This is a genomic window from Ruegeria sp. BHSB196 (assembly GCF_059613135.1).
The window spans coordinates 1-56745 of record NZ_JBXWRY010000009.1 but is presented as its reverse complement, the minus strand read 5'-3'; the positions used below and the strand labels follow the sequence as shown (position 1 = coordinate 56745).

General features: G+C 63.6%; 54 protein-coding genes and 3 tRNA genes (1 of these 57 only partly in view). 23 read left to right on the top strand and 34 right to left on the bottom strand.

Annotated features, from left to right (window positions below; all coding sequences use genetic code 11):
- Positions 1–960 carry the 5' portion of a PA0069 family radical SAM protein gene (locus AC2FNJ_RS07300; protein ID WP_496763559.1) on the bottom strand. The gene continues 129 nt to the left of window position 1, outside the view, so the window shows 960 of its 1089 coding nt (coding positions 1–960); its start codon is at positions 958–960; its stop codon lies beyond the left edge, outside the window.
- 295 nt (positions 961–1255) lie between these two features.
- Here AC2FNJ_RS07300 and AC2FNJ_RS07295 point away from each other — a divergent pair, with 295 nt between their 5' ends.
- On the top strand, positions 1256–1954 hold the full coding sequence (locus AC2FNJ_RS07295; protein ID WP_496763558.1) for a corrinoid protein: 699 nt from the start codon (positions 1256–1258) through the stop codon (positions 1952–1954).
- Positions 1955–2225: 271 nt separating this feature from the next.
- Entirely contained in the window at positions 2226–2867 is a 642-nt protein-coding gene (locus tag AC2FNJ_RS07290; RefSeq protein ID WP_496763557.1) for a DUF1638 domain-containing protein, read from the top strand.
- Positions 2868–2906: 39 nt separating this feature from the next.
- On the opposite strand, the gene AC2FNJ_RS07285 is transcribed toward AC2FNJ_RS07290, so the two are convergent.
- Positions 2907–3329, bottom strand: coding sequence for a SufE family protein (locus tag AC2FNJ_RS07285; RefSeq protein ID WP_496763556.1), 423 nt, complete (start codon positions 3327–3329; stop codon positions 2907–2909).
- 136 nt (positions 3330–3465) lie between these two features.
- Here AC2FNJ_RS07285 and AC2FNJ_RS07280 point away from each other — a divergent pair, with 136 nt between their 5' ends.
- Positions 3466–3984: a hypothetical protein gene (locus tag AC2FNJ_RS07280; RefSeq protein WP_496763555.1), complete on the top strand. Its 519-nt coding sequence runs from the start codon at positions 3466–3468 to the stop codon at positions 3982–3984.
- Between the two features lie 10 nt (positions 3985–3994).
- Here AC2FNJ_RS07280 and rnd read toward each other — a convergent pair whose 3' ends face one another.
- The 3 genes from rnd to purM form a co-directional block, all read right to left on the bottom strand.
- Positions 3995–5152, bottom strand: a complete 1158-nt coding sequence (rnd, locus tag AC2FNJ_RS07275; protein ID WP_496763554.1) for a ribonuclease D — start codon at positions 5150–5152, stop codon at positions 3995–3997.
- Between the two features lie 121 nt (positions 5153–5273).
- Complete coding sequence (gene purN, locus AC2FNJ_RS07270; RefSeq protein WP_496763553.1) at positions 5274–5870, bottom strand: phosphoribosylglycinamide formyltransferase; 597 nt, start codon at positions 5868–5870, stop codon at positions 5274–5276.
- Positions 5867–6913, bottom strand: coding sequence for a phosphoribosylformylglycinamidine cyclo-ligase (gene purM, locus AC2FNJ_RS07265; RefSeq protein ID WP_496763552.1), 1047 nt, complete (start codon positions 6911–6913; stop codon positions 5867–5869). Before purM ends, purN begins: the two co-directional genes overlap by 4 nt.
- 106 nt (positions 6914–7019) lie before the next feature.
- Here purM and AC2FNJ_RS07260 point away from each other — a divergent pair.
- Positions 7020–7096, top strand: a tRNA-Ile gene (locus tag AC2FNJ_RS07260).
- A 110-nt stretch (positions 7097–7206) separates the two neighbouring features.
- Here the strand turns inward: AC2FNJ_RS07260 and AC2FNJ_RS07255 are convergent.
- Together AC2FNJ_RS07255 and AC2FNJ_RS07250 are read right to left on the bottom strand one after the other, a co-directional pair.
- Entirely contained in the window at positions 7207–7626 is a 420-nt protein-coding gene (locus AC2FNJ_RS07255; protein ID WP_496763551.1) for a hypothetical protein, read from the bottom strand.
- A gap of 119 nt (positions 7627–7745) precedes the next feature.
- Positions 7746–9065 (bottom strand): ATP-binding protein, encoded by a 1320-nt coding sequence (locus tag AC2FNJ_RS07250; RefSeq protein ID WP_496763550.1) that lies wholly within the window; start codon positions 9063–9065, stop codon positions 7746–7748.
- A gap of 44 nt (positions 9066–9109) precedes the next feature.
- Between AC2FNJ_RS07250 and AC2FNJ_RS07245 the strand changes: the two genes are divergently transcribed.
- The 17 genes from AC2FNJ_RS07245 (at position 9110) to AC2FNJ_RS07165 (ending at position 25655) form a co-directional block, all read left to right on the top strand.
- On the top strand, positions 9110–10024 hold the full coding sequence (locus AC2FNJ_RS07245) for an MBL fold metallo-hydrolase (RefSeq protein ID WP_496763549.1): 915 nt from the start codon (positions 9110–9112) through the stop codon (positions 10022–10024).
- 74 nt (positions 10025–10098) lie between these two features.
- Positions 10099–10173: transfer RNA gene (locus AC2FNJ_RS07240), tRNA-Asn, on the top strand.
- 187 nt (positions 10174–10360) lie between these two features.
- Entirely contained in the window at positions 10361–11101 is a 741-nt protein-coding gene (locus AC2FNJ_RS07235; RefSeq protein ID WP_496763548.1) for an outer membrane protein, read from the top strand.
- An 84-nt stretch (positions 11102–11185) separates the two neighbouring features.
- Positions 11186–11260: transfer RNA gene (locus AC2FNJ_RS07230), tRNA-Asn, on the top strand.
- Between the two features lie 207 nt (positions 11261–11467).
- Positions 11468–12022: a hypothetical protein gene (locus AC2FNJ_RS07225; RefSeq protein ID WP_496763547.1), complete on the top strand. Its 555-nt coding sequence runs from the start codon at positions 11468–11470 to the stop codon at positions 12020–12022.
- Between the two features lie 290 nt (positions 12023–12312).
- Positions 12313–13341, top strand: coding sequence for an alcohol dehydrogenase catalytic domain-containing protein (locus AC2FNJ_RS07220; RefSeq protein ID WP_496763546.1), 1029 nt, complete (start codon positions 12313–12315; stop codon positions 13339–13341).
- Between the two features lie 78 nt (positions 13342–13419).
- Complete coding sequence (locus AC2FNJ_RS07215) at positions 13420–14295, top strand: branched-chain amino acid ABC transporter permease (protein ID WP_496763545.1); 876 nt, start codon at positions 13420–13422, stop codon at positions 14293–14295.
- Positions 14296–14299: 4 nt separating this feature from the next.
- Positions 14300–15397, top strand: a complete 1098-nt coding sequence (locus AC2FNJ_RS07210; protein WP_496763544.1) for a branched-chain amino acid ABC transporter permease — start codon at positions 14300–14302, stop codon at positions 15395–15397.
- Positions 15394–16158 carry an ABC transporter ATP-binding protein gene (locus AC2FNJ_RS07205; protein WP_496763543.1) on the top strand — a complete coding sequence of 255 codons (765 nt, stop codon included), beginning with the start codon at positions 15394–15396 and terminating at the stop codon, positions 16156–16158. The genes AC2FNJ_RS07210 and AC2FNJ_RS07205 overlap by 4 nt, the downstream gene beginning before the upstream one ends.
- Positions 16155–16928, top strand: a complete 774-nt coding sequence (locus tag AC2FNJ_RS07200) for an ABC transporter ATP-binding protein (protein ID WP_496763542.1) — start codon at positions 16155–16157, stop codon at positions 16926–16928. The genes AC2FNJ_RS07205 and AC2FNJ_RS07200 overlap by 4 nt, the downstream gene beginning before the upstream one ends.
- 5 nt (positions 16929–16933) lie before the next feature.
- Complete coding sequence (locus tag AC2FNJ_RS07195) at positions 16934–18820, top strand: AMP-dependent synthetase/ligase (protein ID WP_496763602.1); 1887 nt, start codon at positions 16934–16936, stop codon at positions 18818–18820.
- 29 nt (positions 18821–18849) lie between these two features.
- Positions 18850–20010, top strand: coding sequence for an ABC transporter substrate-binding protein (locus AC2FNJ_RS07190; protein ID WP_496763541.1), 1161 nt, complete (start codon positions 18850–18852; stop codon positions 20008–20010).
- A 275-nt stretch (positions 20011–20285) separates the two neighbouring features.
- A complete protein-coding gene (gene hisD, locus AC2FNJ_RS07185; protein WP_496763540.1) occupies positions 20286–21554 on the top strand; it encodes a histidinol dehydrogenase in 1269 nt (422 codons plus the stop codon).
- A gap of 130 nt (positions 21555–21684) precedes the next feature.
- The gene (locus tag AC2FNJ_RS07180; RefSeq protein ID WP_496763539.1) at positions 21685–22809 is read left to right on the top strand and encodes an MlaE family lipid ABC transporter permease subunit; all 1125 of its coding nucleotides are present in this window, start codon (positions 21685–21687) and stop codon (positions 22807–22809) included.
- Position 22810: 1 nt separating this feature from the next.
- On the top strand, positions 22811–23626 hold the full coding sequence (locus tag AC2FNJ_RS07175) for an ABC transporter ATP-binding protein (protein WP_496763538.1): 816 nt from the start codon (positions 22811–22813) through the stop codon (positions 23624–23626).
- Positions 23627–23634: 8 nt separating this feature from the next.
- Positions 23635–24996 carry an MlaD family protein gene (locus AC2FNJ_RS07170; protein WP_496763537.1) on the top strand — a complete coding sequence of 454 codons (1362 nt, stop codon included), beginning with the start codon at positions 23635–23637 and terminating at the stop codon, positions 24994–24996.
- Entirely contained in the window at positions 24993–25655 is a 663-nt protein-coding gene (locus AC2FNJ_RS07165; RefSeq protein ID WP_496763536.1) for an ABC-type transport auxiliary lipoprotein family protein, read from the top strand. Before AC2FNJ_RS07170 ends, AC2FNJ_RS07165 begins: the two co-directional genes overlap by 4 nt.
- Before the next feature lie 22 nt (positions 25656–25677).
- Here the strand turns inward: AC2FNJ_RS07165 and AC2FNJ_RS07160 are convergent, their stop codons facing one another.
- From AC2FNJ_RS07160 to AC2FNJ_RS07045, 24 genes are all read right to left on the bottom strand, one after another.
- On the bottom strand, positions 25678–26406 hold the full coding sequence (locus AC2FNJ_RS07160) for an SDR family NAD(P)-dependent oxidoreductase (RefSeq protein WP_496763535.1): 729 nt from the start codon (positions 26404–26406) through the stop codon (positions 25678–25680).
- Between the two features lie 39 nt (positions 26407–26445).
- Positions 26446–27288 (bottom strand): fumarylacetoacetate hydrolase family protein, encoded by an 843-nt coding sequence (locus AC2FNJ_RS07155; RefSeq protein WP_496763534.1) that lies wholly within the window; start codon positions 27286–27288, stop codon positions 26446–26448.
- 12 nt (positions 27289–27300) lie between these two features.
- The gene (locus AC2FNJ_RS07150) at positions 27301–28047 is read right to left on the bottom strand and encodes an SDR family oxidoreductase (RefSeq protein WP_496763533.1); all 747 of its coding nucleotides are present in this window, start codon (positions 28045–28047) and stop codon (positions 27301–27303) included.
- Positions 28044–28547: a hypothetical protein gene (locus AC2FNJ_RS07145; protein ID WP_496763532.1), complete on the bottom strand. Its 504-nt coding sequence runs from the start codon at positions 28545–28547 to the stop codon at positions 28044–28046. Before AC2FNJ_RS07145 ends, AC2FNJ_RS07150 begins: the two co-directional genes overlap by 4 nt.
- Positions 28544–30127, bottom strand: coding sequence for an isochorismatase family protein (locus AC2FNJ_RS07140; protein ID WP_496763531.1), 1584 nt, complete (start codon positions 30125–30127; stop codon positions 28544–28546). Before AC2FNJ_RS07140 ends, AC2FNJ_RS07145 begins: the two co-directional genes overlap by 4 nt.
- 11 nt (positions 30128–30138) lie before the next feature.
- Entirely contained in the window at positions 30139–30987 is an 849-nt protein-coding gene (locus tag AC2FNJ_RS07135) for an N-acyl homoserine lactonase family protein (protein WP_496763530.1), read from the bottom strand.
- 11 nt (positions 30988–30998) lie between these two features.
- Positions 30999–31877, bottom strand: coding sequence for an amidohydrolase family protein (locus AC2FNJ_RS07130; RefSeq protein WP_496763529.1), 879 nt, complete (start codon positions 31875–31877; stop codon positions 30999–31001).
- On the bottom strand, positions 31874–32971 hold the full coding sequence (locus AC2FNJ_RS07125; RefSeq protein ID WP_496763528.1) for a vWA domain-containing protein: 1098 nt from the start codon (positions 32969–32971) through the stop codon (positions 31874–31876). The genes AC2FNJ_RS07130 and AC2FNJ_RS07125 overlap by 4 nt, the downstream gene beginning before the upstream one ends.
- Positions 32968–33849 carry an AAA family ATPase gene (locus tag AC2FNJ_RS07120; RefSeq protein ID WP_496763527.1) on the bottom strand — a complete coding sequence of 294 codons (882 nt, stop codon included), beginning with the start codon at positions 33847–33849 and terminating at the stop codon, positions 32968–32970. Before AC2FNJ_RS07120 ends, AC2FNJ_RS07125 begins: the two co-directional genes overlap by 4 nt.
- Positions 33850–34872 (bottom strand): xanthine dehydrogenase family protein molybdopterin-binding subunit, encoded by a 1023-nt coding sequence (locus AC2FNJ_RS07115; protein WP_496763526.1) that lies wholly within the window; start codon positions 34870–34872, stop codon positions 33850–33852.
- Positions 34872–36764, bottom strand: coding sequence for a xanthine dehydrogenase family protein molybdopterin-binding subunit (locus tag AC2FNJ_RS07110; protein ID WP_496763601.1), 1893 nt, complete (start codon positions 36762–36764; stop codon positions 34872–34874). Before AC2FNJ_RS07110 ends, AC2FNJ_RS07115 begins: the two co-directional genes overlap by 1 nt.
- Positions 36764–37243: a (2Fe-2S)-binding protein gene (locus AC2FNJ_RS07105; protein WP_496763525.1), complete on the bottom strand. Its 480-nt coding sequence runs from the start codon at positions 37241–37243 to the stop codon at positions 36764–36766. Before AC2FNJ_RS07105 ends, AC2FNJ_RS07110 begins: the two co-directional genes overlap by 1 nt.
- Positions 37240–38031: an FAD binding domain-containing protein gene (locus AC2FNJ_RS07100; RefSeq protein ID WP_496763524.1), complete on the bottom strand. Its 792-nt coding sequence runs from the start codon at positions 38029–38031 to the stop codon at positions 37240–37242. The genes AC2FNJ_RS07105 and AC2FNJ_RS07100 overlap by 4 nt, the downstream gene beginning before the upstream one ends.
- Entirely contained in the window at positions 38024–38470 is a 447-nt protein-coding gene (locus AC2FNJ_RS07095; RefSeq protein ID WP_496763523.1) for an SRPBCC family protein, read from the bottom strand. Before AC2FNJ_RS07095 ends, AC2FNJ_RS07100 begins: the two co-directional genes overlap by 8 nt.
- Positions 38470–38910: an SRPBCC family protein gene (locus AC2FNJ_RS07090; protein ID WP_496763522.1), complete on the bottom strand. Its 441-nt coding sequence runs from the start codon at positions 38908–38910 to the stop codon at positions 38470–38472. The genes AC2FNJ_RS07095 and AC2FNJ_RS07090 overlap by 1 nt, the downstream gene beginning before the upstream one ends.
- Positions 38911–41604 (bottom strand): flotillin family protein, encoded by a 2694-nt coding sequence (locus AC2FNJ_RS07085; protein ID WP_496763521.1) that lies wholly within the window; start codon positions 41602–41604, stop codon positions 38911–38913.
- A gap of 18 nt (positions 41605–41622) precedes the next feature.
- Complete coding sequence (locus AC2FNJ_RS07080; RefSeq protein ID WP_496763520.1) at positions 41623–42447, bottom strand: phosphoenolpyruvate hydrolase family protein; 825 nt, start codon at positions 42445–42447, stop codon at positions 41623–41625.
- Positions 42448–44604 carry an ABC transporter permease gene (locus AC2FNJ_RS07075; protein ID WP_496763519.1) on the bottom strand — a complete coding sequence of 719 codons (2157 nt, stop codon included), beginning with the start codon at positions 44602–44604 and terminating at the stop codon, positions 42448–42450. It abuts the gene before it with no gap.
- A complete protein-coding gene (locus tag AC2FNJ_RS07070) occupies positions 44597–45388 on the bottom strand; it encodes an ABC transporter ATP-binding protein (protein WP_496763518.1) in 792 nt (263 codons plus the stop codon). The genes AC2FNJ_RS07075 and AC2FNJ_RS07070 overlap by 8 nt, the downstream gene beginning before the upstream one ends.
- Positions 45385–46440: a branched-chain amino acid ABC transporter permease gene (locus tag AC2FNJ_RS07065; RefSeq protein WP_496763517.1), complete on the bottom strand. Its 1056-nt coding sequence runs from the start codon at positions 46438–46440 to the stop codon at positions 45385–45387. Before AC2FNJ_RS07065 ends, AC2FNJ_RS07070 begins: the two co-directional genes overlap by 4 nt.
- A 1-nt stretch (position 46441) precedes the next feature.
- A complete protein-coding gene (locus tag AC2FNJ_RS07060) occupies positions 46442–47503 on the bottom strand; it encodes a branched-chain amino acid ABC transporter permease (RefSeq protein WP_496763516.1) in 1062 nt (353 codons plus the stop codon).
- Positions 47504–47625: 122 nt separating this feature from the next.
- On the bottom strand, positions 47626–48453 hold the full coding sequence (locus AC2FNJ_RS07055; protein WP_496763515.1) for a helix-turn-helix domain-containing protein: 828 nt from the start codon (positions 48451–48453) through the stop codon (positions 47626–47628).
- A gap of 173 nt (positions 48454–48626) precedes the next feature.
- A complete protein-coding gene (locus tag AC2FNJ_RS07050; RefSeq protein WP_496763514.1) occupies positions 48627–49757 on the bottom strand; it encodes an iron-containing alcohol dehydrogenase in 1131 nt (376 codons plus the stop codon).
- Positions 49758–49844: 87 nt separating this feature from the next.
- Positions 49845–51101, bottom strand: coding sequence for an ABC transporter substrate-binding protein (locus AC2FNJ_RS07045; protein ID WP_496763513.1), 1257 nt, complete (start codon positions 51099–51101; stop codon positions 49845–49847).
- Positions 51102–51365: 264 nt separating this feature from the next.
- Between AC2FNJ_RS07045 and AC2FNJ_RS07040 the strand changes: the two genes are divergently transcribed.
- Together AC2FNJ_RS07040 and AC2FNJ_RS07035 are read left to right on the top strand one after the other, a co-directional pair.
- A complete protein-coding gene (locus AC2FNJ_RS07040) occupies positions 51366–53609 on the top strand; it encodes a propanediol/glycerol family dehydratase large subunit (protein WP_496763512.1) in 2244 nt (747 codons plus the stop codon).
- Positions 53606–54025 carry a diol dehydratase small subunit gene (locus AC2FNJ_RS07035; protein ID WP_496763511.1) on the top strand — a complete coding sequence of 140 codons (420 nt, stop codon included), beginning with the start codon at positions 53606–53608 and terminating at the stop codon, positions 54023–54025. The genes AC2FNJ_RS07040 and AC2FNJ_RS07035 overlap by 4 nt, the downstream gene beginning before the upstream one ends.
- Before the next feature lie 396 nt (positions 54026–54421).
- Here the strand turns inward: AC2FNJ_RS07035 and AC2FNJ_RS07030 are convergent, their stop codons facing one another.
- The 3 genes from AC2FNJ_RS07030 to AC2FNJ_RS07020 all read right to left on the bottom strand — a co-directional run.
- Complete coding sequence (locus tag AC2FNJ_RS07030) at positions 54422–54988, bottom strand: VPLPA-CTERM sorting domain-containing protein (RefSeq protein WP_496763509.1); 567 nt, start codon at positions 54986–54988, stop codon at positions 54422–54424.
- 131 nt (positions 54989–55119) lie between these two features.
- Positions 55120–55374 carry a hypothetical protein gene (locus AC2FNJ_RS07025; RefSeq protein WP_496763508.1) on the bottom strand — a complete coding sequence of 85 codons (255 nt, stop codon included), beginning with the start codon at positions 55372–55374 and terminating at the stop codon, positions 55120–55122.
- Positions 55375–55444: 70 nt separating this feature from the next.
- The coding region (locus AC2FNJ_RS07020; RefSeq protein ID WP_496763506.1) for a DUF4114 domain-containing protein at positions 55445–56745 on the bottom strand (1301 nt) is incomplete at its 5' end.

The following is a 56745-nucleotide window of genomic DNA, read 5'->3' as shown; positions in this document are numbered from 1 at the left end:
ATATTGTCCCTCGCCGCGCATCCGGTGCCCCCACCGCGGATCATAGTCCCGGCCTCCGTGCATCTCGCGCAGCCGCGCCATGATCCGTGCGGACCGCCCCGGCTCGTGACGAGCAAGCCACTCCTGCCAGAGCGCCGAAACCTCGCGCGGCAGGCGCAGCATGATCCAGCTGGCAGATTCTGCCCCGGCCTCCCTGCCCGCCCGCAGCAGGTCTTCCAGTTCGTGATCGGTCAGGCCGGGGATCACCGGGGAGGTCATGACCCGAACCGGAACGCCCGCCCGGGTCAGGCGCTGGATCATCTGCAGCCGCCGCGCCGGCGCGGGTGCGCGCGGTTCCATCCGGCGCGACAGGCCGGCGTCCAGCGTGGTCAGCGACACGCCGACCCGCGCCAACCCCTGCGCCGCCATTTCGGCCAGAATATCCAGATCGCGTTCGATCAGGGCGCCCTTGGTCACAATGGCCACCGGGTGCCGGAATTCCCGCAGGACTTCAAGGCAGGTGCGGGTGATCTTTCTTGCCTTTTCAATCGGTTGATAGGGGTCGGTGTTGGTGCCGATGGCAATCGGCGCCACCTTGTAGGACCGCGCCGACAGCTCGTGCCGCAGGACCAGAGCCGCGTTGGGGCGCGCCACGAGCTGCGTTTCGAAATCCAGGCCCGGCGACAGGCCGAGATAGGCATGGCTCGGGCGCGCGAAACAATAGCTGCATCCGTGCTCACATCCCCGATACGGGTTGATGGAACGGTCGAAGGGCAGATCGGGCGACTTGTTGTAGGTGATCAGGCTGCGCGCGATCTCGTCCCGCACCTGTGTGCGAACCGCCGGTTCGTCCGAATCCTTGGCCCAGCCGTCATCGAACGGTTCGCTGGCATGACGCTCATACCGTCCTGCCGCGTTGGACAGAGCCCCGCGGCCGGGCGCGCGCCGGTCCTGACCGCCCGTGTTCATGGGATGTTCCATGCACGCTTGATAGAACAAAAAGGGAACTTCCACAAGTGGAAAGACGGGGCCGCCGGAGCCCTTCCCGGCGCTCCGGTCCCTGCCAAACCCTTGACGGAAAATCGGAGAACTTGAGCGAGGCTCAGCTTCTTCCTGAAGAATATTCCGTCGCGATCAGCCAAAAACTCGCCTATAGGTCGGTAGCGAAACCGCCAATGTCGCAATCAACGCAGTCCCGTTGCGACAAAATGGCAAAAACGGACCAAATTGCCACGCGGGGCGCGTGACTGCCCCATTCAGCTCAGGGAAACGGCTCATGTCGGATGAAGAAGACATCGTCCTGTCGGAACTGAACGACGACGAACTCGTCGAGCAGATGTTCGACGACCTTTATGACGGCCTCAAGGAAGAGATCGAAGAAGGTGTCAACATCCTGCTGGAACGGGGTTGGGCACCGTATGACATTCTGACCAAGGCGCTGGTCGGTGGCATGACCATCGTGGGCCATGACTTCCGCGACGGAATCCTGTTCGTTCCCGAAGTGCTGCTGGCCGCCAACGCGATGAAGGGCGGGATGGCGATCCTCAAGCCCCTGCTGGCCGAAACCGGTGCACCGCGGGTCGGCAAGATGGTGATCGGCACCGTCAAGGGCGACATTCACGACATCGGCAAGAACCTCGTGTCGATGATGATGGAAGGCGCCGGGTTCGAAGTGGTCGATCTGGGCATCAACAACCCGGTCGAAAACTACATGGAAGCGCTGGAGAACGAAAAGCCCGACATCCTGGGCATGTCCGCGCTGCTGACCACGACCATGCCCTACATGAAGGTGGTGATCGACTCGCTGGTCGAACAGGGTGTCCGCGACGACTATATCGTTCTGGTGGGCGGCGCGCCGCTGAACGAGGAATTCGGCAAGGCGATCGGCGCGGATGCCTATTGCCGCGACGCCGCCGTGGCCGTGGAAACCGCCAAGGAACTCGTGTCGCGCAAACACAACCAGTTGGCCAGCTGACTCTGGCGAAATGCCTCGTTGAATCGGACCGCTCCGTTCCGGGGCGGCCCATTCCACGGCGCGCACTTCTTGTCGGATCTTCCAGTGCACACGGTACCATGGGTACTATGAACCGCGGTTGAAGCACGCCAGGGCAAGGCTGGCACTATGCCCGAATTGACGCTCCGGCCGCGTTCGAGTGCTCGAATGTCGCCCAACCTCTCGCAACCGGGGCGCAAGGTGCATATTCTTGGGCAGAAACCAATGTCCGGAGCCGAAAACAGTGACGCACATGCCGGTCCCCTCGGATGACAAACTGACCGAAGCCGGCTTTGCCGAACCCGGCAAGGGCCGCATCCTGTTGATTGCCTGCGGCGCGCTGGCCCACGAAATCCTTGCATTGAAGCGCGCGAATGGCTGGAACCACATGGTGCTGCAATGCCTTCCGGCCAAGTACCACCTCTATCCGGACAAGATCGTGGAGGCGGTTGAGGAGACCGTTGACGAGCATCGGGACGCCTATGAGACCATCTTCGTCGTCTATGCCGATTGCGGCACCGGCGGGCAGTTGCAGGCGAAATGCGCCGAGCTCGGGGTCGAGATGGTGGAAGGCCCCCACTGCTACTCGTTCTTCGAGGGCAACGATGCTTTCGCGGCCCGCGACGAGATCACCGCATTCTACCTCACCGATTTCCTGGTCAAGCAGTTCGATGCCTTCGTCTGGAAGCCCATGGGGTTGGACAAGCACCCTGAATTGCGCGACATGCTGTTCGGCAATTACACCAAGCTGGTCTATCAGGCCCAGACCGAAGATCCCCGGCTGCTGGAGAAGGCGCAGGACTGCGCCCGACGGTTGGGGCTCGACTTCGAATACCGGTTTACCGGCTACGGCGATCTGACCACCGCGCTTGCCCGGATCAGCGGCAAGACCTGAAGCGTCATAACATCAACTGAGCCGATTACAGGCTTGATATTACTTGGCTATTTGAACGTGATCGGAGGCGATTTCGCGGATGCGCTCGATCATCGCCCGCAACCCGTTGGACCGCTGCGCCGACAGGTGTTCGTTCAGGCCCAGGCGTTCCAGTTCTGACCGCGCATCCACCTTGGGCACTTCGGCGACCGGCAGCCCGTTGTAGAGCGCGCGCAGAACCGCGATCAGACCGCGCACGATCAGCGCGTCGCTGTCGCCGTCAAAGCGGAACACCCCGTTTTCGATGACCGGGTGCAGCCAGACCTGACTGGCGCAGCCCTTGACCTTGGTCGCCGGCACCTTGAGGGCGTCGTCCAGCGGTTCCATCGCCTTGCCCTGGTCGATGACATGGCGATACCGGTCTTCCCAATCTTCCAGGAACTCGAAATCCTCGACGATGTCCTCAAAGGCGGGGCTGGCCATCCGGCGATCCTCTTGCATCTGGTTATGCCAGTGACCTAAGGCGGGCCTCGCGCCATGTCCAGACCCGGACCGTCTTTTCAACCGCCGACAGATAGGCTAACCCGGTTCGGGAAAACCAACCCGCGTGTCGATCGTCATGAAAACCAGTTTGCCCGTTCTCATCGTTGCCGTTCTTGCCTTGTCCGCCTGCGGTGGCTGGCGCGACTCCCGGGTCAACCCGACGAACTGGTTCGGCAGCAGCGAGCCCGTCGCGGCGCCTTCGCCGGATGATGCGACGGCCCTGGTTCCGCAACGCGGCGGCAGGGGCCTGTTCGACCGGCCGGAAGCCGTCGATCTGAGCGTTCCGATCATGGCCGTCACCGAGCTGCGCATCGACCCGACCAATACCGGCGCGATCGTGGTCGCCACCGGCGTGGCCGCGCGCCAGGGCGCGTTCAACGCGCAGCTGCGCCGCGACACGTCCGAGGAAAACGCCAAGAACGGCGTGCTAGCCTTTACCTTTCGCGTCGTCTATCCCGAAGGGCCGACACCGCAAGGGCCGGAACGGTCCCGCACCGTCACCGAAGCCGTCAATCTGAGCAAGCAGGACTTGGAGGGAATCCGCCTGATCCGGGTCTCGGGCGCGCAGAACGCGCGGGAAAGCCGCCGGCGCTAGGGCTGGTGGCTCAGAGATTGACGACCTGGACCTGCTGACCGCGGGCGGCCAACCCGATCTTGCCCTCGCACAGCCGCAGGGCGTCCTCGCCAAAGACTTCGAAACGCCATCCGGACAGGGCGGGAACATCCCGCTCACCCGCCGCGATCAGATCCAGATCGGCGCTGCTGGCGATCAGCTTGGCCGCTACCCCGGCGCTTTCGGTCTTGGACTTGAGCAGCACCCGCAAAAGATCGGCCAGGGCCGGGTTGACCTGAAGCTTGTCCCGGCTCTTGTCGAGCTTGGGCAGGTCGTCGTTCGGGCATTCCAGTCCGCGCTTGATCGATTCCAGAATGCCATCGGCGATCGGACCCTTGCGCGCTTCGCGCAGCAACAGGCGCGCCCCGCCCAGATCCGCGGCGGTGCGCGGTTTGATCGAGGCCATCTCGATCAGCGCGTCGTCCTTGAACACCCGGCTGCGCGGCACGTTGTTGTCCTGCGCATAGGATTCCCGAAACGCCGCAAGTTCCCGGACTATGGCCAGAAACCTGGGTGAATTGGTGCGGGTCTTGACGCGGCGCCACGCCTCTTCCGGGCGTATGTCATAGGTGGCCGGATCGGTGAGCGTCTGCAACTCTTCGGCCACCCAATGATCGCGTTTGGACTTTTTCAGTTCCGCCGCAAGAAATTCATAGATCCGGCGAAGATGCGTCACGTCGGCCAGCGCATAGGTTTTCTGGGCCTCGGTCAGCGGACGGCGGGACCAGTCCGTGAATCGCGAAGTCTTGTCGAGCCCCTGCCGGCAGATCTTGCGTACCAACGTTTCGTAACCCACCTGATCGCCAAATCCGCAGACCATCGCCGCCACCTGCGTGTCGAACAGCGGCGTCGGGAAGACACCGGATTCGACCCAAAAGATCTCCAGATCCTGCCTTGCGGCGTGAAATACCTTGACGACGTTGGTGTTGCGGAACAGGTCCAGCAGCGGCTCCAGGGACATCCCGTCCGCCAGCGGATCGACCAGAACGGCGCTGTCTTCGCCCTCGTCCGGGACGGCCAGCTGGATGAGGCAGAGTTTCGAGAAATAGGTTCGTTCCCGCAGGAATTCGGTGTCAACGGTCACATAAGGGTAGTCGGCCGCCAGCTTGCAGAAATCCGCAAGGCCCTGCGTGGTTGTCAGAGTCTTCATACGTGATTTGGTTTCTTGCACTTTTTCTTCTTTGTTCTGCGTTCCGTGCCCCAGACGGTTTCCGAGCCATCTTCGAAATCATAGGCCGAAGCCGCGCCCCGTGTAAATCGGCGTCAAGCTTTCAGGGCAAGAAGACCGGCGCAGTGTTGCCGGAAGAAAACCGACGCAAAACAGCCGGGTAGAGCCTGTGTTCCCATACCAGCACGCGAGCCGCAAGCGTGTCCGGCGTGTCGCCGGGTTCGATCGGCACCCTTGCCTGTCCCAGGATCGGGCCGTCGTCCAGGGCCGCCGTCACCTGATGCACGGTACAGCCGTGTTCGGTGTCACCGGCGGCAAGGGCGCGGGCATGGGTGTGCAGCCCCTTGTATTTCGGCAGGAGCGACGGGTGAATGTTCAGCATCCGGCCCTGGAACCGCGACACGAAACCGGCGGTCAGCACCCGCATGAAACCGGCCAGGCAGACGATGTCGGGCGCGGCCTTTTCGAGCGGCTTCAGCAGTTCCGCCTCGAAAGCCGTCCGGTCGCCGGCAAAGGGCCGGTGATCGACGACCGCCGTCGGAACGCCGCGGTCAGCGGCCTTCTTCAAGCCCCCCGCCGCGGCGTCGTTGGCCAGAACGAGACACGGCCGCGCGGGATGATCGCCGGTCATGCTTTCGACCAGCGAAACCATGTTCGACCCGTCGCCCGAGATCAGAATGGCGACCCGCTTGTGACTCACGACAGCTGGCCTGCGTAGCTGACGCCGGGCGTACCGGTCACGGAGCCGATGCGCAGCACGGTTTCGCCCTGCCCCGTCAGAAGTTCGCCCAAGGCGTCGGCCCGGTCGGCCGCGCAGACCACGACCATGCCGATGCCGCAGTTGAAGGTCTTGAGCATCTCGGAGTCCGCAATGTTGCCGCTGCGCGCCATCCAGTCGAACACCGGCGGCAGCGACCAGCTGTTCAGATCGATTCTGGCGCCGGTGCCTTCCGGCAGAACGCGCGGCAGGTTCTCGGTGAGACCGCCGCCGGTGATATGGGCCAGCGCGCGCACGCCGCCCGCGCGAACGGCGGCCAGCGCCGGTTTGACATAGAGCCGCGTCGGAGTCAGCAGCGCCTCGCCCAACGCACCCTCGCCAAAGGGACTGGCCGACTCCCAGCCCAGACCGGAGTGTTCGACCAGGCGGCGCACCAGCGAATAGCCGTTGGAATGCACCCCGTCCGAGGCCAGCCCCAGCAGCACGTCGCCCTCCTGCACGGCTGCGGGCAGAGCCGTGCCCCGCTCCAACGCGCCGACGGCAAAGCCCGCCAGATCGAAATCGCCCGGCGGATACATGCCGGGCATCTCGGCCGTTTCACCGCCGATCAGTGCGCAGCCCGAACGCGCGCAGCCTTCGGCGATGCCTTCGATGATCCTGGCCGCCGTCTCGGTGTCGAGCTTTCCGGTCGCGAAGTAGTCGAGAAAAAACAGCGGCTCGGCCCCCTGGCAAATCAGGTCGTTGACGCACATCGCCACAAGGTCGATCCCGACGCCGTCCACAACGCCGGTATCGATGGCGATCCGCAACTTGGTGCCCACGCCGTCGGTGGCGCCGACCAGGATCGGGTCGCGATAGCCTGCGGCCTTGAGGTCGAACAGCGCGCCGAACCCGCCCAGCCCGCTCATCACGCCGGGCCGGTCGGTCCGCCTGGCCGCGGGTTTGATCCGGTCGACCAGAGCGTTGCCCGCATCGATATCCACACCCGCCTCGGCATAGGTCATGCCGTTCTTGCCCGCTGTCATGGTTCATCCCTCATGAGTGCCTTGAGCGCGGGTTATTCGATTGCGCCTCCGCTTGCAACGGTCAGGCTTGACGCGGGCGATACGCGTGATACGCAAGGCCACAGGCGGGCCTGTAGCTCAATTGGTTAGAGCAGAGCGCTCATAACGCTTTGGTTGGGGGTTCGAGTCCCTCCGGGCCTACCATCTTCTCGAGCATAATTTGCCTTTTCCGCGGCGTGCGTCTGGGTTTGGGCGGCCCGGCTCCTGCGATTGCGTGCCCGGCCTTGAGCGGACGAAATTGGGTGCGCCCCACCTCAATCAGGCAGAAGATGGCAGGTTAGGTAACAAAGCAACTGAAAGCCGCCCTGGACCATGTGGTTCTGTTCGAGGCTAAAATTCATGATCACCTGATCGGCCAGAAAGAAGGTGAGCCAAAGCCCTAAGGACGCGATGAACGCGAGGTCTACGCGGCGCAGCCAGTGTTGGCGGCGCGACGGGCGCGTCAGAAACGCCAGAAAAAACAGCATCGAGGATAGCAAAGCCCAGACGATGATGCCGATGAAGAGGATCACCGTCACCGCATCGGGCGCGTTGAAGGGTTCAAGCGATTTGCGCAGGAAGGGGAAGTTGTGACCGGCAAACCAGGGGGTCGTGGTGAACCCGAGAGATTCCAGCCCGCCGACAAAGTCCGTGAGGAACGCGAACAGCCACCACAGCGCCCAGAACAGAAGCAAACCCTACTTGAATTGAAGTCCGGTCGGCATCGCCTGCCTCCGGGCCGTGGACTTGGTCATCCATTTGGAGTCTGGCGGCAAGAGGGTGGTCCGCAAAAGCCTGCCGCGGTGGCACCGGGCTAGCGTCCGATCACGATATCTGCGCACAGCCCGCCGAGCTTCTTGCTCTTGTCCAGCCGCAGCGTGCCGCCGTGGGCGCGGGCCACATCCGCGACGATGGCCAGACCCAGACCCACGCCGGTGCCGCGGTTCTGGTTGCGGGCGGGGTCCAGACGGGCGAAGGGCTTGACCGCCTCGCCACGCTGGTCGGGCGGGATTCCCGGCCCGTCATCCTCGACCCGGATACGCAGGGATTTCGAGGTGATCGCGCAGCTGACCTCGGCCCGCGTGCCATAGCGCACGGCATTGCCGATCAGGTTCTCGACCGCCCGGCGGATCGCGGTCGGGCGCAGCATCACCTCGCCCTCGCCGGTACAGTCGCCCATCTCGACCTGCCGGCCGGCGCGACGCGCGTCCTCGACGATCTGGCGCAGCAGGGATACCGGATCGACCGGTTCGGCCTTGCCGTCCGAGGCGCCGCGCGAGAAGTCCAGAAACGTGTCCAGAAGGTTCTGCATCTCGTTTACGTCCTGCAGAAGCGGTGCGGCCTCGTCCTCGGGCATCATCGCCAGCCCCAGTTTGAGCCGGGTGAGCGGCGTGCGCAGATCATGGCTGACGCCGGACAGCATCAGGGTGCGCTGTTCGATCTGCCGCTCGATTCGCGCCCGCATGTCGAGAAAGGCATTTCCCGCGGCACGCACTTCGACGGCCCCGCGTGGCGCGTAGGGAACCACCCTGCCCCGTCCGAACGCCTGCGCCGCGTCCGCCAATCGGGTGATCGGCTTGAGCTGATTGCGCATGTACAGGAAAGAGATCGAGGTCATCACCACCGCAAAGAACACCATGGTGACGATGAGCTGATGCGGCGCCGCCGGCGACAGGCGGCGGCGGTCGAAGGACAGTTCGAGCGGACCGAGGGGGGTTTCGAGATAGACGACGGTCAGGCGGCTGCTGGGCAGCAGCACCGACAGCGTTTGCGGAAGCAGCTTGTGCAAGTTCTCGCGCACGATGTTGCCGGTCAGATCGTACCAGCGCAACTGATCGGCGGGCGGCACCTCGGCCCTGTCCACGAAACGCGCCTGCATTTCCAGTGCCGCAAGTGTCCGTTCGGCGCGCGTCGCGGCCTGCAGCCGGGTCTGCGCCCCCTCCATCTCCATGAGCACCAGACCGATCTCGCGCGAGACGGTCAGCGTCATCTGCTTGGTGACATCTTCGAGGTGGCGCTGAAGAAAGGCCACGGCAACGACCAGCATGACCACCACCATGGGCAGCGCAAGGATCAGGGCCGCGCGTCCGTACAGGCTGCGCGGCATATAGGGTTTGAGCAGGCCGAAGGACATGCGTTAAGCGTAACGGGCGACCCGACCGAGCAAAAGAGGCCATGATGCAACCGCCTGACGATTTCGATCCACCCGCCGGAGTGCCGGTCGAACTGGAACCGGGCCTGCGGCGGATTCTGGCACCGAACCCGTCGCCCATGACCTATCGCGGCACCAACACCTATCTGCTGGGCGACCGCGATGTTGCCGTGATCGACCCGGGTCCGCTCGACACGGCGCATATGGAGGCGATTCTGCGCGCGCTGTCGCCGGGCCAGCGCATCAGCCACATCATCGTCACCCATACGCATGTGGATCATTCCCCCCTTGCCGCGCCGCTGGCCGCGCGAACCGGCGCGCCCGTCCTGGCCTTTGGCGGCCCCGAAGCCGGGCGGAGCGCCGTCATGACCCACCTGGCCGCGGGCGGGCTGGCGGGCGGCGGCGAGGGCATCGACACCGCCTTTCAGCCGGATCGGGAGGTGGCCGATGGCGACGTCGTTGCCGGCGACGGATGGTCGCTGGAAGTGATCCACACGCCCGGGCATCTGGGCAACCACATCGCCCTGGCCTGGGGCGATCTGTGCTTTACCGCCGATCACGTGATGGGTTGGGCAAGTTCGCTGGTCTCGCCGCCCGATGGCGACCTGACCGATTTCATGGCAGCGTGCCGCCGACTTCGTGCGCGCGAATGGCGGCGGTTTCATCCCGGTCACGGCGCGCCGATCGACGATCCCGCAGGTCGGCTGGACTGGCTGATCGGGCACCGCCTGGGCCGCGAAAGGGCGATTCTCGAGGCGTTGGATACAGGACCGGCGACGGCCGGTGAACTCGCGGCCCGGATCTATACCGACACACCCCCGGCCCTGCTGCCCGCCGCAGAACGCAACGTCTTTGCCCATCTCGTCGATCTGTCCGGCAGAACTCGCGTCGCGCCGATGGGCGCGCTGTCCTCGGGTGCACGCTTTCGCCGGCTGTCGTGATGGTCAAAAAATCTTGGCTATACCTGTTTTCCCCTCTGGACGCCCAAAAACCGGATTGTTATACGGCGCGCAGTTCCGGCGTAGCTCAGCGGTAGAGCAGTTGACTGTTAATCAATTGGTCGTAGGTTCGATCCCTACCGCCGGAGCCAATTCACCATCTTGACCGCGGAAACTGGCAGCTCAATTGCAGTCTATTGCCGTGGAACAAAAAAACCTCGCGGTTTGAGCGGCAGACGCTAATATTCCCAAAGGCGAAAATGATACCCGTGGTGGCTGGTGCCCGCCACGATACATCGTTTGGCATTTCAAGTGATTGTTTCACTCCGGGAGGTTTTCATGAAGGTACTGTTGAAGTCCGCTTTGGGACTGATGGCCACGCTGGTTCCGGTGCAGGCCCATGCGCAGGACGGTTCGTGGCAGTATGAGGCGTCGATCTATCTGTTCATGCCCGAGACCAACACGTCCTTCGACACGGCTGCCGGACCGGTTGATGCAACCCTGTCTTTCAGCGATGCGCTCGACAATCTTGACGTGGCCTTCATGGGGGCGTTCACCGCGACCAACGGTTTGTGGAGTTTCACCGCCGACTACATGCTGACCGACATCTCCTTTGGGAATTCCACGCCAGGACCAGCATTCGGCGGGCTCAACACCGCGGTCAAGACGCAGTTCTTCAGCGGCTACGCGACCTATCGCGTCTATCAGGATCCCAGCGTCTTCGTCGATGCCGGGGCCGGGTTTCGCTGGTACAGCACCCGTACCGATTTCACCCTGCTTCCGGGCGCGCTGCCGGGCAGAACGACGCGCGTGGATGATGACTGGGTCGATCCGCTGATCGCCCTGCGTGCCCGGTTTCGCATGTCGGACCGGTGGACGGCGACAACGTTTCTGGACTATGGCGGATTCAGCAGTGACAGCGAGACCTGGCAGGTTCTGCTGACGGTCGATTACGCGCTCAACGACCGCTGGCTGTTGCGGGGCGGCTATCGTCATATCGACGTGGATCACGAAATCAACGGTTCGGACTACACCTTTGATCAATCCGGACCGATATTCGGCGCCACCTACCGTTTCTAGCCAGCCGGCCGACAGGACCGCGCGGCAAATCGCAACGAACCCTCTGGACGAAGAAATCCCGGATTGCTATATCGCCCGAACCGTTCCGGCGTAGCTCAGCGGTAGAGCAGTTGACTGTTAATCAATTGGTCGTAGGTTCGATCCCTACCGCCGGAGCCAAAAGATAGCGAAAGGGGTTCGTCCGTTCCTGGGCGAACCCCTTTTTCTGTTTTGTTTCGGCACATGGCGTAATACCGCGCACCGCTTGGTGGCTGACCGGCGGGTATTGGCTCAACCCACCGTAACAAATGCGCTTTTTATAATTTCGCTGTTCCGAATGGCAGAATGGAGACCATATCTGGGGCGTCATTTTCAAAGGAGATCAGAATGTCCCGCATCATCCTTATTGCAGTTATCGTCGCGGCGGTGGGCGCCGGCGCGTACTACCTCCTCAACCGACCCGAGCCGACAACCGGCGAACGTCTGGAAGGCGCGGTTCAGGACGCGGGCGACGCGGTCGGCGAAGCCGCGCAGGCCGTCACCGAGGCGGCGCAGGAAACTGCGGATTCCGCGACGCAACAAGTCTCGGAAGCCGCGTCGTCGGTATCCGAACAAGCCTCGGAAGCCGCCGAACAGGCCGGCGCTGCCGTCGAGTCGGCCACGCAGCAGGCCGCAGAAACGGCGCAAACCGCCACCGAACAGGCGAATGAGCAGATCGCCGCGTTGGGAAATCAGGGTGAGGCCCTGATTCAAACCTGGGAAGACAGCGGTATCCTGACCGAGGCCGGCTTCGACTATGACAAGATGGTCACGGCGGTTCAGGCCAGCCCCTTGACCGAAGACATCAAGGCACAGGCGGTCAAGATTCTCGACGACATCAAGGCCGCGCCCGAGACGGTCTCGGCCAAGATCGAAGAACTGCGCAAGCTGTTGACCCAATGAACAGCACCGGGCCGGCGCCCGCGCGGCGCCGGCCGACTTCTGGGCTGTGCCGCCACGTCAACGGACAGCCGAATTGACGCGCGCCGGGACCGCGTGGTTGGGTAAGGCAAACCAACCAGGAAACCGGGCTTACCTGTGAACGATCCTCGGGCCGCCACCGGCGGCCGTTCAGGCAACAATCGGCACCTCGCCAGACACGAACGCCCGATGCCTTCGGCGATGTCGGGCGCGAACCCGGCTGCCGTCGCCGAGTGTAGATCCGTATCGCCCGATGGTGAAAGGACTGATGAATGACGACGATTCCCGAAACGATGTTCGCCGTGATCCAGACCCATGAAGGGTTTTCCGGACAGGCGACCGGGCCCGCGATCTCGAATGCGGCCGACTGGGTGGCCGAAGCCGAGCTGCCGGTGCCGCAACCCGGACCCGGGCAGGTTCTGATCCGGTTGCGCATGGCATCGGTGAACCCCTCGGACCTGCATTTCATCAAGGGCGAATACGGCCAGCCGAGGGTCAAGGGGGCCGCGGCGGGGTTCGAAGGCTGCGGCGACGTGGTGGCGACCGGCACCGGGGCCGAGGCGCTGAACGGGCAAAGGGTCGCCTTTGTCGCGGCCGGATCGGGGGCCTGGGCCGAATACGTGGTGACGCAGGCGCAGATGTGCATCCCGCTGCGGCCCGACATCTCGGACGAAGACGGGGCCGCGCAGATCGTCAACCCGATGACCGCGATGGCAATGGTCGATATCGCGCGCTCCGATGGCGACGCCTTTGTGGTGTCGGCGGCGACCAGTCAGTTGGGCAAGCTGATGTGCAGCCTGGGTCGGGATCTGGGGATGTCTCCCATTGCGATGGTGCGGCGGTCCGAGGCGGTGGGCCATCTCAAGGATCTGGGCGCGGCCGAGGTTCTGGTGACGACCGACGCGGATATTGCGGATCAGTTCGCGGCGATCAGCAAGGCGTTGAAACCGCGGGTCTTTCTGGACGCGGTTTCCGACCAGCTGTCCGAGCAGGTCTTTGCCGCCATGCCGAACCAGGCGCGCTGGATCGTCTATGGCAAGCTGAGCGCCGAACCGCCGAGACTCACGCAGATGGGGCAGTTGATCTTCATGGGCAAGCGCATCGAAGGATTCTGGCTGACCCAGTGGATGATGAACACGCCGCCCGCCGATCAGGCGCGCGTGGTGGGCGAAGTCCAGGCGCGTTTCGCGGACGGGCGCTGGAAAACCGATGTTTCCGCGCATCTTCCGCTGCGTGACGTTGTGTCAGGTTTGGCGGAGGCGCTGAAAAAGACTGACGGAAAGGTGATGATCACGCCATAGTGGAGTCGTGAACCGGCGAAACGAGGAGCGCCGGGCCAGAACAACGGACGCCGGGCCCACCGGCGCGGGGAGGAAAATTTGGATAATGTGCAGCTGCTGATCAGCGGGCTGGCGAATGGCTGTGTCTACGGCCTTATCGCGCTCGGCTTCGTGCTGATCTACAAGGCGACCGAGGCCGTGAACTTCGCCCAGGGCGATTTCATGATGCTCGGCGCCTTCGTGACCATCGGGTTGACGAATACGGAATACATGGGTCTGCCATTCTGGATGGCATTGCCTGTCTCGATCGGGATCATGGCCGCGTTGGGCTATCTGCTCGACCGGCTCATCATCCGGCGGATGTTCGGGCAAAGCCAGACGGCGGTGGTCATTCTGACCATTGCGCTGGGATTCGTCATCCGTTTCGTGGCGGGACTTATCTGGGGACACGAGCCGCAGACCCTGCAGAACCCTCTGGCGGGCAAGGAGGTGCGGTTCGGCGGGCTGGTGCTGGGGATGGAGGATGTGGCGGTCATCGTCGTCACCATCCTGCTGACCTGGGGTCTCTATGTCTTCTTCAGCCGAACGAAGCTGGGGCTGGCGATGCAGGGCGCGTCGCAGAACCAACTCGCCGCCTATTACATGGGCATCCCCGTCAAGCGCGTGCAGGGCCTTATCTGGGCCTTGGCGGGGGCTGTCGCGGGCGTGGCGGGCATCCTGTTCGCGGCCAAGGGCTCGGTCGATCCGAGCACCGGGCTCTTGGGTATCAAGGCCTTCGCCGCAGCGGTGATCGGCGGGTTCGGCAGCCTTCCCGGCGCATTGGCCGGCGGGTTGATCGTGGGCGTGATCGAGCCCTTCGCCAGCCGCTACATCGCCGCCGGCTACAGCCAGATCGCTCCCTACGCCCTGCTGCTCGCGGTGCTGGTCTTCCGCCCGCACGGGCTGTTCAGCCAAGTGCGCGTCAAGAAGGTCTAGGCCCATGCGGATCGTATTCAAAACCGACTACATGCAGGATATCCGCCCCTGGAAGGACGGATATCAGCTGAGCCTCTACCTGATCCTGCTGGGTGTGATGATCCTGGCGCCGTGGTGGCTCGACGCGTTCTACCTGGGCGAGTTGACCAATGTGCTGATCTGGGCCATCGCCGGGCTGGGCCTGATGGTCCTGACCGGCCATACCGGACAGGCCAGCCTGGGCCATGCCGCCTTTCTGGCCTTTGGCTGCTATGCCAACGTGATCCTGATCGAGGCCGGCGTGCCGTTCCTGATCGCCTTTCCGGTAGCCGGGATCCTGACCGGGATCGTCGGCGTGACCGTGGCCATCCCGGCCTTGCGGCTGCATGGCATCTACCTCGCGATCTTCACGCTGGCTCTGTCGATCCTGATGGATGACATCATCGTTCTGGCCGATCCGATCACCGGCGGTGTCGCCGGCAAGTACATCGGAGGCGTCGAGGTATTCGGGCACCTGATCGATCGCTGGGGCACGCCTGACCAATTCTATTGGCTGGTCCTGCTGGTCACGGTTCTGGTCACGTTGGGCTACATCAACCTGCTGCGCGCACCGCTGGGGCGCAGCTTTATCGCGGTGCGCGACAGCGAGGTTTCGGCGCAGGCGATGGGCGTTGACATCGCGCGGACCAAGACCATTTCCTTTGCCATTTCCTGCGCGATCACCGGGTGGGCCGGCGCGTTGATGGGCCTTTACAGCGGCGCCTTCAACAACGAGACCTTCAGCGTGGTGATCTCGATCCAGTTGCTCATGATGATCGTGATCGGAGGGCTCGGCTCGATCCACGGGGCGTTCTTCGGCGCCATCGTGATCGGGTTCCTGCCGCAGTTCCTGTCGATTTCCAAAGAGTATGTCGGCGCGATCTTCGGTGGCGACACCGTCGCGATCCCGGGCCTGGAATTCGGCGTGTTCGGCATGATCCTGATCGCCTTCATCCTGTTCGAGCCGATGGGCATCTATGGCCGCTGGCTCAAGGTGCGGACCTGGTTCGAACTGTTCCCGTTCTATCGCAAGGACATGTTCAAGCGGCAGAAATCCTACTTGAAGACGGAGCGCCTGAGATGAGCCTGCTGGAACTGGAAAACGTGACGCTGAAATTCGGCGGGCTGACGGCGGTGGACCAGCTTTCGTTTTCGGTCGAAGAGGGCGAGGTGTTCGCCATCGTCGGGCCGAACGGCGCGGGCAAGTCGACGGTGTTCAACCTGATTTCGCGGTTCTACGATCCCCATCAGGGCTCCATCCGTTTCGACGGGCATGACTTGCTTGAGGTGAAGCCGTCGGGCGTTGCCGCCTATGGCGTGGCGCGCACCTTTCAGAACATCGAGCTGTTCGAGCACGCCACCGTGTTGCAGAACCTTCTGGTGGGCCGTCACAGGCACCGCAGAAGCAACCTGTTTTCCGAAGTCTTCTTCACACCGTCCGTCAGGCGGCAGGAACTGGAAAACCGGGAGAAGGTCGAGGAAGTCATCGATTTCCTGGACCTGCAAGCCTATCGCGACAAGATGATCGCCGGCCTGCCCTATGGCGTGCGCAAGGTGGTCGAGGTGGCCCGCGCGCTTGCGACCGATCCCAAGCTGCTGCTGCTGGATGAACCGGCCTCGGGCCTGTCGGTGGAAGAGACAACCGACATGCGCTGGTGGATCGACGACATTCGCCGGCAGATGGGAATCACCGTTTTGATGGTGGAACACGACATGGGTCTTGTATCCGGCGTCAGCGACCGGGTGCTGGCGATGGCGGACGGCGCCAAGCTGGCGCTCGGAACCCCGGCCGAAGTGCAGTCGCACCCGGCGGTGATCGAAGCCTATCTGGGAAAAGCGTCATGAGCGAGCCCATACTGAAAATCCGGAACATCGAGAGTTTCTATGGCCCGATCATGGCGATCCGCGGCGTGTCGCTGGATGTTCGGCCGGGCCGGATCGTGTCGATCCTCGGCGCCAATGGCGCGGGCAAGACGACGCTTCTCAAAACCGTATCGGGCGTGATGGACCCGGAAAAGGGCACCATCACCTTCGACGGTGAGGAAATCCAGGGGTCCGAGCCGCACACGGTGGTTCAGAAAGGCATCGTGCACGTCCCGGAAGGGCGCGAGGTGTTTCCCCTGCTGACCGTGGACGAGAACCTGAGCCTGGGGGCCTACACCCTGAGCGACAGGGCGCAGGTCGAACGGGACCGGGAACTGGTCTTCAACTACTTCCCGATTCTCAAAGAGCGCCGCAGCCAGGAGGCGGGCACCCTCTCGGGCGGGCAGCAACAGATGCTGGCCATTGGCCGGGGGCTGATGGCAAGTCCGAAGATCATGCTGCTGGACGAACCCTCGCTGGGGCTGTCGCCGATCCTCGTGCAAGAGATCTTTGCCATCCTTCGGCGGCTGAACGAGGAACAGAACATGACGATGATGCTGGTCGAACAGAACGCGGCAGCGGCGCTGGAACTGGCCCATGATGGCTATGTCATGGAAGTCGGACGGATCGTGATGGACGGAACCGCAGAGGATCTGATGAAATCCGAGGACATCCAGAATTTCTATCTCGGCGTTCAGGAAGAGGGCGCCCGCGAAAACCGCCGCTGGAAACGCAAGAAGACATGGAGGTGAGCAAGATGGATGCCAATACCCTGCCCGCCCAGACCGTGATCAACGGTGTCAGCTTCAACGCCACGCCCGGCCAACGCCCGGTTCTGGTCGATGGCGCCACCACGATCGTCGGCCTGTTCGAGAGGCGCTGCAAGGCGCTTGGAGATCGAACGGCGCATCGGGAAAAGGATTTCGGCATCTGGAAATCCTACTCCTGGGCCGACTATTGGCAGCACGCCAAGTGGATCGGCCTTGCGTTGCGCAAGCTGGGGCTGCAGCGCGGCGAAGTGGTTTCGATCCTCAGCGAGGACCGCAAGGAATGGGCCTATTTCGACATGGGAATTCAATGTGTTGGCGGCATTGCTTCAGGCGTCTACACCACCGATTCCGCCAGCCAGCTCGCCTATCTGATCAATGACAGCGACAGCCGGTTCCTGATCGTCGAGGACGAGGAACAACTGGACAAGTATCTCCAGGTCGAGGGTCAGGTGCCGGGCCTGTTGAACGTGATCGTGCTGGAGGATGAGGGTCTGCACGATCTCGACCACCACCGCTGCCTGATGATCGACGAACTCTATGAGATCGGGCGGCAGGCCGAAATGGAGGAACCGGAGGTCTTCGAAGCCGAGATCGCCCGCGCAAGGCCCGAAGATACCGCCCTGCTGATCTATACGTCGGGCACCACCGGTATGCCCAAGGGCGCCATGTTGAGCCACGAGAACATCATGGCCGCCATCGAGGCCGGCGCCCATCGCCTGCCGACCCATCCCGATGATGAGCAACTGTGTTTCCTGCCGCTCTGCCACATCCTCGAACGGGATGTTTCGATCTATTTCCCGCTCGCCTCCAAATGCACGGTGAATTTCGCGGAAAGCCCCGAGACCGTGTTCGCGAACCTTCAGGAAGTGTCGCCGGCCACCTTCACCGCCGTGCCTCGGGTCTGGGAGAAGATCTATTCCCAGGTCTTGATCATGGCGCAAGAGGCCACGCCCTCGGGACGCGCCGCGTTCAAGATGGCGCTGAACGCCGGAATGAAGAGAGCCGAATACCTGATTGAAAACAAACCGGTTCCGGCCGGTGTTGCGGCGAATTTCTGGTTGTGGGACCGGCTGGTGCTGCGCAACCTGCGCCGGATGCTGGGCATGGACAAGATGCGCCGCGGCGGTACCGGCGCGGCGCCGATCTCGCCGGAGTTGCTGAAATGGTACTGGGCGATCGGCGTGCCATTGGTCGAAGGCTATGGAATGACCGAAACCGCCGGCATCGCCACGATCAACACGCTTCAGGAGAACAAGCTGGGCACCATCGGCAAGGCGGTCCCCGGCATCGACGTGCGGATTGCCGAAAACGGGGAAATCCAGGTGCGCGGCCTGAACACGTTCCAGGGCTACTGGCGCAACAACGAAAAGACCGCCGAGACCTTCACCGCCGACGGCTGGCTGCGCACCGGCGATATCGGCCGCATGGACAGCGAAGGCTACGTGACCATCACCGGGCGGCTCAAGGACATCATCATTACCGCCGGCGGCAAGAACATCACCCCGGCCGAGATCGAAAGCCGGCTGAAATTCAGCCACTACATCTCGGATGCGGTGATCATCGGGGATCGCAGAAAATTTCTGACGGCGCTGATCATGATTGATCAGGAGAACGTCGAGAAATACGCTCAGGACCGCAAGGTGCCGTTTTCCAACTTCGCCTCGCTCTGCGCCGCGCCGGAGGTCAAGGATCTGATCGCGGAAGAGGTCAAGGCGGTGAACAAGGAATTCGCGCGGGTCGAGCAGATCAAGGATTTCCGCCTGATCGACGTGCTGCTCACCGCCGAGGACGAGGAACTGACCGCGACGATGAAACTTAAGCGGAGCTTTGTGGAAAAGAAACACGCGCATCTGATCGAAGACATGTACAAGTGAAGATGGGATAACCCAAAGGGAGGAGTAACATGAAGAACACCATCAAGCGGCTGGCGGCCGCCACGGCCCTGACGGCAGCGGCGACATTTGCCGGCGCCGAGACCCAGGGCGTAACGGACGATGAAATCGTCATCGGTTCGGTCAACGACCTGTCCGGCATCTTTGCCGCGGTCGGCGTGCCTGCGGTCAAGGGGGCGAATGTCGTCTTTGACCGGGTGAATGCCGAAGGCGGCATCCACGGCCGCAAGATCCGCTATGTGGTCGAGGACAACGGCTATCAGATGCCGCGCGCGATGCAGGGCTACAACAAGCTGCTGAACCGCGACAAGGTGTTCGCGATGCTGCAGAGCCTTGGCACGCCGATGAACCTCGCTGGCTTCAAGCTGTTGGACCCCAAGGGCATTCCGAATGTCGCACCGCTCTCGGCGGCGCGGCAGATGCTGCAGGAGCCGGTGAAGAACAAGTTCACCTCGTTCTCCAGCTATTTCGACCAGAGCCGCGTGGGCGTGAAGTACCTGGCGGATCAGTTCGGCGCCGAAAAAGTCTGCACGATGTACCTGCCGACCGATTTCGGCAAGGAAATCCTTGAAGGGTCCAAGGCCGGGGCGGAAGAGGCAGGCATCGAGTTTGCCGCGGAAACCACCCACAAGCCGGACGAGACCGATTTCGTCGGCTCGCTCAGCAAGCTCAACGAAGCCGGTTGTGACATCGTCACCATCGCGCTTGGCGTGCGTCAGGCGATCACCGTCGTCGGCACCGCAAAGAAGATGGGCCTGAACGACATGAAGTTCATGGGCACGTCGGCCAGTTTCCTGACCGTGGTCGCCCAGGTTCCGGGCGGCGTGACCGAGGGGTTCTATGCCGCCGCCTCGTGGCAGGATCTGTGGGCACGCGCCGACGAGCCCGCCCCGAAAGCCTTCATCGAGGAATACAAGGCCGCCACCGGCGAAGATCCGGTCGGTTTCGCCATGCTGGGCTATGCTGCGGCGGAAATGATGGTCAAGGCGCTGGAAGCGGCCGGGCCGGACCTGACCCATGAAAGCTTCATCGCGGCGATGGAGTCGCTGGACTATCAGGACGATCTGGTGGGCAACCACATCAACTATGGCCCCGACGACCATCAGGGCGCCGACTCCGTTTACGTCAATGTTGTCGAAAACGGTGCGTGGAAGAAGATCCACGAAGAATGACGAACGTCGGGCACCCTCTGGTCAGGGTGCCCGATGCCTGCTTCTGCAGATCTGAACGCCCAGGACGCCGCGCCGACGTGGTGAAGTGGCGGGGCGCCCTGCCCCGGCTCCGGTTTCAGGCACGGCGAACGCGGCGTGGAACGTCGCCCCGGTGTCTGTTGCCCTCCCGGGCTGTCAATTGTCTTTGATACTTTGCATTCTTCTGCCACGGTCATCGGAAAGCCGGCCTCGACCAGCGCGGTGCCGGCATGTTTTTCAGCTACCCGAGTTCGATCATGACCATTTCCTATTTGAAACGCGCCGCAGCGCCGCCCACCGCGGAAAGCGCGGACATCCGGGATACGGTCGCGATCATGCTCGCCAATATCGCCCGCGATGGGGAAAAGGCCGTCCGGCGCTATGCCGGACAGCTGGACGGCTGGACCGGCGAGATCGTGCTGTCGGAGCAGGACCGCAAGGACGCCTGTGACCGGGTGCCGGAGGAAGTCAAGGCCGACATCCGTTTCGCACATGCCAATATCCGCCGTTTCGCCCAGGCGCAAAAGGACACGCTGGGCGATTGCGAGATCGAGGTGATCCCCGGTCTGATCGCCGGACAGCGGCAGATCCCGGTGTCCAGCGCCGGCTGCTATGTCCCCGGCGGGCGCTATGCCCATGTGGCCAGCGCCTTGATGACCATCACCACCGCCCGCGTCGCGGGCGTCCCGCACATCGCGGCCGCGTCGCCGCCCCGCCCCGATGCCGGCATACCGGATGCGGTGATCTTTGCCATGGACCTGGCCGGGGCCGATCTGATCCTGAACCTCGGCGGGGTTCAAGGCATCGCGGCAATGGCGCAGGGGCTGTTCGGCGCCAGACCGGCCGACATACTGGTCGGCCCCGGCAACGCCTATGTCGCGGAAGCCAAGCGGGCGCTGTTCGGGAAGGTCGGCATCGACCTGTTCGCCGGTCCCACGGATTCGCTGGTGATCGCGGATGGATCGGCCGATCCCGAAACCGTGGCCTGGGATCTGATCAGCCAGGCCGAGCACGGAGCCGACAGCCCGGTCTGGTTGGTGACGACGGATACCGAACTGGCCGATCACGTGCTGACGCGGGTGCCGGAGCTGATCCGAGATTTGCCCGAACCGAATGCGGGGGCGGCACGGGCGGCCTGGCGGGACCGGGCCGAAGTCATCCTGTGCAGCGATCGGGACGACGCGGCGAAGGTTGCCGATGAATACGCGCCCGAACACCTTCAGGTGATGGCCGAAGACCTCGATTTTTGGTTGCAGCGGCTGCGCGCCTACGGTTCGCTGTTTCTGGGCGAGGGCACGACGGTCGCCTTTGGTGACAAGTCCGCCGGTCCCAATCACGTTCTGCCGACAAGCGGCGCGGCGCGCTATACCGGCGGGCTTTCGGTGCACAAGTTCACCAAGACCGTCACATGGCAACGCTGCGATCCGTCCGCTTCGCGTGAACTGGCACTGCGCACCGCCCGCATCAGCCGGATGGAGGGGATGGAAGCCCATGCCCGCGCCGCCGAACTGCGTCTGAAGTCCTGAGGAATTTCAACGCCAACGCCGGCGCCCTCGCCGCAACGTCGATTGTCCGCAAAGCCATCTTTCCAATAATTCTTTGCGCAGGTCTCACGAAATCGTTGCTCCCGAAAGGTTCAGCGCATTTTATGCAGGCATGAGTACGCCGTCCCTCACCCATGAGATGTCAGGCAACCGTCACCTGGTGCGGTTTGCCGGACGGTTGCTGACGGAATCCCTGAATGTCGTCGAGACGCAAACCAAAAAGATTCGGGCCGATACGGATGAGATGGAGTTCGACCTGTCCGGTCTCGACGCGCTCGACACCGGTGGCGCATGGATCATCGCCGACCTGCGGCGGCGCTTGGAGACCGAAGGCGCAACGATCTCCATCGTGGGCGCGACCGAGGCGCAGGCGGCCCTGATCGAAACCGTGACCAGGAACCTGCCGACCGAACTGGTTTCCGAGGAACCGCCGCGCGGCTTCGTGCCCTGGCTGGAAACCCTGGGGAAGGGTACGGTCGACGCATGGAAGGACTCGCTGTCGATGCTGGGGTTTTTCGGCCTGACCCTGCATCGCCTGGCCCGCTCGCTGATCATGCCCTGGCGGCTGCGCAGCGCCTCGCTGGTGACGCAGATGGAGGAAACTGGCCTCAAGGCGGTACCCATCATCGCGCTGATGGGGTTCCTGATCGGCGTGGTGCTGGCCTTTCAGGGCGCGACGCAGCTCAAGCAATTCGGCGCCGAAGTCTTCGTCGTCGAACTGATTTCGATCTCGGTGTTGCGCGAGTTGGGCATATTGCTTACGGCCATCATCGTCGCGGGCCGCTCCGGTTCGGCCTTCACCGCCTCCATCGGGTCCATGAAGGTGCAGGAGGAGATCGACGCGATGCGCACCATCGGGCTGGACCCGATCGAGGTTCTGGTGATCCCGCGCACGCTGGCCCTGCTGATCGTGCTGCCGATCCTGGGTTTCATCGCGGACATATCGGCGCTGGTCGGCGGCGCGTTGATGAGCTGGATCGACCTGGGCGTGAGCCCCGGCATGTTCGTGACGCGCCTCAAGGACAATACCGATGTCTGGCATCTGGCGGTCGGCCTCATCAAGGCGCCGTTCTTTGCCATGGTGATCGGCGTGATCGCCTGCTGGCACGCGATGCAGGTCCAGGGCTCGGCCGAAAGCGTCGGGCGCAGGACCACCGCATCCGTCGTGCAGTCCATCTTCATGGTCATCGCACTGGACGCGCTGTTCTCGATCTTTTTCTCGGAAGTGGGGGTCTGAGATGGACGGCGCCGTTGCCACCCGGACAACCTCGGTCGCCGCCGGGCGCGAGGCCGTCATCCGCGTGCGCGGGCTGGTCAACCGGTTCGGACCGCAGGTGGTGCATGACGGCCTGGACCTGGATGTCTGGCGCGGTGAGGTGCTGGGGGTCGTCGGCGGCTCGGGCACGGGCAAGTCGGTGCTGCTGCGGACGATCGTCGGCCTCAACAAGCCCGCGGCCGGGAGTATCGAAGTTCTGGGCGTCGATGTGCTGAACGGACCCGCAGCCGACCGGTTGCGCATCGAACAGAGCTGGGGCGTGGCGTTTCAGGACGGTGCGCTGTTTTCCTCGCTGACGGTGCTGCAGAACGTGATGGCGCCGATGCGCGAACACCTGAAGCTCAGCGAAAACATGATGAAGGCGCTGGGAGAGCTAAAGATCAGCCTTGTCGGTCTGCCGGTGCTCAGCTGCGGGAAGTTTCCGTCGGAGCTGTCCGGGGGGATGCGCAAACGCGCCGCGCTGGCGCGCGCCCTGGCCCTGGACCCGGAGATCGTGTTCCTCGACGAGCCGACGGCAGGGCTGGACCCGATCGGCGCGGCTGCCTACGATGAGCTGATTGGTGAGTTGCAGCGGGCGCTGGGTCTGACCGTATTCATGGTGACGCACGATCTCGACAGCCTGTACGCGATCTGCGACAGGGTTGCGGTACTTGCGGAAAAACGCGTCTTGGTTGAGGGTTCCATCGACGACATGATCGCGGTGGACCACCCTTGGGTGCGGGAATACTTCACCGGGCCGCGGGCGCGGGCTGCGGGCAACAGAAGGCGGGACAGCTAGAGACGGTCATGGAAACACGGGCAAACTATATTCTGATCGGTGCTTTCACTCTGGCCGGTATCCTGGGCGTTTTCGGGTTTCTGCTGTGGCTCGCCAAGGTCGAGGTCAATCGCCAGTACGCCTATTACGATGTGCTGTTCGACAATGTGTCGGGACTCTCGACGGCAGGAGAGGTCCGGTTCAACGGCCTGCCCGTCGGGCAGGTCATATCGCTCAATCTGGACGAGGACGACCCGTCCAAGGTGCGGGTCAAGCTGGAGGTCGCCGCAAGCACACCGGTCAAGTCCGACACCATCGCAGAATTGCAGTCGCTGGGCGTCACCGGCGTCAGCTATGTGGCCCTGACCGGCGGATCGCCAGATGCCCCCCAATTGCCGCAGAACAGCGTCATCAAAAGCCGCCGCAGCCCGTTGCAGTCGATCTTTGAAGGCGCGCCCGAGCTCTTGAACAAGGCGATCGTACTGCTGGAGGACATCCAGTCCGTTTTCAGCGACCAGAACAAGCAGGCCGTCTCGACCACGCTGGAAAACCTGTCATCGGCCTCGGGCAGGCTGGATCAGGCCCTGTCCGATTTCGAGAAGCTTTCCGGCGAGCTCGGCAGCGCGTCCCGCGAGATCGCAGCCTTCACCGACCGGCTGGACCGGCTGTCGGACACTGCCGAAGTCACGTTGAACACCGCGACCGAATCGCTGGAACAGACCAAGACCGCGGCGGTCGAGGCGCTGGATACGGCGCAGGAAACCTTCGCCACCGCGGATCGGCTGATGCAGAACGATCTGGCGCTGTTCATCGAGCGGGGAACCGAAGTCGCCGAAACCGCCAATCAGGTGATCGCCGAGATCGGGGTCGACGTGAACGCGGTTGCCGAACGGTTCGCGCTGCTCTCCGACGAGGGCAGCATTGCCCTGGCGAACGCCAACGAAGCCTTTGCGAATGCCAACGTAACGCTCGAAGACATCAGCAACGCCATGGACAGTGCCGAAGAAACGCTGTCCTCGGCCAACGAGGCGTTCACTTCGGTGAACCGGATTGTCAACGAGGATGTGGGCTCCATCGTGGCCGACATACGCGGTGCCGCCGATACCTTCACCACCACCGTCTCGAAGGTCGCCGGCAATGTGGACCAGATCTCGGACGAAATCCTGAGCGCGTCGCAATCCGCATCCGAACTCATGGGAACCGTCGATGGTATCGTGCGGCAGAACCGGCGGCAGCTGTCCGACTTTCTGCGCAACGGATTGCCTCAGTTCCAGCGTTTCGTTGACGAATCCCAGCGCCTGGTGGTCAGTCTGGAACGCCTTGTCGACCGTGTGGAGCGCGACCCCGCACGATTCCTTCTTGGCACGCAGGCATCGGAGTTTCGCCAATGACACGCCCCGGTTTGCAGGTTCTTCTCTTGGGCTTTCTGGTGCTGAGCGGGTGCACCGGGCTCGACTCGCTCAGGCGGGCGTCGGAGCCCAACGATTTGTATACGCTGACACCCAAAAGCACCTTTTCCTCTTCCTTGCCGCGCATCAGCCAGCAGATCGTCGTCGAAGAGCCGACCGCGACCGCTGCCGTCAACACCGACCAGATCGCGGTGCAGCCGACGCCGCTGCAGGTGCAATATCTGCCCCGCGCGCGCTGGGTGGACCGCGCGCCGCTTTTCGTCCAGGCGCTGCTGATCGAGAGCTTCGAGAACTCGAACCGGGTCGCTGCGGTCGGACGGTCCACGGCCGGGTTGCGGGCCGATTATGTCATCGTGACAGATCTGCGCGAGTTCCAGGCCCATGTCGCCCCCACGGCGGCTGATCCGAAAGCGTTGCGGATCGAAGTCAGGCTCAACATCAAGATCGTGGACACCTACGAGGATCACATCATCGGATCCCGGTCGTTCGAAGAGTTTTCCAATGCCGCCAGCGACGACGCATCTCTGGTGGCTATGGCCTTTGACGAAGCACTTGGCGACGCCATGCGAGACGCGGTGGAATGGAGCATTCGACGGATCCACACGCACGCAGCCAACAATCCGCGGGAACTGGACACCTGACGCGTCAACGCACGACCCGGCGTCAATAGGTTGCGCGTCCCCCGGAAAGGTCGAACACCGCGCCGGTGGTGAACGAATTCTCTGGCGAGACCAGCCAGGAGATCATGCGCGCGGCTTCTTCGACCTCCAGAAACCTGCCGCGCGGAATCTTGGACAGCATGTAGTCGATATGCTCCTGGCTCATCTGGTCGAAGATTCTGGTGCGCGCCGCGGCCGGGGTCACGCAATTCACCGCGATGTCGTACGCGGCCAGTTCCTTGCCCAGGGATTTGGTCAGGCCGATCACCGCCGCCTTCGAGGCCGAATAGGCCGAAGCGTTTGGGTTGCCCTCTTTCCCGGCAATCGAGGCGATGTTCACGATCCGGCCATATCCCGTCTCGATCATGCCAGGCACGCAGACCCGGTTCACATGAAACGTGCCGTTGAGGTTGATGTCGATCACCTGATGCCAGGCCTTTACGTCATAATCGACGAGCGTTGCGTTCGGCCCCGCAATGCCGGCGCTGTTGACCAGGATCACGGGCGTGCCGAGATCCTCGCATGTCGTCCGATAAGCCTGCTCGACGGCAGCCAGGTCGGTTATGTCGCACGCAATGGCCCGCGCGCCGGCGCCGACATTCGACATGGCGGCGGAATTGCCCGGATCGATGTCCCAACTGGCGATCCTTGCCCCTTTTGCGGCCAGCGCCTGTGCGACCGCCAATCCGATCCCCTGCGCTGCGCCGGTCACAACGGCAACCTGGTCCTTCATCGCGCCCTCCCCGGCATGACATGCGTTTTTGGCCCGGCCTCAGGCCTGGACCATGATCTGCCTCTGGACACCGAGTCCTTCGACACCCAGTTCCACCCTGTCGCCCGGCCGCAGGTAGATCGGGTCCGGTTTCTGGCCCATTCCCACCCCCGGCGGTGTGCCGGTGCTGATCACGTCCCCCGGTTGCAGACTCATGAATTGGGAAACGTAGGAAACGATGGTCGCGACATCGAAGACCATCGTCGCGGTCGAGCCGTCCTGCATCCGCTTTCCGTTCACGTCGAGATACATCGACAGGTTCTGCGGATCGGGCACCTCGTCGCGCGTGACCAGCCACGGGCCGATCGGGCCGAACGTGTCGCAGGACTTGCCCTTGACCCACTGACCCTCGCGCCGGATCTGGAAATCGCGCTCGGACAGGTCGTTGACGACGCAATACCCGGCGACGTGATCCAGCGCCGCGTCACGGTCGATGTATTTCGCGGTTTTTCCGATCACGACGCCCAGTTCCACCTCCCAATCGGTCGCAACGGAGTTGCGCGGGATTTCGATATCGTCGTTGGGACCGCAAATGGCCGACGTCGCCTTGGAGAACAGCACCGGTTCGCCTGGCACCGGCAGGTTGGATTCGGCGGCGTGATCCGAATAGTTGAGCCCGATACACAAGAACTTGCCGACATTGCCGACGCAGGGACCGTAACGATCGACCTCGACAACTGGTAGAGACTCTGGTTCGATCTGCGCGATACGCGCAAGCTTGGCATCACCCAGCACCACGCCGGTGATGTCGTCCACATGCGAGGACAGATCCCTGACCCGGCCCTCCGCATCCAGAATGCCGGGTTTCTCTTTGCCTCTGGGGCCATAACGCACGAGTTTCATGTCATTCTCCGTTCAGGTCGCCCAGCCGCCATCTATCACATGCGCCTGGCCGGTTGTGAAGGCACTGGCGTCCGAGGCAAGGTAGAGCACGAGTGTCGCGATCTCCTCGGCCTGCGCAAGCCGACCCATCGGCTGGCGCGCGATGAACTCGACCTTGGCCTTTTCGTAATCCCCCGTCGCGCGCAGGCGGTCGTGCAGCGAGGGCGTGTCCACCGTGCCGGGGCAGATCGCGTTGCAGCGGATGCCTTGCGTCACATAGTCGGCTGCGATGGATTTTGTCAGGCCGATCACCGCCGCCTTGGACGCGCCATAGACGAAGCGGTTGGGCACGCCCTTGACCGAGGACACCACCGACGACATGTTTACGATCGATCCGCCGCCGCGCTCCAGCATGCCCGGCAGCACCGCGCGACACAGCCGGTACATCGCCTTGGCGTTGAGATCGAAGGCGAAATCCCACTCTTCTTCCGTACTGTCGAGGATCGTACCGGCGTGCACCACACCGGCACAGTTGAACAGCACGTCGATTGGCCCGGCCTGGGCCAGCGCCGACCTGACCTCTTCCGGGTTCAGCACGTCCATCCTGCGAGTCTCTATGCCGTCGGTTCCGGCAAGATCGGCCAGCGCCGCCTCGTTGATGTCCGTGGCGATGACGCGGGCGCCGGACGCGGCAAAAGCCTCGGCACTGGCGCGTCCGATCCCCTGCCCGGCCGCCGTGATCAGCGCGGTCTTGCCTTTCAGGCTCAATTCCCCAGTCAACGGTCCGTTCCTCCCCTGCTTCGCTCGTCGCCATCATCCCTGCCGGATCCGCCTTGCCGTCCGATCCAGGTTCTGAACGCCAGCCCCCCGAACAGCGACACCGACAGGGCCACGATCACCACCGCCATGTTCCAGGTCGCGGTCGATCCGTCGAGATCCGAGATCAGCAACAGGAACGCCGCGCCAAGCGCCAGAAGCAGCGGCCGGACCAGCCGGGCATCGCCTTCTTCGAACAGCAGGTAGGCAAGTTCGAAGCCCGCCGCCAGCGCCAGGGTATAGGACATCAGCTCCAGCGTGCCGTGGCAGCGGATCGCGTTGCCCAGGCTGATCACATCGGCGCTGCACTGAAGGTCCGTCAGAACGAGCATGTAGAGCTTGACCACCAGCGCAACCGCCAGCCCGGCCCCGAGGACCATCTGGCAAACGGTCCGGATGATCCGCGCCGGGCGCAACACCTGCGCGGCAAACCGGGTTTCGCCACCGGGAACCGGATCGGTCATGGCCGCCCTCCGCTGTTGAGCGCCGCCAGCACGCTGCCGGTGTCGGTGACGGTCGCCACGTTCTGCATGGCGTAGTTGATCGAGGCCCCGTGCCATTCCGCGTTCATCGTCGAACAGGCGTTTTCCGGCAGGATCACCCGAAACCCCTTGTCGGCGGCCGTGCGCGCGGTGTGCTCGACCGACATGTTGGTCCAGGCGCCGGTGTTGATGATGGTCTCGACCCCGGCATGGCGCAGATAGCTCTCCAGGCGGCTGGTTTCGAAGGGGTTCATCGACATCTTTTCCACCACGAGATCACCGGGCTGCGGCTCCAGCCCTGGCGCGGGTGCGGCCCCGTGGGTGCCGCGCACCATCGCGTTGGCCGTGAACAGGCCATCATAGAGGGCTGCATGGCGCCGCAGGGTTGGATGGCCGGGTTCGCAGACGAACCAGACGTGAATCACCCAGATGCCCGACCGCCGGCAGGCATCGGCCAGGCGGCGGCAGTTCTCGATCACGTTCTGCTGGCGGGCATGGGCGGGCGCGCCGCTGTCGGCAAAGGCGCCACCTTCCATGATCACGTCATTCTGCATGTCCTGTATGATCATCGCGGTGCGCGCCGGATCGATATCGAGGCTCGGCTGATGCGCCTGCGGCCCGGAGCGCGCCTCGGCCGCGCCCCCGTGCGCCATGAACGGCTCGCGCCGCCCCTGCGCCTTCATGTCCACCGCATAGACCGAAGTGGTTGCGCAGACATACAGCGTGCGCCAATCGCTTCCGCCCCAATGCAGGTTGGCCGCTTTTTCCGGTATTTCGATCTCGCCCAGCTTGATCCCGTGGAAATCGTAGACCCAGAGGCCGCCGGGCGCGGTGACATAAACGTTACCGTCGGTGTCGCATTTCATCCCGTCCGGCACGCCCTCGCGGTCGGTCTCGATGATACCGCTGGCAAAGACGCGCGCGTTGGTCAGGCGCCCGTCGCTGCCCAGGTCGAACATGCGGATGTTCGCCTGTTCGGTGTCGTTCACCCACATGAACCGTTCGCAGGGGCTGAAGCACAGGCCGTTTGGCTGGGTGAACATGTACCGGTCGGAAACCAGTTGCGGCTCGTCCCCCGGCCTGTGCCCCGGCGGCAGGCGGTAGACGCCCTGAAACCCCATCTCGGTCGGTCGCTCGACCCCGAACCCCGGCATGCGCCCATAGGTCGGATCGGTGAAATAGACCGAGCCGTCGGAATGCATGCAGATGTCGTTCGGCGAGTTCAACTCGCGCCCCTCGAAATGGGTGGCCAGCACCTCTCGCGTGCCGTCGGGACGGAACCGCGCGACCGACGAGGTGGAATGTTCGCAGACCAGAAGATTGAGGTCGGCGTCATAGGTCATGCCGTTGCCCTTGTTCGAGGGTCGCAGGATTTCTTCGATGCCCCCCGCCGAGGTCCAGCGCCGGCGCACGTCGCCCGGCATGTCGGAAAAGATCAGATCCTGGTTCACCGGATGCCACAACGGGCCTTCGGTAAAGGTGAACCCGGTGCCGATCTGGCGCACCGGTGCTGCGGGCGCGATCAGTTCGGTGAATCTGTCGTCGATCACGGTATGAGCCATGACGCGCCCTCCTATGCCGGGAACCAGTTGCGGTTGGGCAGCGTTTCCACCAGTGGGCCGGGACAGGTCATCCCGAGCCGTCCAACGACGCGCCCGTGCTGGACCTTGGCGCCGCGGTCGTGGATCGGCAGAAGGAAGGTGAAGTTGTTCAACAGCCGTTTGATCTGCGCCTTCTCGCCGCGCTTGGAGCCGGCGTGATTGCCGGTGACTTGCGGCTCCATGTAGTTGTTCACGCGCACATGGTTGATGATCTGGTCGTTGAAGTCATAGATGACATCGCCGCAGATGCAGGCCAGCCCTTCGTCGGTCTCCACGATGACGTTCATCGACCCTTCGGTATGCGCACCCGCCGGTTCGCACCACACGCCGGGAATGATCTCCTCGGCCTGGGTGATTTCCAGGTCGAGGAAACGGATCGCCTCGGGCTCGTAGATCCGCTCGACCAGGTGCAGGATGTCGGGCTTGGGATATTGCGGGTACATGATGCCCGAGACCGAAAACTCCATTTCGCGCCGGTTCAGCACGACGGTGGTGTTCATCGGGAAATCGTCGTCGTTGCCCGCGTGATCGATGTGCAGATGGGTATGCAGGATGTACCTGATGTCGCCCATCCGCAGGCCATGCCGCGCCAGTTGCTGCTCGACCGTGTTCTCGTGATAGCAGTGCCCGCGCATGCCCAGCGTCTCCATGATGGCATTGTCGCGATAGCCGGTATCGACGAGGATCGGATACTCCCCCCCGAGGATCAGAAAACCGTAGACCGGCACCCGACGCACGCGGCCGCACTGATGCCCGAGCACCAGAAAACTGGTTTCCAGTTCGATGTCGCCATAGTCGAGCGTATGTATCGTGAGGGCCATGTCTCTCTCCCTTAGTCGAGGCGGTAAACCCGCGCTGCCGTATCGTTGAAAATCGCTTTTTGCTGTCCTTTCGGCAGGCCGGACGTGGCCTTGCGGAAGGCGTCGATCAGATCCTTGTAGCCGGTCCAGAGCTTTTCGATCGGAAAGTTCGAGCCGAACATGCAGCGATCCGCCCCGAAGATCTTGACGGTTTCGCGGATGATCTGCGCGATGAAGTCCGGATCGTTGCGGTGAATGAAGGTTCCGAAGGCCGACAACTTGGTCACGACGTTTTCGCAATCGGCCAGCCGCTTCATGCCGTCGCGCCATTCGGCCCAGCCCGGCTTTGACCTGTCCTCCAGCATGCCCGCGTGTTGCAGGACAAAGATCACGTCGGGGCAGGATTTGGTCAGGCGTGCGGCGTCCTTCATCTGGCCCGGAAAGACCTGAAGATCGAAGCTCCAACCATATTCGGCCAGTTGGGCGATGTTGTCGCGCACGGTCTTGGTGCCGAACTGGCACGGCTCGGGCGCGAAGCGGTAATGCGGGTTTTCGTGCCAGTGGTATTGCTGGCGAAACCCGCGCAGGCGGGGACTGTCCTTGACCTTGCTCAACAAGGGGCGCACGTCGCCGCGCGTGAAATCCAGGAATCCGACAATCGCGTGGGGCCAGCCGGACTGATCTGCCACGTCCTCGACCCAGGCGATCTCGTCCCTCCACCAGTTCGGCGCCCAGTTGGCCTGCACATAGACCGACTTTTCGATGCCGGTTCCGGATATGTCTTCCAGATATTCGCGGATTGGATAATCCCGTTTGATCGGCCCGTAGGCCCCGAAGATCCTCGGCCTTTCCGGTCCGAGCAGCCAGGGCAAGTCCTTTTGCCGCCAGATATGGTGATGCGCGTCGATCATGGCCGCCGCCCAGTCCCAAGAACGTGTTCCGTCACCGCAACGATATCGGAGCCATCGCCCAGAGTGCTGAGATGCGGAAGGATAGACGACAACCCGGCCGTCCGTGGCTCATACCCCTCGGTCGCCAGCGGCGACAGCCAGTCGATGCGCCAGGCCATGCGAGCAAGCCGGCGCACCGCGTCGGTCATCGCATCGGCTCCGCCGCGCTCAAGCCCGTCGGACAGAACGATCACCCAGGCTCCGCGCGCAAAGCCGGCATAGCGCGGCACGGCCAGAAAAGCCTGCAACGCCTCACCGATCCGGGTGCCCCCATCCATGTCGGCGACCATGCCGCTGACGCGCTCCAGGGCGCGGGTTTCGTGACGGGCGCGCAGCGCCGGGGTGATGCGGGTCAGGCGCGTGCCGAGCGTGAACGCCTCCATCCGGTCGGCGGCGCGGGCCAGCACATGGGCGAAGCGCAGCGACATGTCGGTGCGATCGGACATCGACCCCGAAATGTCGATGAGCAGAACGACCCGGCGCTGGCGGGACTTGCGCAACCGATGCGCAAGGCGAAAGACTTCGCCGCCGTTGCGCGCGGCCTCGCGCAGGGTGCGGCGCATGTCCAAGAGTCGCCCGCGCCGGTCCGGAGCCAGGCGATATGACGCCCGACGCGGCAGGCGTGCCGGTGCCAGACGCAAGAACCGCGCCAAGGCGGCCTCGGGATCGCGTGGCGCGAAGTCGCGGCGAGCCAGACGCTCGGCGGACGACGCCGCCTCGCCGGCCGCGTCGTCGTCGGGGAGCAGTTCCTCTTCGCCGGTCTCCCCTGTCGGCTCGCGCGCCTCGACCTCTTCATCCTCGCCCTCGAACACGCCCGTAGCCGTTTCACCGAAGAAGAACGCGCGAAAGATGGCGTCGAACTCGCCTTCTCTTTCGCGGGGTATGGCCAGCATCGCGATGGCGGCGCTGCGCACGTCCTTGATCCCACGTGGGCCCAGCACGCCGATGGCCTGGATGAATCCGATGACCTGATCCGGAGCCACGGCGAAACCGTTGGCCCGCAGGACCGCAGGAAATTCGACCAGGGGACGGGCGCCGGCGGGAAGGTCGGTCATGCGGCCTCTCCCGGCAGGATCGAGTCGAGCCGCGGTTCGATGAAACTCAGATCGTCATGATCCTTGAGCGCCACCCCGATGGAGCGGCGGAACGCTTCGGGCCAGGCCTCGCCCTGCCGGTTGAGAAGGGTTGCCGCCTCGGCCCATTCCACGGTTTCGGCGACCCCCGGCGGCTTGACCAGCGGCTCGGTCCGCAGAAGGTTGACCGAGGCCACCACTGCCGCTGCGGTGGCTTCGGCCACGGCCGAGGCGCGGGCGAGGACGATCTGCGACTCAAGATCGGGGGACGGGTAGTCGATCCAGTGATAGACGCAGCGCCGCCGCAGCGCCTCGTGCAGATCGCGGGTGCGGTTCGAGGTCAGAACGACAACCGGCGCCTCGTGGGCGCGCACGGTCTCCGTTTCGGGAATGGAGATTGCGAAGTCCGACAGGAACTCCAACAGGAACGCCTCGAACTCGTGATCCGATCGGTCGATCTCGTCGATCAGCAGCAGCGTGTTCCGCGCCTCGCGCAGGCTTTGCAGCAAGGGGCGTTCCAGCAGGAAATCATCGGTATAGACATTGACGTAGTCGCCTTCGGCCTGCCGGATCGCCAGCATCTGGCGCGGATAGTTCCATTCGTACAACGCCGCCGCGGCGTCGATGCCTTCATAGCATTGCAGGCGGATCACATTGCGCCCCAGCACCGCGCCGATGGCCTTGGCGGCTTCGGTCTTGCCGACTCCAGGTGCGCCCTCCAACAGCAACGGTTTGCCCAGGGCCAAGGCGAGATAGGCGGCGGTGGCAAGCGGATCGTCCGCAAGGTACTGCGCGCCGCGCAGCGCCGCCTGCAGGGCCTGTGGCGTGTCGATGCCCGATATGTTGGCGCGCACCGCCATCTAGCGCCCGCCCTGCGGTCGCGCGCCGCCATTCGCCCGGATGCCGCGCAGGATCTTTTCCGGCGTGATCGGCAGGCTGTCGCAGCGTACGCCGACCGCATTGTAGATCGCGTTGGCAATTGCCGGCAGCACCGGGTTGGCGCACATCTCGCCCGGTCCCTTGCCGCCGAAAGGCGCGTCCGGCGCGGGCCGTTCCAGGATCGAGATATGATGCGGCGCGATCTGTCCCGGACCGGGCAACAGATAGGTGTTGAAGTCGCGTGGCCCGTGGCTTCGGTCCGGATAATAGGGTTCAGTGGTCTCATAGAGCGCGTGGGCCACCCCCATCCAGGCCCCGCCGACCAGTTGCTGTTCGACCAGTTTGGGGTTGAGCGCCCGCCCCACTTCGTAGGCGGAGTTGATCTGCACCACCTCGACTTCGCCGGTTTCGTCATCGACCTCGACATCGATCACCAAAGCGGCATGGGCAAAACAGGACACCGGCGTCATCTCGCCCGTCTCGGGATCGACATCCGAAAGCGGGACCAGATAGATTCCCCGCCCCGCCAGAGTCCGGCCCTGCCGGAACTGTGCCGCCTGCGCGGTTTCTTCAACGGTGATCGACCGGCTGGGCGCGCCCTTGACGTGGATGTTGCCTTGGCCGTCGGTGGTCAGATCGCCCGCATCGACTTCCAGCTCTTCCGCCGCCGCTTCCAGCATCTGGGTGCGCGCCTCGGTCGCCGCGCGGATGATCGCGTTGCCCATGCGATGCGTCCCGCGCGAGGCGAAACTGCCCATGTCATGCGGACCAGTGTCGCTGTCGGCGGTATCGACATAGACATCCTCGATGGGAATACCCAGCGTTTCTGCGGCGATCTGTCGTCCCACCGATTTGATACCCTGCCCCAGGTCGATCGAGGACAGCGTGACCTTGAACTTTCCGTCCGGGGTGGAATGCACCAAGGCCTGGCTGGGGTCGCCGCCGAGGTTCATGCCGATGGGATAGTTGATGCAGGCGAAACCGCGTCCTTTGCAGATGGTCATCAGCGCCTCCGTGATCCCGAGATGAAAGACGACACGCCGGGCCGTTTGACGCCGCGCTGAAAAGGTTTGTCGGGCTGATACGTTTCGGACTCTGGCCGTTGTTCCGGTGCTTGCGCTGCGGGTGGTGCGGCAGTCGGCCGTGGCGGAGCCGGTCGTTCTGGTGGTGGTGCGGGCGGTCGATAGCCCGAGGGGAGCGATGGCCCTCCTGCAACCGGGCGGGGTTCGGGTTGCGCCGGGGCGCTGGTCGGCGCCGGCGCCGGTGGACTTGGCTGAAATTGCGACGGTGTCGGCGGCCCGCCCGTATCCACCTTGAAACCCAGACGCGCGGCCTCGGCCATCATGTCTTCGCGTTGAGGCGCGTTGCCGGTGGCGGGGTGGTCGGTGAAGGTTCCCGCTGGAACCCGTCCGCGCGCGCCCGTCCCCGAAAACGGATCGGGCGCCAGACCCGACCGTTTCCGCTCGCCGATCCGGCCTTCGTCGTCGGTGGCGGTTTCGGGAATCTCGCCCCGCCAGCCCGCGCCACCGCCCGCACGGCTGGATTGAGCCATGGCGTCAGCAGACAATTGCCAGCCGGATTTCTGTGCGGCCACCTGGCAGCTTTCGATCAACGCGCAATTCTTGGCCGCGCGCCGGTGCGCCTTCATGTCCCCGTCACGATAGGCGTTCAGGATGCGCAGCTCGATCGGGTCCATCCCGACCGTTTCGGCCACCTTGTCCATGTGGCATTCGATGGCGAAATCCACCGCGGTGATGCCGAACCCGCGCATCGCCGTCGATGGCGTCCGGTTGGTGTAGACGCAATAGACGTTCGACGCGACATTGGGAATCGTGTAGGGCCCCGGCAGATGCCCGGTGGCCTTTTGCACCGCGTAGGAGGACAGCCGCGTATAGGCGCCGGCATCGAAAAAGCCGGTGAAGGCACGCGCAACGATCCGGCCGTCGCGCATCACCCCGTCCTTGATGCGCCACCGCTCGCCGCCGCGCGGTGCGCCCACCTGCATCTCTTCGGCGCGGTCCCACATGTATTTGACCGGACGGCCCGTCAGCAAAGCGCCCAGTACGGCAAAGGGTTCATGATGGCTGTCCACCTTGCCGCCGAACCCGCCGCCCACGGTGCCGCCGATGAAATGCAGGCGCGAGGACGGGATTTCGAGCAGCTTGCCCGTGACCCCGATGGAAAAGAACAGCGCCTGGGTGGAGGTGTAGCAGACGATCCGGTCGTTGGTCTCGGGCGCGGCAATGGCGCCGCAGGTTTCGACCGGCGCCTGTTCGATGGGCGACATCTGGTATTCGCCCTCGACGATGTGGTCGGCCTGGGCAAAGGCCGCCTCGACATCCCCGAACCGCAGTTTCTGGTGATCGTACCGTTCGTGATAGTCGAAGGTGTTGTTGGGGTATTCCTCGTTTACGACCGGCGCGTCGGGATTCATGGCCTCTTCGACATCGAGAACGTGGGGCAGCACCTCCCATTCGACCTTCACCGCCGCGACGGCGCGCTGCGCCGCCAGAACCGACGTGGCGATGATGGCCAGAACCGGTTCCCCGACATAGGACACCTTGGTTTCGGCCAGCAGCGGTTCGTCGTCCCTGCCGAAATCGATGAGGGAAAGCAGGGTGTTTCGGTTCACCGGTATGTCACGCGGCCAGATCAGCCGGACGACGCCCGGCATCGCCTCGGCCGCCGAGGCGTCGATCGAGCGGATGCGCGCGTGATGGTGCGGTGACCGCACGCAGCGGACATGCAGCAAACCGTCGAACAGATGGTCATCGTAAAACGGCGAACGCCCGGTGACGTGACCCAGAATGTCCTGCCGGATCCTCGGCTGACCGATTTCGCCCAGGCTGTCGTCACGCTCGTCGGCGAACAGATCCTTGCGGAACTCGACAACCATCACGCCACCCCCCTGTTGCCGCGCGCCGCCGAAAGGATCGCATCGACAATCGGCTCATAGCCGGTGCAGCGGCAGACATTGCCGCCGATGGCGTCGATCACCTCGTCGCGGCTCGGGTTCGGGATACGGTCCAGCAACGCGCGCGCCGACATCAGCATCCCCGGCGTGCAATAGCCGCATTGCGCCGCGAAATGGTCGATGAACGCCTGCTGCAAGGGATCGGGCGCCGATCCGTCGCCCATGCCCGAGACCGTGCGCACGTCGCGGCCTTCCACGCTCTGGGCCAGGGTGATGCAGGCCAGGCGCGGCGCGCCATCGACCAGAACGGTGCACGCGCCGCAGGTGCCCTGCCCGCACCCGTATTTCGGGCTGAGATCGCCCAGCCCCCGGCGCAGCAGGTCCAGCAGGTTGGCGCCGGCATCGGCAAAAGCCGCCGCCTCGGCGCCGTTCAGGGTGAAGGTCACGGGTGTCTTGGTCATCGGCGGTCCTTTCCAAGCAGCAGGCGGCGCAGGTGCACCGGCGCGGTTTCACGGCGGTACCAGGACGAGGCCAGCGCGTCGGTCGGCGGCTCCAGACCTTCGGTGGCGCGGGCGAGGGCCGGTGCGATGCCGCGGGCGTCGTGCGATGCGCCTTCCAGAGCCTGCTCCACCGCTCGGACGCGCACCGGTGTGGCGGCCATCGCGCCATACGCCACCCGCACGTTCGACAGCCGGCCCGCCTCGCGGTTCAGCACCGCCGCCATGCTCATCACCGAGGCACCCTTGGGCCGGACCCGACGCACCTTGCGAAAGCGAAAGGCCTCGCTCGGCGGGCGCTGGAAGGAGACCGAAGTCACAAGCCCGCCGCGGTCGTCCAGGAATTCTTCCACCGGTCGCGTCGCCCCGTCCGCAAGGTGAACGGTCGCCTCCAGCGCCAGCAGAGCGACCGCGAAATCGCCATAGGGATGGGGCGCAAACAGATTGCCTCCGACCGTCGCGGCATTGCGTACGGCCGGCCCGCCAACCGCCGTTGCCGCAGGTGCCAGGAAGGTCAGATCGCGATTGCCCAGAACATCCGCCATCGTGACCATCGCGCCCAGCGTGATCCGGTTGGCTTCGGCGCGGATTTCGCGCATGCCCGGATCGGAGGTGCACACAATGCGATCAAAGCCTTGCGCGCCGTAGTTAACCTGAATCATCACGATGGAGCCACCGCCGAGAAAGCAGGCCCCCGACCCCATTGCACGGGCCGCTTCGGCGGCCGTCGGATAGGTTTCCACACTAAGCATGCGCAGCCTCCATATGCGTGCGGATGGCCTCGAACCCGGCGACATAGATCCCTTGTCCGACCAGTTCGGTCAGTTCGTCGGACCGGCCCCGCGGCGTGTCGAACCGGCTTTCCCATTCCCAATAGGTCCGGTCGCCGTCGGTCACGGGGAACAGGCGCACATGGGCCACGTAGTTGAACAGCGGAACCGGCGTGTCGAGCAGACAATAGGTGTAGGTCTGTTCCAGATCGGACAGCGCAAGAAGCTGCTCGCGCAGCGCCGACCCGTCTTCGAGGCGGAAGCTGCGCACGCAGCCGACCATGTCCGACGGGCGGCCCCGTTCGATCTGGCTTTCGGCCACGGCAGGATGCCACCGGTCGTGGCCATTGAAATCGCGGATCACCTTCCAGACGGCTTCGACCGGTGCGTCTATCACGGTGCTGCGCTTGACCCGTGGCATCATGCGCTCCCGAAATGGCGTTTGAGCGCGTCGAAGCCGGTCTGGAACACATCGGCCCCGATGCCATCCACCAGGCCGTCCTCGTCTTCGGGCGCGCAGGAGAACTCGGCGGACCATTCGATGAAGGTCCGGTCCCCCTCGGTCACCGGAGTCAGCCTGAGCGTCGCCAGGTACTCGGTCAGCGGCATCGGGCTTTCCAGGATGGAATAGGTGCAGAACAGATCGTAGTCCGAAAGCCCCAAAAGCTGCTCGCGGATCAAATCCCCGTTCTGCAGGTGGAAATTGCGGACGCAGCCCACCTTGTCCGAGGGCAGCGCATCCTCGATCCGGCTGTCGCGGATCAGCGGGTGCCATTTCGGCAGACCGTTGAAATCCCGCACCCTTTCCCAGACTCTGGTCGCCGGAGCGCCGATCACCGATGAGACATAGACACGGGCCATTTACGATTTGCTCCCCTTGTCGCCGTCGCCCTTGGTGTCGCCGGTTTGGCCCTTCTTTTCGACCGCCGCGGCGATGCGTTGCATGTCCGAGGCTTCTCGGATCAATCCGGGCTGGCGGGCCAGGTTGCCCCCTTCGATGCCGATGTCGTTCAACAGGCTGTCGATCATCGGCGCCTGAACCCGGTAGCGCAGGGCCGAATTGATCACCTCGTCGGTCGGGCTGCCGCCACCGCCGGAACCACCGCCGTCGCCGGCGCCTCCGCGCCCCCCCAGACCCAACGAGCCGGATCCGGCGCCGCCAAGCTCCATGATCTTGATCTCGTTGATCTTCTCCAGAGGCTTGACTTGGGCCGCCACGATACCTTCCAGGCGTTCCAGCAGGTTGCGCTTGAAGAGCGATGCGCGCGCCTCGTCGGTAAGGATGTTCTCGGCCTCGTTGATGAGCTTCTGCGCCTCGGCCCGTACGGCGGCAGTGATGCGTTCCGCCTCGGCGGCCAGCCGGCTTTCCTCGGCCTCCTTCTCGGCGCGCTTGACATCGACCGATTTGAGGCGTTCGGCCTCTTCCAGCGCCGTTGCGGTATCGACCTTGGCCTTGGCCTCGGCCGCGCGGGCACGAGCGACTTCGGCCTCGACGGCGGCGGCGCTTTCTTCCAGCGATTTCTGATAGAGCGCGATGGCCTTGTCCATCGCCGTCTGCTCGACAGCCTTTTCGCGTTCGATTTCAAGCTGCCGGCGCTTCTTCTGGTGATCGATCCGGGCGTCGTCCAGACCTTTCTCGGACTCGATCTCTGTGCGCTCGACCAGTTCCTTGGCGGCGATCTCGGCCTCGCGCAGCGCCTTGGTGCGTTCGACTTCGAGATGCTCCAGAGCTTTCCGCCGCTCCAGACGCGCCGCGTCCAGGGCGCGTTCCTTTTCGATCTCGGCCGCGCGGGTCTTCTTTTCCTCCGCGATGCGCGCGGCGCTGATCAGTTCCTGCGCGGTGATGTTTGCTTCGTCCACCGCGCGGTTGCGGGCGATTTCCCGTTCGCGCAAGTCCTGCTCATAGGCGATGCGCTCGGCAGCGACCTTCTTTTCCTTCGCGATCCGGGCCGCTTCGACGGCCTCGGCGCGCAGCTGTTCGCGTTCCTCGGTATCCTGCTGGGCACCGATGCGCTCGAAGGCCAGCAGCCGGTCCTGCGCGATGCGCGCCTTCTCGACCGCCTCGCGGGCGGCGATTTCGGCCTCGTCCACGTCGCGGTTGCGGGTGATTTCGAGATTGCGGGTGTCCTTGTCGGCGGCGATCCGGGCCGCAGCGACGGCCTTTTCCTGCATGATCGACAGCTTTTCGGTGGCTTCGCGGCTCGCGATCTCGGCCTCGCGGATCGCCAGATCCCGCGCCACTTCACGCTCGCGCGTTTGCTGCTCGTAGGTGATCCGCGCTTCGGTGACGGCGCGTTCCTGGTCGATACGGGCCTTTTCAACCGCTTCCTGCGCGGTGATGCCTTCTTCGTCGATGGCGCGTTGGCGCGCGATTTCCTGAGCCTGAATCTCACGCTCCTTGGCAATCCGGGCGGCGTCCAGCGCGCGTTCCTGTGCGATCCGGGCCTTTTCGACGGCTTCGCGCGCGGCGATTTCCGCGGCGTCGGTTTCCTGCTTGTTGCGGATCGACTCCTCGGTCACGGCGCGTTCTTGAAGGATGCGCGCCTTTTCCAGGGCTTCACGCATTGCGATCTCGGCTTCTTCGACCACTTTCTGCCGGTCGATCTCGCGCTGACGTACCTCGCGTTCCGAGGCGATCCGCGCCTCGGCGATCTGGCGTTCGTTGGCGATGCGGGCGGTCTCGATCGCTTCACGGGACAACAAGGTTGCCTGTTCGGCGTCCTTTTCACGCTCCGACCGTTCGCGGGCCAGTTCCGCGCGCTGCTGGGCGCGGCGGAACTCGATCTCGCGTTCCTGTTCCAGCCGCGCTTCTTCGGACTGCTTCTCGATGTCCAGAACCTGTTTTTCGGCTTCCAGGTTGCGGGCGCGGATCTTGATCATCGAATCCTGCTCGATGTCGTTGCGCAGCTTGCGGCGCGCTTCGACCGCTTCGATCACCGTGGTCAGACCTTCGGCGTCGAACTTGTTGGAAGGATTGAAGAATTGAATGTCGGCCTGATCGATGTCGGTGATCGCCACGCTTTCAAGCTCCAGCCCGTTCTTGTCGAGCCCGACCTGCGCCATTTCCTGAACCCGCGCGACATAGTCGTTCCGGTTCTCGTGAATCTCCTCCATCGACATCTGAGAGGCGACGGTGCGCAGGGCCGAGACGAACTTGCCGGACAGCAGGTCGTGGATGCGTTCGGGTTCCAACGTGCGCCGCCCAAGCGTGGACGCGGCAAGGGAAACCGCCTCGCGGTTCTGTTTGACCCGGACATAGAATTCGGCATCGACATCGACCCGCATCCGGTCCTTGGTAATCAGCGCGTGCTCCTTTTCGCGCGTGACGGCCAGTTGCAGCGAGTTCATCGAAACCGGGGTGATGTCGTGGATGATCGGCCAGACGAAGGCACCGCCGTCGATGACGACCTTTTCGCCCAGAAAACCGGTGCGGACAAAGGCCACTTCCTTGGTCGAGCGCCGATAGAGCCAGTGCATGACCCAATAGAGGATGAAGACGACAATGACGGCTGCAATCAGCCAGAGGATCAATTGCCCGATGAGTTGGCCGGTCATATTTCCCTCCCTTTCGGCCTAGCGGCCGATCTCCTTGAATTTCTTCGTTTGTTCGGTCAGCGCGACTTCGGTCGGCAGTCGTTCCATCGAAGACGCGCCGTAAAAACCGTGGCAATGCCGGGTGTTCCTGAGGACGAAATCGGCATCCTCGGGCATCGCGACCGGGCCGCCATGCACGAGCACGACGGCGTCCGGGTTGACGTCCAAAGCAGCCTGAGCCCAGCGGTCCGTGAGCGCCGGTGCATCCTGAAGCGTCACGGCGGTTTCGGCGCCGATGGAGCCGCCGGTGGTCAGCCCCAGATGCACCACGACGATGTCTGCGCCTGCCCTTGCCATGGCCGCGGCGTCTTCTTCGGAAAACACATAGGGCGTGGTCAGCAGATCGCGTTCGGCGGCCTGCCGGATCATCTCGACTTCCTGGGTATAGCCCATGCCAGTCTCTTCGAGGTTGGCCCGGAACGTGCCGTCGATCAGGCCGACGGTCGGGAAATTCTGAACGCCCGAAAATCCGGCCGCCTTCACCTGGTCCAGGAACCTGTCCATCAGGCGAAACGGGTCGGTGGCGCACACGCCCGCCAGCACCGGCGTCTTGCTGACCACCGGCAGGACCTCGCCCGCCATTTCCATGACGATCCCGTTGGCATCGCCGTAGGGCATCAGACCGGCAAGGCTGCCGCGTCCCGCCATGCGGTAGCGCCCCGAATTGTAGATCACGATCAGGTCGATCCCGCCCGCCTCTTCGCATTTCGCCGAAAGCCCCGTTCCGGCGCCGCCGCCGATGATCGGTTCAGCCCTGTCGCGCATGGCGCGAAACCTGGTCATGAGTGTCTTTCGGTCGAACATTCAGCCTCCCATCGCGCGGGCCGGAGGGGCGTGCAGTTGGCGAAAGATGTCCAGCACAAGCGCCGCGAACTCCGGATCGTTGATGTTGTGCGGCGAGCGGATCAGTTGGCGGGCCGAAGTCTGCCGCACCGTCGACTCCAGCGCGCCGAACAACGCCGCATCGGCCGCGGGATCGTGGAAGGGCTGACCGGGTGCGCTGAGCGCCGACACCCCGCCCTCGGGGATCAGAAACCGCACCGGTCCGGTCATTCGGTTCAGCTTTTCACCGATCCAGCGGCCCATTTCCGCGTTTTCTTCGGCATTGGTCCGCATCAGCGTGATCTGCGGGTTGTGTTCGTAGAACCGCCGCCCCCGATACCGTTCCGGCACCGTGTCGGGGGCGTGAAAGTTCACCATGTCGAGCGCCCCGCAGGCGCCAACAAAGGGCAGCCCGGCGCGGATCGAGGCGTCAAACCGGGTCTCGTCGGCCGGGAAGACACCGCCGGCGATCATGTCGCACACCTCGGTCGTCGTCAGGTCCAGCACGGCGCTGAGGCGCCCGTCGTCCAGCAACCCTTCCATCGCCCGCCCACCGGTGCCGGTGGCGTGAAAGACCAGCACGTCATAGTCCTGCTCCAGCGCCGCCGCGACCTGGCGCACCAGAGGCGTGGTGACGCCGAACATGGTGATGCCAATGGCCGGTTTGCCGGATGCCGGCACAGGCGCGTTCCGGCGCGCGGCCATCATGCCTGCGAGCGCGTTCGCGGCATTGGACAGAATCTCGCGCGTGATCGAGTTCAGCCCCTGCACATCGGCGACCGCGTGCATCATCGTGATGTCTGATGCGCCCACGTATTGCCCGACGTTGCCCGAGGCCACGGTCGAGACGATGACTTTGGGTATGCCGACCGGCAGGCTACGAAACGCTGGGCTGACAATGGCCGTTCCACCAGAGCCGCCGGCCGAGATGACGCCCGCGACATCTGTCTGCGCCTGCATCCAGCGCCGGAACGCCTCGGTCATGCCGGCAACCGCGCTGCCGCGATCTCCGGTGAACACGCCGGATGCACCGCGCGGGTGGTACATCGCGACGGCATGGGGCGGCACGTCGGCACCGGAAGGTTTGCCGCTGGTGGAGAGATCCACCATTTTGACCGCATTCCCCCGCGCCTTGAGTATGTCCCGGACGAAACCGAGTTCGTCGCCCTTGGTGTCGAGCGTTCCGGCGATCAGGACGGTCGCGCCGCCTGCCAGGGCATCGCCGCGGAGCGGGCGGACGGTTTTGGCCGGCTCGGGTGTCGCCGTGACCGTGCGTGCCGTGCCTTCGATCACGTGCACCGGGGCCGGTCGGGACCAGCGCGTTGGAAGCGTCGGGTTGGACAGGTAGATGCGACGCGCGGCCTCGGTCACGACCGGTGAGGCGTCCTGTGTCGCCGTCGCCGGATCCGGGGTTTCGTCATGGGCATGGCGCCCGACGCCCAGAAGCGCCTGCTGCAGATCACGGTCGCCCGCAAGACGCGCGGATTCCATCACCCTGTTGATCCGCCCGTTGACCATGATCGCCACATCGCGTGCGACGGCGCAGGCCACACCGATGTTCTGTTCGATCACCAGAACGTCGATGTCGCCTTCTCGACCCAGACGAACCAGCATGTCCTCGACCTGCTGCACGATGACCGGGGCCAGACCCTCGGTCGGTTCATCCATCAGCAGCAGACGCGGGTTCAGCAGCAACGCCCGCGCGATCGCCAGCATCTGCTGTTCTCCGCCCGACAACTGGCCGCCGTTGTTGCCGCGCCGTTCGGCAAGGCGCGGGAACGTGGCGTAGATCCGCTCGATCGTCCAGGCCCCGCGCCGCCGTTCGACCAGCCGAAGGTGTTCCTCCACGGTCAGGGTTGGCCAGAGCCGCCGCCCCTGCGGCACATAGCCGATGCCCATCCGCGCGATGTCGGCGGGGCTGCGTCCGATCAGCGACTGGCCGGCCAGACTGACGCTGCCCGAGGCTGCCGGAACCAGTCCCATGATGGTCTGGCAAAGCGTGGTCTTGCCCATCCCGTTTCGCCCGACCACCGACATGACGCCCGATCCCAGGGTCAGGTTCACGCCCTGCAAGGCATGGCTGTGACCGTAGTAGACGTTGAGGTCGCGCACCTCGAGGATCGGCGTGCCGTCAGACATCGTCACCTCCGAGATAGAGCGCCTGCACCTCGGGGTCGTCCTCGATCTCGGCGGGGCTGCCATGTTTGAAGATGCGGCCGTTGTGCATCATCGTCACGCTCTCGGCGACGCGCAGGGCCACGTCCATGTCGTGTTCGATGATGATGAAGCCCATATGCCCCGGCAGGCCCGTCAGGATCTCGATGAGTTCCGACCGCTCGGTCGGCGACAACCCTGCGGCAGGCTCGTCGAACAATATGAACCGCGGCGCGCCAGCAAGCGCGATGGCGATTTCAAGCTGGCGTTGTTGACCATAGGACAGGTTGGCCACGACCTGATCGCGCGCGTCGTCCAGATGCACGAGATGAACCAGGTTGTCCGCACTGGACATCAGCGCATCGTCGGGTTTCGGCCGCAGGAAGGAAAACCGGCTGCGCGAGACGCCCGCGCAGGCGAGATAGATGTTGTCCTGCACGGTCAGGCCGGTGAACAGAAGCGAGATCTGGTAGGTCCGGCGCAGCCCGCGGCGGATGCGTTCGTGCGGCGGAAAATCCGAGATGTCCTCGCCGAAGAACCGGATCGTGCCTGCGGTGGCCGGAAAATCGCCGGTCACGCAGTTGAACAGCGTGGTCTTGCCTGCCCCGTTCGAGCCCAGCACCGCCCGGCGCTCGCCCGGGCGTACGGTCATGTCGATATCTTCCAGCGCGGCCAGTGCGCCGAAATATTTGGACACGCCGCGCAGTTCCAGCGCGTTTGCGGTGCCGGTGGCACTCAGCCGGTCTGAGATCGAACTAGGCGCGTTCATGGCCCCTCTCCCCGGCGTTCGAGCAGCGGATCGCGGGAACGGGCGCGTTGCCACCGGTCCCAAAGACCCAGGATGCCGTCGGGCGACCAGAAGACGATCACCAGGAAACCGATGCCGATCAGCAGCTGGAAGCGTTCGCCCGACATGCCGATGGCGACCAGCGCGTCGAGTGCAAAGGTTTTAAGCACCACATAGATCAAAGCGCCGATGAACGGCCCGATCGGATGGCGCATCCCCCCGATGACGGCAATCACCAGAATGTCGATCACCGGTCCGATCCCGGCGGTTCCGGGCGAGATCTGGGCCGATTGCCAGGTCAGCAGGATGCCACCGATGGCGGCCAGCACGGCGGCAAAGGCATAAGCCGCGACCCGATGCGCCACGACGTTGTATCCAAGCGCCGCCATGCGCCGGGGATTATCCCGGATGCCCTGCAACACGAGCCCGAAGGGCGCGCGCGAGATGTAAAGCACGACACCATAGGCCAGCACCGCCCAGAACAGCGTGAGATAGTAGAAGGCCGCGGGCTGACGCCAATCGACCCCGAAGAGGCGCGGCGGCAGGACTCCGTTGAACCCGGAGAACCCGTTGAAGATCACATAGTTCTGCCGCGTGAAGTAGAAGAAGGCCGAAGCGATGGCGAGGGTGATCATGATCGTGTAGATGCCTTCGGTCCGCACTGCAAGCCATCCCGCGAGCGTCCCGAACAGCACCGCGATGGCGATGGCCAGCGGAACCGCCAGATACCACGGCCAGCCCAGCGATATCGTGTCGATGGCCGACACGCCCAAGATCGCCACCATGTACCCGGCGCATCCCGCGATGGTCATCTGCACCAGGCTCACCATGCCGCCATAACCAGCCAGGAACATCAGGCTGAGCGCGATGATCCCGAGAATGAAACCCCAGCCGAAGATCTGGAACAGAACGAAATCCCCGGCGATGGCCGGCATGATCAGCAGCAGGATGCCCAACACCCAGTAGACAGCCGGAATACGTTCAAGCCAGCTGCGCTGCTCCTGGTCGTAGCGGTTCTGGTCGAGAACGGCCAAGTCACGCCCTCCCCATCAGGCCCTGCGGCCGGAACGCCAGCACAAGCACCATGATCAGAAAGGTCAGCACCACCGAATAGGTGGGCGCATAGACCGAGCCGAGCTGTTCCGCGAGGCCGATCATCAGCGCCCCGACCGCGGCGCCGGGGATCGACCCCATCCCGCCGACGATGACCACGACCAGCGAGGCAAGGAGAAACCGAATGTCCTCACCCGGGGCCACGGACTGAAACGTGCCCCCCACCACACCCGCGACACCGGCCAGGCCGGCCCCGAAGGCGAACACGCCCAGAAAGACGGTCTGGATGCGCGCTCCGGTGGCCGAAAGCATGTCCCGATCGTCCACTCCCGCCCGGATCAGCATGCCGATCCGCGTGCGGTTCAGCAGCAGCCATATGCCGATGCCCACCGCCACCGATGCCAGAAAGATCACGATCCGGACCATCGGGTATTTCATGAATACCGGCTCACCCGAGCTTTTGACGGCCGTCACGAAGAACGTGGTCATCGGACCGTTCAACCACTCCGGGGCCGCGATGTTGTAGAAGTCTCCGCCCCAGATCCACAGCATCAGGTCGGCCATGACGATGGAGATGCCGATGGTCACGAGGGTCTGGCGCAGATCCTCGCCTTCCATCTTTCGGAACACGAAGAACTGCAGAAACATGCCCAAAAGTCCAACGACGATGAAGGCGACAGGGAAGGCCAACAGCCAGAACCCGGTCAGGCTGGCCACCTCGTAACCCAGATAGCCTCCGAACAGATAGAGCGATCCATGCGCCAGGTTGACGTTGCGCATGAGTCCGAAGATCAGGGTAAAGCCGCTGGCCACCAGGAAATACAAGCCGCCCAGGGTGATGCCGTTGAACAGCGCGTTCAGAAAGACCTTTTTCTTGCCGATCAAATCTGTCAGCCAGCTCGGCCAGACCGCGAACACCATCCAAAGCAGGATCGCGGCGGCGACCGCCAGCACCACGGACCATACCGGGTGTCGCCGTGAAAATGCCCGCAGCCCGGATGCACGGCCTGGCGCCAAACTCTGCTGATCTGATGCGTGCGTCATGCGGGTTCCCCGGCTCGGGTTTCGGCGGCATGCTCAAGCCGGGGGAAAGGCTAAGACGGCCAGACCCGATCCGGCGTATCTTTCAGTCTGATCGGGTCGCTCTGCATCGGCAAAACCCCCGATCAAACGAAATGCGCGACCCGCCTGTAATCCGTCGGCGGAATGCCGACATTGGACGTGAAGAACCGCGTGAACCCGGCCTGCGAGGCAAATCCCAGGTCCAAACCGATTTCGGTCACGGATTTCGATGTGGTCATCAGGTCGTCGATGGCGTGTTCGGCCCGCAACGTGTTGAGGTAGAGATTGGGCGTGATCCCCATCTGCATTTTGAACAGCTTGAAGAAATGCGGGCGGGACAGCCCGACCTCGCGCGCCAGCAGGTCGATCGACGTGTCCTGCGCATAGCTTTCCTGCATCACCCGCAGCGACCGTCGCACGCGGTAGTCGTTGAACTTGCGCCGGACGCTGTGCAACAGCGGTCGGGTCCGCACACCCTCCCAGGACTGCTCGAAGCATCGCATGCAGGTTTCGAACAGAAAGCCGTCGAACCGGTGAGAGGGTTGATCGTCAAGCAAAAGCGAACTCAACCGGCCGACCCACTGTTCAACTTCGGGCGTCATTCGAATGCGCGGCGTACCGAAATAGAGTGCGAATTCGGCCGAGCGGCTGTTTTCCAGAAACCACATCGGTTTGATGTAGAGGGTCAGCACATAGCTGAACTGGTCATCCGAAAGCGGCGTGAAGCTGTGCGGTTCCCAGGGGCTGATGGCGACCGCATTGTTTTCGTCAAGCGCGAAGTCCGAGTCTCCGACCGTCAGACTGCCGCGCGCACCGCCGAGATAGAAGATCAGATGCCCTTCGCGATGCGCGTGCGTGATCAGCGGATTGTCGAGTTCATACAAAGTGGCACGCCCGAACGAGCCATGGTGGACAGCGATTGCTCTCGCCATACCATATCCTCCCGTGTCTCGGAGCGCCGATCTGACGCCGGCTGCGCCGTATCCGAGAGTATCGCGAGTCTTGGCCACTTGGCGCAAGAATTTCCGCTCGTTCTGAGACTCTCGGGTATATCCGGGCCCCGGAACCGGCGGATTGACCGCGCCGCACGGACCTTTCCCGCCGGTCAGTAGACCGATTCGAGCACCGACAGCACTTCGTCCCTGCGAATGCGGCGCGGTCCGTTTCCGATGGCGCGATCCCTGCTCGCGTGACTGGCCGCCTCTTTCAGTCGCGCCCGCGTGAAGCCCATCTTGGACAGCGAGTTGGGCAGCGGCAACGGGCGCATCATCTCCGCCAATCCCAAGGCAAGCTCGGTCTCGTCCCGGATCTGGAGGCTCCGCTTCAGTGCCGCCGACCGGCTCTCGACCGTGTCTCCGTAGACCCGCACCAGATGCGGCAGCACCAGCCGCCCCACCGCGCCGAGATCGATGTCCTGATCGGTCACGAAGGCCAGAGCGTTGGTGATCGCGTGCAAGGCACACAACCCCTTTTGCAAGGACAGCGCGCTGTTCAGACTGCCAGCCATCATTTCGCGCCGCGCCGGCAGTTCGTCGCGCTTCAGGGCTGCCTCGGAATTGGTGATCACGCGGCTCAGACTGTCGAGCGCCAATCCGTCTGCGGGTGGGTTGAAGCCCTTGGCAAGATAGGCATCCACCCCGCGCGAGATGACGCCGGCCGCGGCGCTCGCGCCGGCAGTTTCGCTGCTGCCCAAAGTCAGGGTCGGATCACAGATCGCGACCGAGGGGATGACATGGCGCGAATGCAGCATCGCCTCGCCACCCGCCGCAAGCTTGAGCCGTGAAAAGTCGCTTACGGCGGAGGAAAACCCGGCAATGTTGGGAATTGCGATCAGGTCGGGCAGATCGCCCTCAAGCCCGTGGATCCCACCTTCCTCGCTGGCCAGCATGGAAACCGGTTCGGCTCCGGCGATGGCAATGCGCGCGGCCTTGGCCAGGTCTATCGCGCGGTTGCCGCCGAACGCGATCAGCAGATCGCAGTTTTCCCGACGAAAGAAGGCGGCGACCGAATCCACGGCGGTCTCGGTCACAAAGGCGGGCACGGCGGAAAAGGTTCTGATCCTGGTGCGGATCGGAAAGCTGGAATACAGACGCTCCCCGATTCCGCCTTCGACATGGGCCCGATCCGCGACAATCAGGGGCCGGCGCTTTTCCATGCGTTCCATTTCCGACCAAAGCGCCTCTTCCAGAACGCCGTCCGCAAAATGGATGCGGGTCAGATAGTTGATCAACGTCATGGCCGCCTGTCCTCGCAGGTGTCAGGCCGTGGCTGTCACTGCCCGGGCACGGCGGATGGCCGGCCCGGGCCGCTGCAGGTCAAAGCGTCAGTAGCTTTCCTTGCACTCGGGCACGTCGCGAGCCGGCGTGCCGATGCTGGCGAACACTGCGGGGTCCATGCCGAGCGTCTGGTTGACGTTCTCGATCACCTTGACCACCTGGTTCGACAGCGTGCCGTCAGGCATCTCGACCACTTCGGTCAGGAAGTTGGTTCCGACCGCCTGGCGGTTGCCGTCCAGGGTGATCTTGCCGTTCGGAGCGTCCAGTTCCAGGTTGGACAGACATTCACGGAATGCCGCGTGGCCGTCAGACAGATCGCCGCCGACCTCTTCCATGCACTGGGCCATGGCGGTGGTCGCATTGTAATACCCGACCGACATCAGCGCCGGAAACGGGAACCGCTCTTCGGGCGGGAACATGGTCTGGTACTTCTCGACGAATGCCTGCCATTTCGGGTTGTCCCAGTTGTCGGCCTGCGGGGCCGAGGACGGCACGCCGATCAGCGCGCGCTTTGCGGACCCGGTTGCGCTCAGCACGGTCGGGTCCACCATGATGGTGCCGCCGATCAGGTTGGCCTCGCCGCCCGCCTGCTGGTACTGGTTGAGAAAGTTAACGGCGTCACCGCCGCCGAGGCCCAGATAGATGGCGTCAACGTCGTCCGGAAGCGCGGCGATGATCGAGCCGAAATCCTTGGTGCCCAGCGGCACCCAGAACCGTTCGGTGATCTGGCCACCGGCCTGGCAGTATTCCAGCGCAAAGCCGAAAACCTGGGTGTAGATGAACGAGTAGTCCTCGCCGATCGTCGCCACGGTCTTGTAGCCCTTGTCGTTGAAGACATAGTCGCCCAGCCCCGCCGACCACTGCGCGCCGTCGGTATTGAAGCGGAAGAAGTTGTCAGACGGATTCTGATACGTCGTCGATTGCGCACCGGAAATACCGTTGATGAAGGTCACGCCGGGTTGCGTCTTGGAATAATCCCGGATCGCGATGCCTTCGGAACCCGAAACCGGCCCGATCACGATATCGACACCATCCTGTTCGACCAGCTTGCGCACCGCGCGCACCGCGCTGTCCGGGCTGGCGTCCGAGGACGCCACGACATATTCGATCTCGCGCCCGCCGGCCTTGCCGCCGATTTCGTCCAGCGCCATCTTGAACCCGCGCAGACTGTCTTCGCCCATCAACGTGTACGTGCCTTCGAAGGTGGCGACGAAACCGATCTTCAGCGGATCGTCCTGGGCCAGCGCGGCGCCTGCCGTCAGGCTGGCGGCGAAGGCGACCGTGGTGCATAGCTTGAAGCTCATTGTTTCCTCCCTGGGAAATTTTCGCGCTCGGCACTCTTTGCGGCGCCGAGCGCATTCAGCATGGCGCAAGGCGCCGCAAGCAGGGTCTCGGACAATCCATGCGGTATACCCGCAAGTCTGTTTTTTGCCGTTCCCGTGTTTGCCCGACCGCAAGAAACGCAGCATTTTCTGTAACGATTGAGACCGTCCGCTGCGCCCGTGCGATCCCTATAACCGCATGTCCTCGATGCAGCGTCTGAGGTCGGCACAACGAGAGGATCCCTCATGGACACCGCCCGAGCCACGGGGTCGAAACGGTTCGAAAGGCTTGCCAGGCGCGACATCAACAAGGAGGTGTTCGTCCGGGAACTGGCGGAACTCGGCCTGATCGCGATGAACAGTCCGGCCGACCCGGAACCCTCGCTGGAAATCCGCGATGGGCGGATCGTCGAAATGGACGGCCGGCGCATCGAGGATTTCGATGCGATCGACCGCTACATCGCGTTGCACGCGATCAACCGGGACCGGGCCGAAACGGCCATGGCCCTCGGTTCGCTGGAAATCGCCCGGATGCTGGTGGATATCAATGTCCCGCAGCGCGAGGTGATGGATGTCTTCTCCGGTCTCACGCCGGCGATGATTGCCCAGGTCATGAACCATCTGAACGTGGTCGAGATGATGATGGCCATGCAAAAGATGCGCCAGCGCAAGCGGCCCTACGATCAGGCGCATGTCACCAATTGGAAGGAAAACCCGGCGCTTCTGGCGGCCGATGCGGCCGAGGCGGGCCTGCGCGGATTCGCCGAGGAGGAAACGACGGTGCGCGTGGCCCGCATGGCGCCGTTCAGTGCGCTGGCCCTGTTGGTGGGCAGCCAGGCCGGACGGCCCGGCGTGATGACGCAAATCTCGTGCGAAGAGGCGCTCAACCTGTGTCTGGCGATGAAGGGGTTGGCGACCTATGCCGAAACGCTCAGTGTCTACGGCACGATCCCCAGCTTTCTCGACGGCGACGACACACCGTGGTCCAAGGGCATCCTGGCCTCGGCCTATGCCTCGCGCGGGGTGAAATCGCGCTTCACTTCCGGATCCGGCTCCGAGGCACTCATGGGCTACGGTCAGGGGCAATCGATGCTCTATCTCGAAATCCGCTGCATCCTGATGGTCAAGGGGGCCGGCAGCCAGGGCGTTCAGAACGGTTCGATCTCGTGCATCGCCCTGCCCGAGAGCCTGCCGAACGGCGTACGCGGTGTGCTGGCCGAAAACCTGGTGGCTGCCGCGCTGGGGCTGGAAGTGGCGGCCGGGAACGACGCGATGTCGTCCCACAGCCAGTTGCGCAAGACCGCCAAGCTGATGCTGCAGATGTTGCCGGGCACCGATTTCATCACCTCGGGCCATTCTGTGATGCCGCGCAAGGACAACCTGTTCGGCGGCGGAAACTTCGACGCTGACGACATGGATGACTGGTTGGTGATCCAGCGCGACATGCAGGTGGACGGTGGTCTGAAACCCGTGCGCGAGGCCGAGGTTCTGGCCGTCCGGGAAAAGGGTGCCCGCGCCATTCAAGCGGTGTTTCGCGAGCTGGGGTTCCCTTCCATCTCCGATGCCGAGGTCGAAGCCGCCGTTACGGCCTACTGCTCTGACGACATGCCCGATCGGGACACGGTGGCGGATCTGGCAGCCGCCGATGCGTTCCTGGAAGGCGACCGAACTGCATTGGACGTGGTGCAGGCGCTGGCCCGTTCCGGGTTTGAAGAGGTAGCCGAAGCGGTACTCGAAATGCAGCGCCAGCGGGTTCTGGGCGACTACCTGCACACGTCGGCGGTGTTCGACGAGGATTTCCATGTCGCCAGCGCCATCAACACGCCCAACGACTATCAAGGCCCGGGAACCGGCTACCGGGTCGAGGGCAAGGTCTGGAACGAAATTCGCGATCTGCCGCAGGCTCTGGACCCCGAGGCGCTGCTGGCCGAGGAAGCCGCCGATCCGAACCTGACGCTTGAGCCCATCGGCCCCGCCGCGCCGGGCCAGGGCCCTGAAGTGATCGTGGCGCTGGGCCCTGCCTTTGCGACGGTGATCAACCGCACTCTGGCCGATCTTGCACATGCCGAGGTCTTGCGGGCGATCCTGGACGGGATCTCGGCCGAGGGCGTGCCCGCGCGCGTTGTCAAGGTCTGGCACGGGGCGGATGTGGCCGATATCGGTCACTCTGCCGCCCGCCTCAGCGGTTCGGGCATTGGCATCGGTCTGCAGTCCAAGGGCACGGCGCTCATTCACAAAAAGGAACTCGCCCCGCTCAACAACCTGGAACTGCTCAGCATGGCGCCGAACCTGACTCTGGAAAGCTATCGCGCCTTGGGACGCAACGCGGCCTGTTATGCCACGGGTCGCGCGCCGAGCCCGGTACCGATGAGTATAGACAACATGGCCCGGCTGAGGCTGATCGTGCACACAACGCTTCTGCATCACCGCGAAGTCAATCAGATCGACGCCGGTCGCGGCGTCGAGGAGCTCAAGGTGACGTTTCGATGAGCGATGGTCCGACGCACCGGTTTCCACTGGGACGCCACCATCGCGACGGGATCGCAGCGAAATCGGGGCGTCCCCTGCGCGATCTGACTCTGGAACGAGTTCTGGACGGCGCGATGCACCCTGACGATCTGTCGGCCAGCGACGAAACATTGCGGCTTCAGGCCGGTTTCGCCCGTGAGGCGGGCTATCCCGAGGTCGCTGCCAATCTGATCCGTGCCGCCGAGATGACCCGCATCCCCAATGCCGAGATTCTCGAACTATATGAGGCGCTGCGCCCTGGCCGATCCAGCTATTTCCAGTTGTTGTCCCTGAGCCAACGGATCGCCAGCCTGTACGAGGCCGAACACACCGCAGCCTATATCCGCGAGGCCGCCGATGCCTATCGCGACACCGGTCTTTTGAAGGAGGAGGACTGAAGAAGGGCTGCGTTTCGCAATCTGGGCAGGACGGGCCCGCAGCCGCGGTCTTGGATGTGGCGGGTCGGTCTCAGCGCCCGCAAGAGTCCGGCCCGGCTTTCCTAGATTTGGAAAATCCGAATACCGAACCATAGGAAAAAGCCGAACAGGATCATACGCGGGTCTTTGCGGGAGCGGTTTTTCATTGGCCCCAGCCCCGGCGACTTTTCAAAGTGCGGTACTCTCCGAAACCTGAACGCCACGAAAACTGTCGCTCGGGTGCGACTGGCAGCTTGGTGTTTCAAGGATTCTGCCCGGTTCACATCCGCGCCCGGAACGGTTGGCACAGGTGCAATATCCGCCAAACGAAAACGGCGGCCTGAACGACCGCCGTTTGAATTCTCTATGCTGCAACCGTCACGCCATCTTGCGACGTCTGCGCAGCGCACCCAGACCGGCCAGACCGCCGATCAGAAGCAGGGCCGAAGCAGGCAGCGGCACCGGTGCCATCGCGTAATGCACGGTTGCCTTGACGACACCTCCGTACTCCCGGCCCGGATTGGTCGACCACCATTCGCCCCAGTTGAAAATTGCATCACTGAGCGAGATCGTCAGCAAGCCGGAGCCGCCGGACCCGAAATAGAGGTTCAGCGGGTTCGACCAGGAGACCACGCCGCCCTCAAGGAACCCAAAAAGCCCTGCGTTTTGACCCACGCTGCTTCCCGGCAGCGATCCGCTGGTGCTGGGATCGGTCATGTTGAACGCAACATCAATGGACTGCGGCACACGATCGTCGCCGCCGACATCGGATTCATTGGTCCAGATCGTAAACAGATCGAAGGTCTTGCTTTCGCCAACATCCAGATCGAAACTGCCCGAGCCTGACGACGGATGCGTGTGCACCACGAGGCCCGGATCACTGAATGCGTCACCCGAAACGCTCCACTCTCCTGTAAATGTCTTTGCTTGAGCGGCGGTCGCCATCAAAGCGACCAACGATGCCGCAACTAGTACTGTCTTCATTTGCCCCCTCTTACCACTAAGATTGATTAAGGAATTCACAATTCCAGATCGTACCATAATTCGGCGCAACTCCTACTACATTTTCCACGGCATCAATTCGGCAGCACACAGTCGTGAGTTTTTTGGGCGTTTTGTACAAAATTTGGCAACGATCGTCGGATCAGGGTAGTTTCCTTCTTTGCGGCTACAATCATCGGGCGAGAAATTTGTTGCTGCGATGAGGTGGACCACGCCAATGGCTCGGGTTGCCCCTGATTCGGAATTCGCTCAAAAAAAGCAGAGTACGCCCCCAGTGTTTTGGCCGGACACCAACGAAAATCGGCCATCTCCGGGGCGTACATGTCCACCGCCAGCCCCCTGTCCTTCTAGGGTTGGATTGTCGACCTCACCAATGGGGCGTAACCATTATTTTGCCCTTCAGACCGACAACAGCGCGTCCGTTTCGATCCGTAAGACATTGAACACCACATCCTCAAAATCGTGATCCCCGCCTCCGATCATGTCTTCGAAGCCGATGGACATTGCCTCGCCGCCCGCCACCACACCGGACAAGGCATGGGCGATTCCGTCCGGATTCAGCGCCCCGCTCTCGGCGTGAAACGTCGCGAGGCCGGCATGGGCGCCGTTCACTGTCAACATCAGTTCGTAGTCGTCGTTCACGTTCGAGGGCGCCGCAACGCCATTCGCAAAATCCAATTCTTCCGAGCCGCCGAGGCTCGCGGCCCAAGCTGCGCCGTCCGGAATGATGAAGAACCCCAGCCGGTGCCCATCGGCCACATCGTTTATCGTCACGGGTGACGTGGCTTCATTCACGTTGTGGTACAGCAGCCGGACATTCGCGATCTCGCCGTTCGGCAGAATGTCGTACACGCCCAGAACGTTGTTGAACGCGGCAAAGCCCATGTTCAGCATCTGCACCTGGAAGTCGGTGGCACCGTCACCGGTCAGGAACAGGGGATTGACCACCCCGTTGACCTGGCTTTCGCTGACGCGCGCACCGTCCGTCAACTGCGGCAGATGGTCGGCAAAACTGATCACGGTGTCGCCATCCATCGCCAGCGCGAACAGATCGCCGTTTGAGTAGTTGCCGTTCAGCGAGATCGTCACGTCGGCATCGCCGTCGCCATCGGTATCTATCAGAATCTGCGCGTTTTCGGTCAGCCTGATGTTTGCGCGCCCCGGAGCTATGCCTTCGAGGATCAGTGTCTTGCTGGAATCGAACCCGGTGATCACGTCGTTGTTCAGATCCTCGGGCTGCCCCCGCAAGACGCTGGTCCCTTCCCCGAACCGGAATTCCTCGCGGGTGGTCGTGGCATCGACATTGGTGTCTGGCTCCGAAACGTCCACGACGACTTCGGGCGGCGGCGGTGTCGGGGTATCTGCGCCAGCACCTCCTCCGCCGCCACCGCCGCCAAGGTCCAGCTGGACCGGCGCCGATGTGCGCGCGAAATTCTGGGTCACCATGATCGCGTCGTAACCCTGGAACGTTCCGGTCTCGATGCCGATCCCGATATACATGACGCTGGCATTGAGGATGTTGGCCCTATGGCCCGGACTGTTCATCAGGGCGTTATGGAGATCCACGACATCATCGCTCAGCCCCGGCGCGCCCCGGATGCTCTGCCACGCGATGTTCTCGGCCGAGGTCCAAGTTCCGGAAAACACAAAGCCTGCGTCCCGCATTCGCTGGGTTGCCGAGCTGTTGCCGGCCCCTGTAT

Bases quoted from the DNA above. Each gene is read 5' to 3' on its own strand.
- AC2FNJ_RS07295 (WP_496763558.1), top strand. From the start codon at position 1,256: ATGTCGGATGAAGAAGACATCGTCCTGTCGGAACTGAACGACGACGAA.
- AC2FNJ_RS07290 (WP_496763557.1), top strand. From the start codon at position 2,226: ATGCCGGTCCCCTCGGATGACAAACTGACCGAAGCCGGCTTTGCCGAA.
- AC2FNJ_RS07285 (WP_496763556.1), bottom strand. From the start codon at position 3,329: ATGGCCAGCCCCGCCTTTGAGGACATCGTCGAGGATTTCGAGTTCCTG.
- AC2FNJ_RS07280 (WP_496763555.1), top strand. From the start codon at position 3,466: ATGAAAACCAGTTTGCCCGTTCTCATCGTTGCCGTTCTTGCCTTGTCC.
- rnd (WP_496763554.1), bottom strand. From the start codon at position 5,152: ATGAAGACTCTGACAACCACGCAGGGCCTTGCGGATTTCTGCAAGCTG.
- purM (WP_496763552.1), bottom strand. From the start codon at position 6,913: ATGACAGCGGGCAAGAACGGCATGACCTATGCCGAGGCGGGTGTGGAT.
- AC2FNJ_RS07250 (WP_496763550.1), bottom strand. From the start codon at position 9,065: ATGTCCTTCGGCCTGCTCAAACCCTATATGCCGCGCAGCCTGTACGGA.
- AC2FNJ_RS07245 (WP_496763549.1), top strand. From the start codon at position 9,110: ATGCAACCGCCTGACGATTTCGATCCACCCGCCGGAGTGCCGGTCGAA.
- AC2FNJ_RS07235 (WP_496763548.1), top strand. From the start codon at position 10,361: ATGAAGGTACTGTTGAAGTCCGCTTTGGGACTGATGGCCACGCTGGTT.
- AC2FNJ_RS07225 (WP_496763547.1), top strand. From the start codon at position 11,468: ATGTCCCGCATCATCCTTATTGCAGTTATCGTCGCGGCGGTGGGCGCC.
- AC2FNJ_RS07220 (WP_496763546.1), top strand. From the start codon at position 12,313: ATGACGACGATTCCCGAAACGATGTTCGCCGTGATCCAGACCCATGAA.
- AC2FNJ_RS07210 (WP_496763544.1), top strand. From the start codon at position 14,300: ATGCGGATCGTATTCAAAACCGACTACATGCAGGATATCCGCCCCTGG.
- AC2FNJ_RS07205 (WP_496763543.1), top strand. From the start codon at position 15,394: ATGAGCCTGCTGGAACTGGAAAACGTGACGCTGAAATTCGGCGGGCTG.
- AC2FNJ_RS07200 (WP_496763542.1), top strand. From the start codon at position 16,155: ATGAGCGAGCCCATACTGAAAATCCGGAACATCGAGAGTTTCTATGGC.
- AC2FNJ_RS07195 (WP_496763602.1), top strand. From the start codon at position 16,934: ATGGATGCCAATACCCTGCCCGCCCAGACCGTGATCAACGGTGTCAGC.
- AC2FNJ_RS07190 (WP_496763541.1), top strand. From the start codon at position 18,850: ATGAAGAACACCATCAAGCGGCTGGCGGCCGCCACGGCCCTGACGGCA.
- hisD (WP_496763540.1), top strand. From the start codon at position 20,286: ATGACCATTTCCTATTTGAAACGCGCCGCAGCGCCGCCCACCGCGGAA.
- AC2FNJ_RS07180 (WP_496763539.1), top strand. From the start codon at position 21,685: ATGAGTACGCCGTCCCTCACCCATGAGATGTCAGGCAACCGTCACCTG.
- AC2FNJ_RS07175 (WP_496763538.1), top strand. From the start codon at position 22,811: ATGGACGGCGCCGTTGCCACCCGGACAACCTCGGTCGCCGCCGGGCGC.
- AC2FNJ_RS07170 (WP_496763537.1), top strand. From the start codon at position 23,635: ATGGAAACACGGGCAAACTATATTCTGATCGGTGCTTTCACTCTGGCC.
- AC2FNJ_RS07165 (WP_496763536.1), top strand. From the start codon at position 24,993: ATGACACGCCCCGGTTTGCAGGTTCTTCTCTTGGGCTTTCTGGTGCTG.
- AC2FNJ_RS07160 (WP_496763535.1), bottom strand. From the start codon at position 26,406: ATGAAGGACCAGGTTGCCGTTGTGACCGGCGCAGCGCAGGGGATCGGA.
- AC2FNJ_RS07155 (WP_496763534.1), bottom strand. From the start codon at position 27,288: ATGAAACTCGTGCGTTATGGCCCCAGAGGCAAAGAGAAACCCGGCATT.
- AC2FNJ_RS07145 (WP_496763532.1), bottom strand. From the start codon at position 28,547: ATGACCGATCCGGTTCCCGGTGGCGAAACCCGGTTTGCCGCGCAGGTG.
- AC2FNJ_RS07140 (WP_496763531.1), bottom strand. From the start codon at position 30,127: ATGGCTCATACCGTGATCGACGACAGATTCACCGAACTGATCGCGCCC.
- AC2FNJ_RS07135 (WP_496763530.1), bottom strand. From the start codon at position 30,987: ATGGCCCTCACGATACATACGCTCGACTATGGCGACATCGAACTGGAA.
- AC2FNJ_RS07130 (WP_496763529.1), bottom strand. From the start codon at position 31,877: ATGATCGACGCGCATCACCATATCTGGCGGCAAAAGGACTTGCCCTGG.
- AC2FNJ_RS07125 (WP_496763528.1), bottom strand. From the start codon at position 32,971: ATGACCGACCTTCCCGCCGGCGCCCGTCCCCTGGTCGAATTTCCTGCG.
- AC2FNJ_RS07120 (WP_496763527.1), bottom strand. From the start codon at position 33,849: ATGGCGGTGCGCGCCAACATATCGGGCATCGACACGCCACAGGCCCTG.
- AC2FNJ_RS07115 (WP_496763526.1), bottom strand. From the start codon at position 34,872: ATGACCATCTGCAAAGGACGCGGTTTCGCCTGCATCAACTATCCCATC.
- AC2FNJ_RS07110 (WP_496763601.1), bottom strand. From the start codon at position 36,764: ATGGTTGTCGAGTTCCGCAAGGATCTGTTCGCCGACGAGCGTGACGAC.
- AC2FNJ_RS07105 (WP_496763525.1), bottom strand. From the start codon at position 37,243: ATGACCAAGACACCCGTGACCTTCACCCTGAACGGCGCCGAGGCGGCG.
- AC2FNJ_RS07100 (WP_496763524.1), bottom strand. From the start codon at position 38,031: ATGCTTAGTGTGGAAACCTATCCGACGGCCGCCGAAGCGGCCCGTGCA.
- AC2FNJ_RS07095 (WP_496763523.1), bottom strand. From the start codon at position 38,470: ATGCCACGGGTCAAGCGCAGCACCGTGATAGACGCACCGGTCGAAGCC.
- AC2FNJ_RS07090 (WP_496763522.1), bottom strand. From the start codon at position 38,910: ATGGCCCGTGTCTATGTCTCATCGGTGATCGGCGCTCCGGCGACCAGA.
- AC2FNJ_RS07085 (WP_496763521.1), bottom strand. From the start codon at position 41,604: ATGACCGGCCAACTCATCGGGCAATTGATCCTCTGGCTGATTGCAGCC.
- AC2FNJ_RS07080 (WP_496763520.1), bottom strand. From the start codon at position 42,447: ATGTTCGACCGAAAGACACTCATGACCAGGTTTCGCGCCATGCGCGAC.
- AC2FNJ_RS07075 (WP_496763519.1), bottom strand. From the start codon at position 44,604: ATGTCTGACGGCACGCCGATCCTCGAGGTGCGCGACCTCAACGTCTAC.
- AC2FNJ_RS07070 (WP_496763518.1), bottom strand. From the start codon at position 45,388: ATGAACGCGCCTAGTTCGATCTCAGACCGGCTGAGTGCCACCGGCACC.
- AC2FNJ_RS07060 (WP_496763516.1), bottom strand. From the start codon at position 47,503: ATGACGCACGCATCAGATCAGCAGAGTTTGGCGCCAGGCCGTGCATCC.
- AC2FNJ_RS07055 (WP_496763515.1), bottom strand. From the start codon at position 48,453: ATGGCGAGAGCAATCGCTGTCCACCATGGCTCGTTCGGGCGTGCCACT.
- AC2FNJ_RS07050 (WP_496763514.1), bottom strand. From the start codon at position 49,757: ATGACGTTGATCAACTATCTGACCCGCATCCATTTTGCGGACGGCGTT.
- AC2FNJ_RS07045 (WP_496763513.1), bottom strand. From the start codon at position 51,101: ATGAGCTTCAAGCTATGCACCACGGTCGCCTTCGCCGCCAGCCTGACG.
- AC2FNJ_RS07040 (WP_496763512.1), top strand. From the start codon at position 51,366: ATGGACACCGCCCGAGCCACGGGGTCGAAACGGTTCGAAAGGCTTGCC.
- AC2FNJ_RS07035 (WP_496763511.1), top strand. From the start codon at position 53,606: ATGAGCGATGGTCCGACGCACCGGTTTCCACTGGGACGCCACCATCGC.
- AC2FNJ_RS07030 (WP_496763509.1), bottom strand. From the start codon at position 54,988: ATGGCGACCGCCGCTCAAGCAAAGACATTTACAGGAGAGTGGAGCGTT.